General features: G+C 64.1%; 56 protein-coding genes (2 of these 56 running past the window's edge). 35 read left to right on the forward strand and 21 right to left on the reverse strand.

The features are described 5' to 3' along the window. Positions 1 to 747: the 5' portion of a lipid-A-disaccharide synthase gene (gene lpxB / locus V8V93_RS08395; protein WP_338669909.1), read on the reverse strand. 402 nt of this gene lie to the left of the window's left edge; 747 of the gene's 1149 nt are visible here — the first part of the coding sequence; its start codon is at positions 745 to 747; the stop codon falls past the left edge of the window. A 131-nt stretch (positions 748 to 878) separates the two neighbouring features. Between lpxB and V8V93_RS08400 the strand changes: the two genes are divergently transcribed. Beyond that, on the forward strand, positions 879 to 1802 hold the full coding sequence (locus V8V93_RS08400; RefSeq protein WP_338669910.1) for a Gfo/Idh/MocA family oxidoreductase: 924 nt from the start codon (positions 879 to 881) through the stop codon (positions 1800 to 1802). Positions 1803 to 2262: 460 nt separating this feature from the next. On the opposite strand, the gene V8V93_RS08405 is transcribed toward V8V93_RS08400, so the two are convergent. The 5 genes from V8V93_RS08405 to V8V93_RS08425 all read right to left on the reverse strand — a co-directional run bounded on the left by V8V93_RS08405 (position 2263) and on the right by V8V93_RS08425 (position 7342). Beyond that, positions 2263 to 2913 (reverse strand): BON domain-containing protein, encoded by a 651-nt coding sequence (locus V8V93_RS08405; RefSeq protein WP_338669911.1) that lies wholly within the window; start codon positions 2911 to 2913, stop codon positions 2263 to 2265. Between the two features lie 68 nt (positions 2914 to 2981). Further along, entirely contained in the window at positions 2982 to 4601 is a 1620-nt protein-coding gene (locus V8V93_RS08410) for an ArnT family glycosyltransferase (protein WP_338669912.1), read from the reverse strand. A gap of 1 nt (position 4602) precedes the next feature. Next, positions 4603 to 5223, reverse strand: coding sequence for a phosphatase PAP2 family protein (locus V8V93_RS08415; protein ID WP_338669913.1), 621 nt, complete (start codon positions 5221 to 5223; stop codon positions 4603 to 4605). Between the two features lie 53 nt (positions 5224 to 5276). Continuing rightward, positions 5277 to 5474 (reverse strand): hypothetical protein, encoded by a 198-nt coding sequence (locus V8V93_RS08420; protein ID WP_071546473.1) that lies wholly within the window; start codon positions 5472 to 5474, stop codon positions 5277 to 5279. A 98-nt stretch (positions 5475 to 5572) separates the two neighbouring features. Further along, on the reverse strand, positions 5573 to 7342 hold the full coding sequence (locus tag V8V93_RS08425; protein ID WP_338669914.1) for a motility associated factor glycosyltransferase family protein: 1770 nt from the start codon (positions 7340 to 7342) through the stop codon (positions 5573 to 5575). Positions 7343 to 7480: 138 nt separating this feature from the next. On the opposite strand from V8V93_RS08425, the gene V8V93_RS08430 reads away from it, so the two are divergent. The 3 genes from V8V93_RS08430 to V8V93_RS08440 all read left to right on the forward strand — a co-directional run bounded on the left by V8V93_RS08430 (position 7481) and on the right by V8V93_RS08440 (position 11267). Next, positions 7481 to 9760, forward strand: coding sequence for a cysteine synthase (locus tag V8V93_RS08430; protein WP_338669915.1), 2280 nt, complete (start codon positions 7481 to 7483; stop codon positions 9758 to 9760). A gap of 101 nt (positions 9761 to 9861) precedes the next feature. After that, positions 9862 to 10044, forward strand: a complete 183-nt coding sequence (locus tag V8V93_RS08435) for a hypothetical protein (protein WP_338669916.1) — start codon at positions 9862 to 9864, stop codon at positions 10042 to 10044. A 383-nt stretch (positions 10045 to 10427) separates the two neighbouring features. Continuing rightward, entirely contained in the window at positions 10428 to 11267 is an 840-nt protein-coding gene (locus tag V8V93_RS08440) for a hypothetical protein (RefSeq protein ID WP_338669917.1), read from the forward strand. Between the two features lie 33 nt (positions 11268 to 11300). On the opposite strand, the gene V8V93_RS08445 is transcribed toward V8V93_RS08440, so the two are convergent. The 3 genes from V8V93_RS08445 to msrB form a co-directional block, all read right to left on the reverse strand. Further along, positions 11301 to 11762 carry a DUF6790 family protein gene (locus V8V93_RS08445; RefSeq protein ID WP_338669918.1) on the reverse strand — a complete coding sequence of 154 codons (462 nt, stop codon included), beginning with the start codon at positions 11760 to 11762 and terminating at the stop codon, positions 11301 to 11303. A 3-nt stretch (positions 11763 to 11765) separates the two neighbouring features. Continuing rightward, positions 11766 to 12548 carry a substrate-binding periplasmic protein gene (locus tag V8V93_RS08450; RefSeq protein ID WP_338669919.1) on the reverse strand — a complete coding sequence of 261 codons (783 nt, stop codon included), beginning with the start codon at positions 12546 to 12548 and terminating at the stop codon, positions 11766 to 11768. Positions 12549 to 12666: 118 nt separating this feature from the next. After that, complete coding sequence (gene msrB / locus V8V93_RS08455) at positions 12667 to 13800, reverse strand: peptide-methionine (R)-S-oxide reductase MsrB (RefSeq protein WP_338669920.1); 1134 nt, start codon at positions 13798 to 13800, stop codon at positions 12667 to 12669. A gap of 255 nt (positions 13801 to 14055) precedes the next feature. Here msrB and V8V93_RS08460 point away from each other — a divergent pair, with 255 nt between their 5' ends. Further along, entirely contained in the window at positions 14056 to 14604 is a 549-nt protein-coding gene (locus tag V8V93_RS08460) for a hypothetical protein (protein ID WP_338669921.1), read from the forward strand. Between the two features lie 76 nt (positions 14605 to 14680). On the opposite strand, the gene V8V93_RS08465 is transcribed toward V8V93_RS08460, so the two are convergent. Genes V8V93_RS08465 through V8V93_RS08480 form a run of 4 tightly spaced genes read right to left on the reverse strand, consistent with a single transcriptional unit; the run spans position 14681 to position 19436 of the window. Beyond that, complete coding sequence (locus V8V93_RS08465; RefSeq protein WP_338669922.1) at positions 14681 to 16264, reverse strand: sigma-54-dependent Fis family transcriptional regulator; 1584 nt, start codon at positions 16262 to 16264, stop codon at positions 14681 to 14683. Between the two features lie 25 nt (positions 16265 to 16289). Beyond that, a complete protein-coding gene (locus V8V93_RS08470; RefSeq protein ID WP_338669923.1) occupies positions 16290 to 16886 on the reverse strand; it encodes an indolepyruvate oxidoreductase subunit beta in 597 nt (198 codons plus the stop codon). A gap of 2 nt (positions 16887 to 16888) precedes the next feature. Then, the gene (iorA, locus tag V8V93_RS08475) at positions 16889 to 18724 is read right to left on the reverse strand and encodes an indolepyruvate ferredoxin oxidoreductase subunit alpha (protein WP_338669924.1); all 1836 of its coding nucleotides are present in this window, start codon (positions 18722 to 18724) and stop codon (positions 16889 to 16891) included. 58 nt (positions 18725 to 18782) lie between these two features. Continuing rightward, entirely contained in the window at positions 18783 to 19436 is a 654-nt protein-coding gene (locus V8V93_RS08480; protein WP_338669925.1) for a tetratricopeptide repeat protein, read from the reverse strand. Positions 19437 to 19768: 332 nt separating this feature from the next. On the opposite strand from V8V93_RS08480, the gene V8V93_RS08485 reads away from it, so the two are divergent. The 4 genes from V8V93_RS08485 to V8V93_RS08500 all read left to right on the forward strand — a co-directional run bounded on the left by V8V93_RS08485 (position 19769) and on the right by V8V93_RS08500 (position 23337). Next, on the forward strand, positions 19769 to 21028 hold the full coding sequence (locus tag V8V93_RS08485; protein WP_338669926.1) for a glutamate-5-semialdehyde dehydrogenase: 1260 nt from the start codon (positions 19769 to 19771) through the stop codon (positions 21026 to 21028). A 126-nt stretch (positions 21029 to 21154) separates the two neighbouring features. Further along, positions 21155 to 21784 (forward strand): hypothetical protein, encoded by a 630-nt coding sequence (locus V8V93_RS08490; RefSeq protein WP_338669927.1) that lies wholly within the window; start codon positions 21155 to 21157, stop codon positions 21782 to 21784. A gap of 69 nt (positions 21785 to 21853) precedes the next feature. Beyond that, positions 21854 to 22516, forward strand: a complete 663-nt coding sequence (gene nadD / locus V8V93_RS08495) for a nicotinate (nicotinamide) nucleotide adenylyltransferase (protein WP_338669928.1) — start codon at positions 21854 to 21856, stop codon at positions 22514 to 22516. 2 nt (positions 22517 to 22518) lie between these two features. Further along, entirely contained in the window at positions 22519 to 23337 is an 819-nt protein-coding gene (locus V8V93_RS08500; protein WP_338669929.1) for a hypothetical protein, read from the forward strand. Here V8V93_RS08500 and V8V93_RS08505 read toward each other — a convergent pair. Continuing rightward, positions 23321 to 24364, reverse strand: coding sequence for a glycosyltransferase family 9 protein (locus tag V8V93_RS08505; RefSeq protein ID WP_338669930.1), 1044 nt, complete (start codon positions 24362 to 24364; stop codon positions 23321 to 23323). The two genes, V8V93_RS08500 and V8V93_RS08505, sit on opposite strands and share 17 nt — an antisense overlap. A 131-nt stretch (positions 24365 to 24495) precedes the next feature. Between V8V93_RS08505 and V8V93_RS08510 the strand changes: the two genes are divergently transcribed. From V8V93_RS08510 to hisA, 20 genes are all read left to right on the forward strand, one after another. Continuing rightward, the gene (locus V8V93_RS08510; protein ID WP_338669931.1) at positions 24496 to 25557 is read left to right on the forward strand and encodes a hemolysin family protein; all 1062 of its coding nucleotides are present in this window, start codon (positions 24496 to 24498) and stop codon (positions 25555 to 25557) included. A 20-nt stretch (positions 25558 to 25577) separates the two neighbouring features. After that, entirely contained in the window at positions 25578 to 26018 is a 441-nt protein-coding gene (locus tag V8V93_RS08515; protein ID WP_338669932.1) for a cytochrome c maturation protein CcmE, read from the forward strand. A 131-nt stretch (positions 26019 to 26149) separates the two neighbouring features. Further along, entirely contained in the window at positions 26150 to 28048 is a 1899-nt protein-coding gene (locus V8V93_RS08520) for a heme lyase CcmF/NrfE family subunit (RefSeq protein ID WP_338669933.1), read from the forward strand. Then, the gene (gene ccmA / locus V8V93_RS08525; RefSeq protein WP_338669934.1) at positions 28049 to 28717 is read left to right on the forward strand and encodes a heme ABC exporter ATP-binding protein CcmA; all 669 of its coding nucleotides are present in this window, start codon (positions 28049 to 28051) and stop codon (positions 28715 to 28717) included. Beyond that, positions 28711 to 29388: a heme exporter protein CcmB gene (locus tag V8V93_RS08530; RefSeq protein WP_338669935.1), complete on the forward strand. Its 678-nt coding sequence runs from the start codon at positions 28711 to 28713 to the stop codon at positions 29386 to 29388. Before ccmA ends, V8V93_RS08530 begins: the two co-directional genes overlap by 7 nt. A gap of 2 nt (positions 29389 to 29390) precedes the next feature. Continuing rightward, on the forward strand, positions 29391 to 30053 hold the full coding sequence (locus V8V93_RS08535) for a cytochrome c biogenesis protein (protein ID WP_338669936.1): 663 nt from the start codon (positions 29391 to 29393) through the stop codon (positions 30051 to 30053). A 30-nt stretch (positions 30054 to 30083) separates the two neighbouring features. Next, entirely contained in the window at positions 30084 to 30230 is a 147-nt protein-coding gene (locus V8V93_RS08540) for a CcmD family protein (RefSeq protein ID WP_338669937.1), read from the forward strand. Continuing rightward, the gene (locus V8V93_RS08545) at positions 30220 to 30822 is read left to right on the forward strand and encodes a tetratricopeptide repeat protein (protein WP_338669938.1); all 603 of its coding nucleotides are present in this window, start codon (positions 30220 to 30222) and stop codon (positions 30820 to 30822) included. Before V8V93_RS08540 ends, V8V93_RS08545 begins: the two co-directional genes overlap by 11 nt. 184 nt (positions 30823 to 31006) lie before the next feature. After that, entirely contained in the window at positions 31007 to 32185 is a 1179-nt protein-coding gene (locus V8V93_RS08550) for a branched-chain amino acid ABC transporter substrate-binding protein (RefSeq protein WP_338669939.1), read from the forward strand. An 82-nt stretch (positions 32186 to 32267) separates the two neighbouring features. After that, positions 32268 to 33170 carry a branched-chain amino acid ABC transporter permease gene (locus V8V93_RS08555; protein WP_338669940.1) on the forward strand — a complete coding sequence of 301 codons (903 nt, stop codon included), beginning with the start codon at positions 32268 to 32270 and terminating at the stop codon, positions 33168 to 33170. A 97-nt stretch (positions 33171 to 33267) separates the two neighbouring features. After that, positions 33268 to 34506 (forward strand): ABC transporter permease subunit, encoded by a 1239-nt coding sequence (locus V8V93_RS08560; RefSeq protein ID WP_422394414.1) that lies wholly within the window; start codon positions 33268 to 33270, stop codon positions 34504 to 34506. Beyond that, entirely contained in the window at positions 34499 to 35293 is a 795-nt protein-coding gene (locus V8V93_RS08565; RefSeq protein WP_338669941.1) for an ABC transporter ATP-binding protein, read from the forward strand. The genes V8V93_RS08560 and V8V93_RS08565 overlap by 8 nt, the downstream gene beginning before the upstream one ends. 1 nt (position 35294) lies before the next feature. Next, entirely contained in the window at positions 35295 to 36002 is a 708-nt protein-coding gene (locus V8V93_RS08570) for an ABC transporter ATP-binding protein (RefSeq protein WP_338670176.1), read from the forward strand. 73 nt (positions 36003 to 36075) lie between these two features. Then, positions 36076 to 37530 carry an IMP dehydrogenase gene (gene guaB / locus V8V93_RS08575; protein WP_338669942.1) on the forward strand — a complete coding sequence of 485 codons (1455 nt, stop codon included), beginning with the start codon at positions 36076 to 36078 and terminating at the stop codon, positions 37528 to 37530. 70 nt (positions 37531 to 37600) lie between these two features. Then, positions 37601 to 39145 (forward strand): glutamine-hydrolyzing GMP synthase, encoded by a 1545-nt coding sequence (guaA, locus tag V8V93_RS08580; RefSeq protein ID WP_338669943.1) that lies wholly within the window; start codon positions 37601 to 37603, stop codon positions 39143 to 39145. 35 nt (positions 39146 to 39180) lie between these two features. Continuing rightward, the gene (gene tatB, locus V8V93_RS08585; protein ID WP_338669944.1) at positions 39181 to 39522 is read left to right on the forward strand and encodes a Sec-independent protein translocase protein TatB; all 342 of its coding nucleotides are present in this window, start codon (positions 39181 to 39183) and stop codon (positions 39520 to 39522) included. Between the two features lie 6 nt (positions 39523 to 39528). Continuing rightward, positions 39529 to 40881: a twin-arginine translocase subunit TatC gene (tatC, locus tag V8V93_RS08590; protein ID WP_338669945.1), complete on the forward strand. Its 1353-nt coding sequence runs from the start codon at positions 39529 to 39531 to the stop codon at positions 40879 to 40881. Positions 40882 to 40994: 113 nt separating this feature from the next. Continuing rightward, positions 40995 to 41576: an imidazoleglycerol-phosphate dehydratase HisB gene (gene hisB / locus V8V93_RS08595; protein ID WP_338669946.1), complete on the forward strand. Its 582-nt coding sequence runs from the start codon at positions 40995 to 40997 to the stop codon at positions 41574 to 41576. Beyond that, positions 41576 to 42229, forward strand: a complete 654-nt coding sequence (locus V8V93_RS08600) for a hypothetical protein (RefSeq protein WP_338669947.1) — start codon at positions 41576 to 41578, stop codon at positions 42227 to 42229. Before hisB ends, V8V93_RS08600 begins: the two co-directional genes overlap by 1 nt. Continuing rightward, positions 42226 to 42954 (forward strand): 1-(5-phosphoribosyl)-5-[(5-phosphoribosylamino)methylideneamino]imidazole-4-carboxamide isomerase, encoded by a 729-nt coding sequence (hisA, locus tag V8V93_RS08605; protein ID WP_338669948.1) that lies wholly within the window; start codon positions 42226 to 42228, stop codon positions 42952 to 42954. Before V8V93_RS08600 ends, hisA begins: the two co-directional genes overlap by 4 nt. A 374-nt stretch (positions 42955 to 43328) precedes the next feature. Here the strand turns inward: hisA and V8V93_RS08610 are convergent, their stop codons facing one another. The 4 genes from V8V93_RS08610 to upp all read right to left on the reverse strand — a co-directional run bounded on the left by V8V93_RS08610 (position 43329) and on the right by upp (position 47224). Then, positions 43329 to 44162 carry a mechanosensitive ion channel family protein gene (locus V8V93_RS08610; protein ID WP_338669949.1) on the reverse strand — a complete coding sequence of 278 codons (834 nt, stop codon included), beginning with the start codon at positions 44160 to 44162 and terminating at the stop codon, positions 43329 to 43331. Between the two features lie 103 nt (positions 44163 to 44265). Further along, a complete protein-coding gene (locus V8V93_RS08615) occupies positions 44266 to 45024 on the reverse strand; it encodes a glycosyltransferase family 2 protein (RefSeq protein WP_338669950.1) in 759 nt (252 codons plus the stop codon). 106 nt (positions 45025 to 45130) lie between these two features. Then, complete coding sequence (locus V8V93_RS08620) at positions 45131 to 46501, reverse strand: uracil-xanthine permease family protein (protein ID WP_338669951.1); 1371 nt, start codon at positions 46499 to 46501, stop codon at positions 45131 to 45133. Positions 46502 to 46597: 96 nt separating this feature from the next. Beyond that, positions 46598 to 47224 carry a uracil phosphoribosyltransferase gene (gene upp, locus V8V93_RS08625; RefSeq protein WP_338669952.1) on the reverse strand — a complete coding sequence of 209 codons (627 nt, stop codon included), beginning with the start codon at positions 47222 to 47224 and terminating at the stop codon, positions 46598 to 46600. Between the two features lie 171 nt (positions 47225 to 47395). Here upp and V8V93_RS08630 point away from each other — a divergent pair, with 171 nt between their 5' ends. Both V8V93_RS08630 and V8V93_RS08635 read left to right on the forward strand, forming a co-directional pair. Further along, positions 47396 to 49081 carry a dephospho-CoA kinase gene (locus V8V93_RS08630; RefSeq protein WP_338669953.1) on the forward strand — a complete coding sequence of 562 codons (1686 nt, stop codon included), beginning with the start codon at positions 47396 to 47398 and terminating at the stop codon, positions 49079 to 49081. Further along, the gene (locus V8V93_RS08635; RefSeq protein ID WP_338669954.1) at positions 49078 to 49818 is read left to right on the forward strand and encodes a rhomboid family intramembrane serine protease; all 741 of its coding nucleotides are present in this window, start codon (positions 49078 to 49080) and stop codon (positions 49816 to 49818) included. The genes V8V93_RS08630 and V8V93_RS08635 overlap by 4 nt, the downstream gene beginning before the upstream one ends. Positions 49819 to 49957: 139 nt before the next feature. Here the strand turns inward: V8V93_RS08635 and V8V93_RS08640 are convergent, their stop codons facing one another. Continuing rightward, entirely contained in the window at positions 49958 to 50506 is a 549-nt protein-coding gene (locus tag V8V93_RS08640; protein WP_338669955.1) for a nicotinate-nucleotide adenylyltransferase, read from the reverse strand. A 2-nt stretch (positions 50507 to 50508) separates the two neighbouring features. Next, complete coding sequence (locus V8V93_RS08645) at positions 50509 to 51828, reverse strand: alkaline phosphatase family protein (RefSeq protein ID WP_338669956.1); 1320 nt, start codon at positions 51826 to 51828, stop codon at positions 50509 to 50511. Between the two features lie 100 nt (positions 51829 to 51928). Here V8V93_RS08645 and V8V93_RS08650 point away from each other — a divergent pair, with 100 nt between their 5' ends. Next, entirely contained in the window at positions 51929 to 52531 is a 603-nt protein-coding gene (locus V8V93_RS08650) for a PHP domain-containing protein (protein WP_338669957.1), read from the forward strand. 26 nt (positions 52532 to 52557) lie between these two features. On the opposite strand, the gene V8V93_RS08655 is transcribed toward V8V93_RS08650, so the two are convergent. Next, positions 52558 to 53115 carry a BON domain-containing protein gene (locus V8V93_RS08655; protein ID WP_338669958.1) on the reverse strand — a complete coding sequence of 186 codons (558 nt, stop codon included), beginning with the start codon at positions 53113 to 53115 and terminating at the stop codon, positions 52558 to 52560. 145 nt (positions 53116 to 53260) lie between these two features. On the opposite strand from V8V93_RS08655, the gene V8V93_RS08660 reads away from it, so the two are divergent. The 3 genes in view from V8V93_RS08660 to clpB are tightly spaced (at most 31 nt apart) and all read left to right on the forward strand, a layout consistent with a single transcriptional unit that may run on beyond the window. Continuing rightward, entirely contained in the window at positions 53261 to 54250 is a 990-nt protein-coding gene (locus tag V8V93_RS08660) for a DnaJ C-terminal domain-containing protein (RefSeq protein ID WP_338669959.1), read from the forward strand. Between the two features lie 10 nt (positions 54251 to 54260). Further along, positions 54261 to 54596 carry a chaperone modulator CbpM gene (locus V8V93_RS08665; RefSeq protein ID WP_338669960.1) on the forward strand — a complete coding sequence of 112 codons (336 nt, stop codon included), beginning with the start codon at positions 54261 to 54263 and terminating at the stop codon, positions 54594 to 54596. 31 nt (positions 54597 to 54627) lie between these two features. Then, positions 54628 to 55483 carry the beginning of an ATP-dependent chaperone ClpB gene (gene clpB, locus V8V93_RS08670; protein WP_338669961.1) on the forward strand. Its footprint extends 1742 nt past the window's final position, so the window shows 856 of its 2598 coding nt (coding positions 1–856); it begins with the start codon at positions 54628 to 54630; its stop codon lies beyond the right edge, outside the window.

A 55483-nucleotide genomic window follows, 5' to 3' on the forward strand; every position in this document is an offset into this window, starting at 1 on the left:
CGAGACGAAGGAGACCGGGATGTCCTCGGGCCACAGGGAGCGCAGCAGGAATTCGTCCATGCCCGGCGCGCGGACCAGAACGTACTCCAGGTCGGGATGGTCCACGGCAAGCCTCCGCGCCGCAGCCGCGAACACCGGCAGCAGGGAGCTGACCTCCTTGGTCCGGCTGCCCGGCAGCAGCCCGATGCGGTTCTCCCGGACCGGAAGCGCGTCCAGCGCATCCAGCGGCAGCACGTCCATGAGCGGGTGGCCCACATAGGCTACGTCCATGCCGTATTTGGAGTAAAAGTCCTTTTCGAACGGCAGGATGCAGATGACCTTGCGGACGAAGTCGCGCAGGAAGTTGGCCCGCCCGGAGCGCCAGGCCCAGATCTGCGGGCTGATGTAGTAGTATACCGGGATGCCGAGCTTTTTGGCCATGCGGGCGATGCGGAAGTTGAACTCCGGACAGTCCACCAGGACGATGGCCCTGGGCCGGATGGCCACGAGCTCCTTCTTGATCACCCCGAGCAGCTTGAGAATGCGCGGCAGGCCGCCGAGGATCTCGGTGATGCCGACCAGGGATATCTCGCGCATGGAATGGCGCGCCGAGAACCCTTCGGCCTCCATGGCCGGGCCGCCCATGCCGGTGAAGGAGACGTCCGGGCTCAGGGCCCGAAACGCCTTCATCAGCTCCGCGCCGTGCAAATCGCCGGAGGCCTCGCCTACGCTGAACCAGATGGGACCGGATGGATTGCCTGTCTGCATGCACAGTTAGTAGCCCATGTCCGCCCGGCCCGCAAGGCGAACCGGGATATGCGTTTCCACGGGGGTTGCCATGGGAGGCGTTGGCCTGTACTAGACACTCGCAACGCGAACTCTAGAACGAGGGTATATATATGTTGAAAGTCGGAGTGGTCGGTCTGGGGCGGATGGGCGGCGTCCATCTGCGCAACTACACCGAAATGCCCGATGTGGAAGTGGTCGGCGTGGTCGACGTGGACGCCAAGGCGCGCGAGGACGTCGCCGCCCGGTTCGGCGTGCCTGTTTTCGCCACCCTGGACGAACTGCTCGACCGGAAACCGGACGCCGTGTCCGTGTGCGTGCCGACCTTTCTGCACCACGAGGCGGGCATGCGTCTGCTGGAACAGGGCGTCTCGACGCTCATCGAAAAGCCCCTGGCCGCCACCGCCGCCGAGGGCGCGGAGCTGGTCGCCAAGGCCGGGGAAAAGGGCGCCGTCCTCATGGTCGGCCATTCGGAACGCTTCAACCCGGCCATCGAGCGGGTCAAGTCCCTGCTCGAAGACGACCTCATCTCCGTGCACATCGAGCGGGTCAGCCCGTACCCGGTGCGCATCCAGGACGTGGGCGTGATCAAGGACCTCGGGTCCCACGACATCGACCTGATCCGCTATCTGACCGGCTCGGACTTCAAGAACGTGCACGTGGTCGCCTCGGCCACCTTCGGCAAGCACGAGGACTCGGCCGTGATCACCGCCGAGATGAAAAACGGCGTTCTGGCCCAGATATCCACCAACTGGGTGAGCCCGTTCCGGGGTCGCAGGCTCAACGTGGCCTGCAAGTCCCGGTTCGTGGCCGCCGACCTGATCGCCCAGAGCGTGACGGAATACTCGCCTTTTTCCGAGGTCGAAAAGACCTACTCCGTGCGCGAATGGCCCGTGGTGGCCCGCGAACCCATCAAGGCCGAGCTGACCGCCTTCCTCGACGCCCTGCGCAACGAAACCCCGGCGCCCATCACCGGCGAAGACGGCCTCGAAGTCCTCAAAACCTTCGAACGACTCTTCGACAGCCTGAACAGCTAGGCGTCATACCGTACCGATAAAAAGGGCCGCTCCGTTCGGAGCGGCCCTTTTGCCTCCGGCGCCGGGGAAGGGGAAAGGGAACCCTTTGCAAAGGGCTTCCCTTTCCCCTTCCCCGGACCCCATCCCCTTTCCTTCCTAAACTCTTTATCGCCGCCTCCGGCGGGCAGGGCGCATAAAAAAATTCCGACTTAGTAATGAGTCGGAGGTCTCAATTTTTTTATTCTTTTGGAGTGATTCGGGTGCGTCAGCACCCGGCAGCGGCTTTTTTACCGCGCTGGCACAAGGCTTTCGAGAGTGGGTCAGCTGTGCATTTTTAAGTGAATTGTAGGCGAGTCTTCGAGCCGTACAAGATCTTATGCCCTAGGTACAGACCCGGCCGGGGCAATCCTCACGTAGACGGCTACGCTGCGGTTGCCCCGGCCGAAAAAAATGTGCAGATGGCCCGCTATCGGAAGCCGTTTTACTTGCTGGCCAGAGAGTCTTTCTCTGCGGTCGCCGGTGTCTCGTCCGGTTGATTCACGGAGATGTAATCCACCACATCAGCCAAACCATTGACCTCCTCCGCTATAGCCAGGGCCGCGGTCTTCTGGCTGTAGTCCCTGGCGCGTCCGATGAGGATGGCGTGGCTGCGGATGACCTCCACGCGGAGGTCCGAGCCGTCCAACCGTTTGGTCTCGCCGAACCGCTCGGACAGCTCCTTGCCCAGGAGCTCGTCGCGCGCGGCATCGCGGGCGGCCTGCCGGGCCGGAGCAATCGGGTAGAACTTGCAGGTAATGGTCTTGATGCCTTCCACCGTGGCCGCGGTGCGGACGGCGTAGTCCGCCTGGTTGCGGCTCTCCACCTGGCCCACCAGGTAGGCCTTGGCGTCGATGACGTGGGCCGACAGGCGGATGTTGTTGAGTTCGAGCCGCTCGCGCAGCCGCCGCTCCATCTGGGCATCGCGGACGATGCACAGGCTGCCGCCCTCCACATTGTCGCGCGGCAGAAACTTGTCGGCCGTGACCACGGCGTCGTAGCCGGTCATGGCCCCGCCCGCCACCTGTACGGCGGGGTAGAGCGCGCATCCGGAGAGGAGCGCGGAAAGGAGGACGGCGAGTAGCGTCTTGCTCAAGGAATCGGACATCATTAGTCCGGGAGTATAGTCGAAGGTCTAGAAATTGTCTAACACTATCGGGCGAGTCATCCCTTGACGGCCAGGACGTGGACCAGGCCCGCGATGGACTGCCGGTCGACGACGTGGAATTCGGGCAGCCGGTCCTTGATGTCGTTCCAGTGGGTGGCGCGGATGGCCAGGACCACTTTGTCGTGTTTGGCCATCTCTTCGATGAGCCGGTCGTACTTGTCGTACTCGGGATAGTCGTGCCCGGCGTAGTAGGTGTAGATGCCGGAATAGACTCTTGCCGCAAAGGGCGCGTAGCCGCGTTCGATGTAGTTCTTGAGGACGAGCGCCTGGTGCCGGGGGCTCATGGCGTCGTCCAGGGACGGGGCGGCCAGCATGCCCACCGGGTAGATCCACAGGATCATGGCCAGGGCGCAGGTCAACAGGGCGGCGCGGAACCCCTTGTCGCGCATGGCGAAGATGGCCGCGCCGCCGAGGACGAGCACGGCGGCGCACAACCCCATGCCGCGGACGGGTACCGGGACCGGGATGAGGTCGCCCGCCAGGAGCAGGGCCGCGCCGATCAGGGCCCACAGCCCGCCCACCAGGGTCCACAGCCGCCTGGCGCGGGGATCGCTCATGGTCCGCAGGGCGTCGGCGATGAGGATGGCCAGGGGCGGGAACATGGGCAGGACGTAGATGAAGACTTTGCCGGACAGGGAGGAGAGAAAGAGGAAGGTGGCCAGAAACATGATCCAGAGCAGGGCCTTGGGCCCGGCGTGGCGGCGTCCGCCCCACAGGGTCCCCCAGAAGGACAGGGAGAACAGCCGGTGGACCGGGGCGGCGAACAGGGCCAGGGTCCATGGCATCCAGGCCAGGGGGAAGGCAGCGAAATACCACCACCACGCCTCCTTGTGGTGGAAGGTGTGGGTGGCCCGCTCCAGGATTTGCTTGCCGAGCACGGTGTTGATCAGAAAGCCCGGCCCCTCGGCCACGATCACGCCCGCGATCCAGACGGCGAGCATGCCGAGCATGGCCAGCAGGCCCATCCCCGTGCGCCGGGAGAGCAGCCGCTTGGCCTCGCCCTTGAAGGCCAGGAACAGGGTGATGTCGACCAGCGGGAACAGGAAGCCGAGCGGCCCTTTGACCAGGGTGGCGGCCCCGGCCAGGACGAATCCCCAGACCGGCCACCAGCCTTCGGACTTTTCGGTGTACGCCCGGTAAAAGGCGGCGTGGCTCAAGATGATCAGGGCAGCGAACATCAGGTCCATGCGCGAGTAGTGCAGCAGGGCCGCGACCATGAAGGTGGACACCAGGATCAGGGTGGAGGCCAGGGAGGTGGTCCGGTCGAACTTGAGCGTCCGGGCCAGGGCGTAGGCCGCGAACAGGAAGAACAGGCCGGAGAGGGCCGCGCCCAGGAAAAAGACCGCGGGCTGGTGGAACGGGGTCAGCTTGTCCAGGAGCCAGAGGAACCAGAAATAGACCGGCGGCTTGTCCGGGTAGGGCTGGCCGTTCAGGGCCAGGACGACCCATTTCCCGTGGGCGGCCAGGTTCTTGTAGGCGTCGGCGTAGCGGACCTCGTCCGAGAACCACAGGGCGCGGTTGTTCAGGGCGAACCAGGTCTGGGCCAGCACGGCCAGGGTCATGGTCAGCCAGGGGTGGTTTTCGAGCCGGGTCCAGAGAGTGCGAAGGGCGCTCATGTCATGATCTCCTGAAAAGCGAGGAATCGGCGATGATCACGGCGGCGAAACCGCCCACGCTGCCGAGCAGCCAGCCGAAGAATACGTCCGAGGGGTGATGCCAGCCGAGATAGATGCGCGAGAAGCCCACCAGGGCGAGAAACAGGCCGAACAGCGCGGTGACGGCCAAGCGCGACAGGCGCAGGGCCAGGGGCAGGGTCCAGCCGGTGATCTCCGTGGTGTGGCCCGAGGGCAGGGCCTCCTGCGCGGCGCGGCCGGACAGGGGCTCGTACCAGGGACCGTTGCCGGGGCGGGGCCTGCCGATGAGGTACTTGGTGAAATGCACGGCCAGCCCGGCGACCACTCCCTGGACCACGAGCAGGACCAGGACGAAGCGCAGCCGTTCGCGGTTGCCGGTGCGCCAGGCGGTCAGGAGCATGACCGCATAGACAAGATAGAACAGCGGGTTGCACCAGTCGGTGACGGCCTTCATGAACAGCTTGAGCCCGGCGTGGGCCGCGCGGTGGTCCCGGAAGAACGCGGCCACGTCCCCCTCGCTCGCGAACCCGAACCAGAGCGCGGCCAGGACCAGCAGGAGCGGCGCGGAATAGAGCGCCCAGTGTTTCAGGGAAGTACAGCGCATGCGGGGTTATAAGCCATCGGCAGCGGGCAGGCAAGCCGGGCCGCGGCGGGCGTCTAGGACTCGCCGTCTCCGTTTTGGGGGTAGGGTTCGTGGGTGTAGCGGGCCCAGACTTCGGGGCTCGCCTTCAGGTCCTTGAGGATGTCGGTCAGGGACTTGCCTTCCTGTTTCCAGTACTTGTCGGCGTTGTCGGAACATTCGAAGGGGATGACCAGGGTTCCGTCCTCGGTCAGGAAGGGTTTCTTCTCGTCCATGGCGAGGCACTATTTCACGGAACGGGCGCAAAGACAAGCCTTCCGTTCCGGGGATGGATCCCCCGTATTGCCGGGGTGTTGGCGAACCGCGTCCGGAATCAGGCCACGGCCTGCTCGCTGGGCGGCAGGCAGACCTTGCGGTCGATCTCGCGGACCTTGCGGAGCATGGACTTGGCGATGCGCTTGAACTCGCCCAGGTCCTTGGACTCGTAGGAGGCCTTGGCCTTGGTCAGCCCGGCCATGTCCACGATTTCGTTGAACAGGTACGGGGCGTAGAGCGGGTCCTGCTTCATGAACAGCTCCACCCGGTTCATGGCCTCGTGGATCTTCTGCTGGTTGTCCCTGAGGTCCTTGAACAGTTTGGAGAGGTGCTTTTCGGCGTTGCGCAAGGAGTTGGTCCACATGGGCGAACGCGGTTCCATGCGCAGGGGCGGGGTGCCGTGGCGGCAGCCGTTCAGGTCGCGCAGGAAGCTCTCCACCGCGCCGGGGGCCGAGGCCAGGACGCCCTTGGAATAGGCCGTGTCCACGTCGACCACGGTGGTGCCTTCGATGGGCACGCCGCCGCCGTAGAGGTTGAAGATCGGGAAATCGGACTGCTTGAGGTCGTCCTCCAGCTCGCGCTTGGCGGTCATGTACTGCACCGTGGTCAGGATTTCCTCGCCGTCCATGTTGCGGGTGGTCTGGTGCCAGGGATAGCGCGTTTCGGAAGTCGTGTGGTTGTGGTGGCCGCCCGAGTGGGACTGGCCGTTGATCCAGGCGTAGTCCTGCCCGGCCAGGAGCAGGTGGGAGACCCCGCAGTAGCGCAAAAAGCGCGACAGGGTCACCGAGACATTGCCGCCCGCGTCCAGGACCAGGTCCCGCTCCTTGAGCACGTAGGTGCCGACGCCGCCCACGGTCCACAGGGGCAGGGTCGGGCCGGGGTAGCGCTTGAGGACCATGGGGTCGATCTTGGTGGAATAGACCAGGGGCACGTCCTGGACGAAATCCGGGTCCAGCCGCTCGTAGATCTTGAGCATGGACTTGTCGTAGTCGATGGCCGCGCACAGGTGCGGCTTGATGCCGAGGTTCTGCAGGGACGGGATGGTCTGCAGAGCGCAGGTGTAGAGCACGTGGCCCATCTTTTTTTTGAGCAGCGGGGCCATGGTTTCCAGCGACGGACCCGCGCCGAGGATGACCGCGCCCACGCCCGCGCCCCGGCCTTCCATGGATTTGAGGCTGCCGTCGCGCATGGCCTTGGCAAAGTTGTCGATCTCGTTGCCGACCATGATGTCCTGGCGGTGGCGCAGGGTGGACAGCTCCAGGGAGAAGTTTTCGAGCTTGTTCTTCAGCCAGGTGGCCCAGCGGGCGTATTCCGGCCCGAGCTGGCGGCTGGGGATGTCGCTCTTGAGGTGGATCTGGCCGTAAATGAACTGGAGGTCCAGGTTGCGGACCACCTCGGACAGGAAGCGCTCGTCCGGGACCAGCAGGTGGAACTTCTTGTTCTCGAAGAACGGCCGGTAGTCGGTCTGGCCCAGGCAGGCCAGGAGCATCTCCGAGCGCGGCTCCAGGAGCATCACCTTGTGGGTGTCCGGGGTGTTGGTCAACAGGTGGTTGATGCCGTAGCCCAGGTTGCAGCCGACCACGAAGGTGGCCGAGGTCCCGGCCTTTTCCGGGTGCAGCCAGTTGCCGTACAGTCCTTTCGGGGGCAGGGATTCGAACAGCCCCTTGCCGTTGTCCATGCGCCAGTCGTGCAGGCCGAAGTCGTTGCGGTACAGCCGCGTCTTGAGCATCTCCTCATTGAACGGGCGGGTGGACAGCCACTGGAAAATGGGGTTCCCGGTACGTTGCAGGTATTCGATGTTGTCTTTCAGGAACGGATACGGATTCATGGTGCGGCCTCGCATGCGCAAAAAATGACGGTTCGGACGGGAAAATGCAGATTGCATGCCAGTTGCGCCAAGGCTGTTTTTGCCCTACGGTGCGGGCATCCATTCAGAATCCAACCCGCATGATTCCAGGGCGCTACGATGAACAAGAACCTGCTTGAGCTGATCGGCGACACGCCGCTGGTGGAGATACGCCACCTCAATCCCAATCCGAACGTCAGGATTTTGGCCAAGATCGAGAGCCAAAATCCCGGCGGATCGATCAAGGACCGCGTGGCCGCGGCCATGATCGAGGCCGCCGAGGAGTCGGGCGAGCTGACCAGGGACAAGATCATCATCGAGGCCACCTCGGGCAACACCGGCGTGGGGTTGGCCATGGTCGCGGCCATCAAAGGCTACCGCATCAAGCTGCTCATGCCCGAGACGGCCTCTGATGAGCGCAAGATGATCATGGCCGCCTACGGCGCGGAGCTGGAGCTGACCCCGGGCCATCTGGCCACGGACGGAGCCATCGAACAGGCCTACCGCTACGCCCGCGAGGAGCCGGACAAGTACGTGCTCATGGACCAGTACAACAACCCGGCCTCCATCCGGGCGCACTACATGGGCACCGGGCTCGAAATCTGGAACCAGACCGGCGGCAAGGTGACCCACTGCGTCATGACGCTCGGCACCTCGGGCACGGCCATGGGCATCGCCAAGCGGCTGCACGAGATGGGCGACGTCTACGTGGCCGCGGTGGAGCCCTACGCGGGCCACAAAATCCAGGGCCTCAAGAACATGCTCGAATCCTACCCCCCGGGCATCTACGACAAGCACGCCCTGGACGAGGTCCTGCACGTGGAGGACGAGGACGCCTTCGAGAACTGCCGCAGGCTGGCCCGGCACGAGGGCATCTTCGCGGGCATGAGCTCGGGCGCGGCCCTGGGCGGGGCGCTGCAAGTGGCCGAGCGGCTGGACGGGGGCCTTATCGTGGTCATCTTCCCGGACTCGGGCGAGCGCTACCTGTCCACCCATCTCTACCGCCAGCGGTCCGGCAGCGGGGTGACGATTTTCGACATGGCCTCGGGCGCGGACAAGATGCTCAACACCGGCGCGGGGTTGGGCGTGTACACCATGGGCCCGAGCCTGGACAACCCGGACGGATTGGACTCCTGGCGCAGGCTGGCCCTGCTCGACGTGTTCGCACGGCATCTGGCCGGGCGGGGCGTCAAGGTCGAGGGCGTAGCCGGGCTGACCGACATGGACGACCGCACCCTGGCAGCCGCCCGCGAGGCGGACTCGGACCGGGCGTCGTTCGCCGCCGACCGGCGGGAGGCCATCCTGGCGCGCGGCCGGGCCATGGGGCTGTCCGATGCCCTGAAATTTCCCCTGTCCTCGGACAGCAACGAGACCGCGCTTTCCCTGTGCAAAAAGCTCCTGGGCAAGGGGCTGGCCTACGAGAAGCTGCGCAGCGTCTACTTCGACGTGTTCCGCGATAAACGGTACGGCGAGATCGGCACGGTGGACATGGACAAGGTGTCCGGCGGCCGCACCGTGGACCTGGACGCCTACGTCAAGGACAATCCGCTGGACTTCACGCTGTTGAAGAGGGCCTCGCTCATGGACCTCAAGCGCGGCGAGGTCCTGGAGACCCAGTGGGGCAACGTGCGCCCGAGCTGGTTTTTGCAGCACGCGGCCATGGCGCTCGACGAATCAAACCGCACCGACGTGATGATCGGCTCGGACAAGCATCGCTTTCCGCACCTGGAGAACCTGCGGGCCATCTGGTCCACGGCCGGACGCGAGGCCCAGGCGTGGATGGTCTGCCAGCAGACCTCGGACGCCGAGGGCGAGACGCTGGCCACGGTGGCCGAAAAGCTCGGCGGCTTTCGCGCGGCCCGCTTGTGGCTGCTGTCCGTGGCCACCCGCAAGACCCTGTGCGCCTCCGCAGACAACCTGGCCATGTGGGCCCGCAACTGGCGGCGCATCCAGGAGGGCGCGGTGGCCCTGACGCTCGCGCTCGACGCGCGCGGCGACGCGGTGTCCACCGACGTGGAGCAGGCGGTCTTCGACGTCAAGGCGGCCTTCAAGACCGCACTCGACGAAGGCCTCAAGCTCCACCACTTCTGGCCCGCCCTGTTCAAGTTCATCAAGCAGGTCAACCAGTGGACCGCCGACAACCAGCTCACCGGCGCGGCGGCCAAGGCCTGTCTCGATGAGCTCAAGGCCCTCGACACCATCCTCGCCATCCTCGACCCCGCCCAAATGCCCGTCCCCCTCGGCGACCTGCCCAAGGCGGTCCAGGGCATGGTCGCGGACCGGCAGAAGGCGCGCGAGGCCAAGGACTTCGCCCTGTCGGACGAACTGCGCGACAAGATCGCGGCAGCCGGATTCCGCATGGAAGATACCGGCGGTGCGCCGAGGGTGTTCAAGGCGTAGGGATTATTTACGATAAGAGAATAAAGAGGACCGCCGGAAAGGTGGTCCTCTTCTCGTTTCTGGGGTACGGTCGCAATAAAGACTCAGGAGGTCTGCATCCCATGTCAGTCAATACGGACAGCGTTCAAGCGGCATTGACCTATTTGAAGCAAAAAGGCGTCTCCGAAGATTGTATCCTGGCCTACATCGTCGCGCTGGAATCCGCCGGAGCCGGAAACGAAAACCCTTCCAGCGTCTTCAACGCCATGCTCCGGGTGCTGGAGGAGGCCAAGCCGTCTTCGTGAGTTGGTTTGTCGGCTCGTGCATGTCGAGTTGTCAGCCAGTCGAGTGATGGAGTGTCCTTCTTTGCTCCGGTGAACATAGGGCCATCCTCGACCCCGCCCAAGGCGGTCCAGGGCATGGTCGCGGACCGGCAGAAGGCACGCGAGGCCAGGGACTTTGGTTTGTCGGACGAGTTGAGGGATAAGATCGCGGCAGCCGGATTCCGCGTGGAAGACACCGCGGTGCGCCGAGGGTGTTCAAGGCGTAGGGAAAATTTGCGATATGGAAAAGAAGAGGGCCGCCTGGAAGGGCGGCCCTCTTCTTGCCTTTAGGTCTACATGCTTGCCTTTTGGTTGTTTATTTAGGTAGTTCTTATGGGTGTAAAAAAGGAGGGGTTGTGGACGTTATGACTATTCAATTCCAACAAAATTTAAACGATTATAAGTCGGCTCTTCATACTTTAATCAAGGTTTGGGATGTCAATAAAGGGCAAGATACAGGACGTATTAAAATTTGGGGCGATTTTGAGTCCTTGACGAGTAAAATCATTTTACAGGCTGTGTCGGCTTTGAAGTTATATACTGACAATAAATTTGTAGTGTATAAAGATAGATTGATATTATCATGTGATTTTACATCAATAAATGTGATATCTAGATCTGTGCTGGAAGCATATTTGTACACTTGGTGGCTATTTGTCGATGTGAAGAGTGAAAGTGAAAGAGAGTATAAGATTTTGTGCTGGAGAATTGCCGCAATGAATTTTCGTCTTTCTTTTTCGCCAATTACGGAGGAAGGAAGGCGTGTGCTAGAGTCTGAGAGAACACAACTTGATGGTGCGTTAGACAGATTGAAAAATAACACATTCTATAATTCTTTGTGCGATGTGGAAAAGAATAAAATTTTAAATAAAATTAACAATGGGTCGAATGTAAGACCTGGTTGGAAAAAAATAATAGAAGATGCAAAATTATCAAAAGGTTTTGCAGATACATATAGCTATATGTGTGACTCTTCTCACTCAGGACAACTTTCATCACTACAGATATATAGCGCTCATGGAGATGTTGCCCAGCAGAAGAGACTATGTCGGGTTGCTTTAAATACAATTCTGATGTGTATATGTAGGTTGGTCCGTGATTATTCCGAATTATGGGAATTGTCGAAAGAGTACTTGATATTGCATAGTGGTGAATTGGCGATAATAAAAAAGTGGTGCGAAATTGCAGAGTCACCATGGAGTTAGTTTTTTTGGGTGTTTGCGAATCCCAACTAGGCCTTACCGCAACCAATACAAAATCCACAGCAACACGGGCATGCAGATGTCCGCGAAGAACACGGGCCCGGCGTTGCCGGGTTTTTTGTTGCCGCCCACTCGGAGGTCGGCGGCGTGGACGGTGAAGGCGCCGACCAGGAAGAAGGTGGCGAAGAGGATGGTGGCGAGCCAGAAGCCGTCGCGCAGGGGGGAGTGGCGCAGGCCGAAGGCGAGGACGCCGCAGCCGCCCAGCGCCAGGTTGGCGAAGGCGACCTCCTTCTGGAACGGGCTGCCGGGCCGCCAGCCGATGTAGGCGGCGACCTGGTCCGATTTGTAGTAGTGGCCGAGGAAGGCCCACAGCGCGCCCAAGCCGACCTGGACGCCCAGGAGCCAGGCCAGGAGCGTGGCGAAGAAAGGCGCGTCGGTGAACATCCAGTTCAGGAAGGCGCAGATAACGGCGGCAACGGCCAGATAGACGACGTACATGGTTCACTCTCCTGGTTGATCGTTCCGGTGCTGGGTCATGTATTTATTCCATAAGGCCTTGTAGGCCTCGGTCGTCTTGAACTTCTTGAGCGCGTTGGAAAAGCGCTTCACGAACCTTTCACTGACGCGCTTCTTGTTGAACGCGATGTACAGCCCGTCCCGCTTTATCTCGTAGCCGGGGTTGGGGTGGATGCCGCCGTCCACGGCCGCGGCCAGGACCAGGCCGTTGCCGAGATCGGCCACGGTGGCGTCCAGCCTGCCCAGGGCGAGCTTCCGGAAGTTGATGGCGTCGCTGTAGACTTCTTCCACGGTACAGTATGTTTGGATAAAATTCCAGAATTCCGGGGTATAGCTATATCCCAGAACCACGCCGATCCTCTTCCCCTTGAGGTCGTCCAGCGACCGGACCGTCGTGCCCCGGCGCGTCCAGACGAGCCAGGGGGATTCCAGCAGCGGCTCGTCGGGATAGTTGAAGTAGACCGTCCTTTCCGGGGTGTAATTCGCCGAGAACAGGCCGTCCGCCTCGCCGAAGCGGGCCATGTCCAGGGCCCGTTTCCACGGCAGGGGGAGAATCTTCACATCCTCCACGCCCAGCCGGGCATACACGGCCCGGATCACCTCCACGGACAGCCCGGACATCCCTTCGGCGGTCTTGATGGTGTAGGGCGGCCAGACATCGCAGACCAGCAGCTCCGGGCGCTCGGCCAGGACGAATTTGCCAACGAATACGAGTGCGGCGAACAACAGCAGGGCGGGCAGGACGAAGATGATTCTAGATCGGGTCATGAAGGCTCCTCGTCCCTACATCTATCACCTGTCGGGGCTACGAGGAAGGTGCAATATGAAAAAGGAGCCGTCCCTTTCGGAACGGCTCCCCGTGTGGTTGCTGCGCGGTACGCTGCAGTTAGTCAAACAGATACAGGAATTCCCCGTAGCCCTCTGCCTGCATCTTGTCCTTGGGGACGAATCGCAGGGCGGCCGAGTTCATGCAGTAGCGCAGGCCGGTGGGTTGCGGGCCGTCGTCGAAGACGTGGCCCAGGTGGTTGTCGCCAGCCTTGCTGCGTACCTCGGTGCGCACCGAGAAGAGGGAGCGGTCCTCCTTTTCCACGATGTTCCCCGGCACCAAGGGCTTGGTGAAGCTCGGCCAACCCGTGCCGGATTCGTACTTGTCCGTGCTCGAAAAGAGCGGTTCGCCGCTGACGATGTCCACATAGATGCCCTCGTCGTGGTTGTTCCAGTACGTGTTGTCAAAGGGCGGTTCCGTGCCTTCCTCCTGGGTGACCTTGTACTGTAGCGGTGTGAGGTTCTTCTTCAGGGTGGCGTCGTCCGGCTTGACGAAGGCCTTGTTGGCCCCGGTGACCAGGGCGTTGTCGCGCGCGGCCTCGATCACGTCGTCGGCCTGGTCGCCCCAGTGGTCGTCAACGAACCGGTCGCGGCCCGAGAAGTAGCGGTAGGTCTTGTAGCGCACGGGATTGTGCTTGTAGTAATCCTGATGGTAGGCCTCGGCCGGGTAGAAGGTGGTGAACTCGATGAGCGGCGTGACCACGGGACTGTCGAACCGGTCGGACTCGTCCAGGGCCTTCTTCGAGGCCTCGGCGATCTCGCGCTGCTTCGCATTGTGGTAGAAGATGGCCGAGGTATACTGGAACCCCCGGTCGCCGAAGGAGCCGCCCGAGTCGGTGGGGTCGAAGTGCCGCCAGTAGTGGTCCAGGACCTCGGCGTAGCTGATGCGCGCGGGATCGAAGGTCACCTGGACCGACTCGCGGTAGCCCGTGGACCCGCTGGAGACCTGCTCGTAGGTCGGGTTGGGTTCGTTGCCCCCCGCGTAGCCGGAGACCACCTTGATCACGCCGGGCAGTTTTTCCATATCCGATTCCACGCACCAGAAGCAGCCGCCCGCCAGGGTGGCTATCTCATAGTTCGCATTGCCGTTGTCAGCCATGGCCTTTTCCTCCGATGACGAATATATGCTCAATCCGAACCCCAGCGCCAAAAGCAGGGCGCCGGTCAGGGTAAGATATGCAAGCTTGCGAATCATGTGATCACCTCCAGGGGTGACAATGATAGTCGTTATTAAATTAAAATAGACACGATCCCCCGCAAGTCAATGCGGGCGGGCCATGGGGCGACGCCCGAAAAATTCGTGAATCGTTATTTTTTACCGGAAAAGGGTGGATTTTTGACTTGTTTTGGGGCAAGTGGCATTGCTTCGCGGCGGCGGGATGTGCATAGTACCCGTATCAGGCTCAGGGCCGCGACCGAATTTCGCATTCAATCACATCAAGGAGAGACCATGCCCAACCAGAATTACACTCTTTTCAGCGGCGGCGCCCAGGGTGCCGAGAATCAGTTCGGCAAGCTCGCCGAATACCACGGCCTGTCCGAAGTGAACTACACCTTCGAAGGCCACCGCATCGAGCGCACCCGCGGCGTGCGCGTCCTGACCGACGAGGAACTGACCCAGAAGGACGTCAGCCTGACCTACGTGTCCCGGCTGCTGAACCGCAAGTTCACCAACGCGGAGAAGATGCGCAAGGTCCTGCAGACCATCATGTGGCAGGTGGACGCCAGCCAGCAGATCTTCGTGGTCGGCACCATCCTGGAAGACGGCACGGTCAAGGGCGGTACCGGCTGGGGCGCGGAGTTCGCCAAGATCTGCAACAAGGACCTGTTCGTCTTCGACCAGGCCAAGGACGCCTGGTCCAAGTGGGAACACGGCGCCTGGAAGGCCGTGGACGCCCCGGTGATCTCCGCCGGACACTTCACCGGCACCGGCACCCGCTTCCTGGAGGACAACGGCAAGAAGGCGCTCGAAGAGCTGTTCTCGCGCTCCTTCAAATAAGCCCTGTCGGCAAGGTAAATGAAAAGGCGGCCCGGATCATCCGGGCCGCCTTTTTTGTGTCGTTGTCGCGCCGAAGCTAGACCTCGAGCTTCTTCTTGGTCTTTTTCTTGGTCTGCGAGTACTTCTTCACGTCGATGTTGTACTTCTTCACCTTGTAGTTGACGATCCGGTAGGACACGCGCAGGTCGCGGGCGGATTGCAGCATGTTGCCGCCGGTCTTCTTGAGCGAGTCGATGAGCAGCTCCTGCTCGAACTTGGCCACGGCCTCGCCGAAGGAGAGGTTGGTGCCCGTGGCCGAGCTCTCGGCCGACTGGAGGGTCGGCGGCAGGTGGTAGGTGCGGATGACCTGCTCCTCGCAGAGCAGGACCGCGCGCTCCATGCAGTTCTTCAGTTCGCGCACGTTTCCGGGCCAGTGGTACATGACCAGCAGCTCGATGGCCGGGGTGGAGATGCGTTTGACCTCCTTGCCGTACTCGTCGGTGAAATCGGCCAGGAAGTGTTCGGCCAGAGGCAGGATGTCCTCGCGGCGTTCTTTCAAAGGCGGGATGAAGATCGGGAAGACATTGATACGGTAGTACAGGTCCTCGCGGAACAGCCCCTTTTCCAGCAGCTCTTCCAGCGGCTGGTGGGTGGCGCAGATGAGGCGCACATCCACGGTGATGGTCTGTTCGCTGCCGACCCGCTGGATCTCCTTTTCCTGGATGGCGCGCAGGACCTTGGCCTGGGCGTCCAGGGAAAGCTCGCCGATCTCGTCCAGGAACAGGGTGCCCTGGTCCGCCACCTCGAACAGGCCGCGCTTGGTCTGGAAGGCGCCGGTGAACGCGCCCTTCTGGTGGCCGAACAGCTCGGATTCGATGAGTTCGGACGGCAGGGCCGCGCAGTTGAGCTTGATCAGCGGCTTGTCCGCGCGCGGGCTGGCCTGGTGGATGGCCTCGGCCAGGAGTTCCTTGCCGGTGCCGGACTCGCCGCGCAACAGCGCCGTGGCCCGGCTCGGGGCCACCTGGGTGGACTGGCGCAGGACCAGGCGCATGGCCTTGGAGGCCGCCACGAAGTCCTTGGGCGGGGCCGTTTCCGCTCCCCCGGCCATGAGGCCCTGGGAGAGCAGGTGGTTCTGGGTGGCCATTTCCTCCTGGAGCTGGGCCACGTGCCCGGCGATGATGCCCGCCACCACTTCGAGGAAGTCGCGGTGGGCCTTCATGTCGTCGGCCGGGATGAGCGGGACGTCCACGGACAGCGCGCCGATGACCTCGGCCTCGTCCGAACGCAGGTTGATGACCGGCACGCAGATGAAGCCGAGCTTGCGGAGTTCCTCCTCGCTGCGGCCGAAGGCCTTGTTCAGGAACTCGGGGTCGTCGGACATGCGCGGTACGCTGATGGACTGGCCCGAGTCGAAGACCCGGCCGATGATGCCCCGGCCCGGCGAATAGGTCACGTCGTCGGACTGGGCTGGGCTGTAGGTCAGCGAGAGCTTCAGGTTTTCGGTCTTGGGGTCCATGATGACCATGAACGCCCGGACGTATTCCATGTCCAGGGCCAGGGTTTTCAGGAGCGCGTTGAGCGATTCCTCAAGGGTCGTTTCCTTCCTCAAGGTCTCCTGAATGGTCTTCAGCGTGAGCAGGTAGCTGAGATCATCGGAGTGGTCCTGTGTGTTGGTTGCCATTCTACTTTCTCTGGGAGTTCAAGCTCTAGGAGTTCAGGGCCTTGACGCCGAGCTCCAGGGCTTTGAGGTTGACGGCCTGAATCTTGGCCGGGAGGTTCGCCTTGATGGCGGCTTCCAGGGCCTCGGGGCCGAAGGGCAGCTCGCCGGCGGCGCAGAGCGCGCCGAGCATGGCGATGTTGCCGGACTGCACGGCCCCGGCTTCGAGGCCGATGGACTGGTTGGCCATGAAGTAGACCTTGCTGGTGCAGGTGGCCACGGCCTTTTTGATGTCGTCGATGGTCGGGCATTCCTGTTTGCCCATGGCCACGGACAGGGGCGGCATGTACTCGGTGGACGAGACCACCAGGCCGCCCTGGCGCAGGTAAGGCAGGGCGCGCATGGTCTCCATGGGCTCGAACCCGAGGAGGATGTCGGCCTCGCCGATGCCGATCTTGGGCGACTTGCACCCGATTAGCACCGTGGACTCGACCACGCCGCCGCGCTGGGCCATGCCGTGTATCTCGCCCGAGGTCACGGTCAGCCCCTGGCTGAGGGCGGTCTTGGCCAGCAGGGTGGTGGCGGTCAGGGTTCCCTGGCCGCCGACACCGGTCATGAATATGCGGATTTTTTTGGTATCGGGCATGGTTAGCTGCCTCTCTTCTTGGCTTTGATGTGCCCGCAGACCTGCAGGCAGAGCATGCAGCCGTTGCACAGGATCGGGTTGACCGCGGCCTTGCCGCCTTCCTTGAACATGGCCGGGCAGGCCAGCTTGTCCAGGCAGTCGAACCGGCCGGTGCAGGACTCGGCCACGTAGGCCACCTGCGGGGCGACCTTCTTGTAGACCCGGCGGGTGTACAGCGGGCAGGGCTCCTTGGCGATGAGCACGCGCACGCCGCTCATGGTCCCGAGCTCTTCCATGGCGGCCATGGTCTTCTTCTGGTTGAACGGGTTGACCGTGCGCACCTCGGTGACGCCCAGGCCGCGCACGGCGGACTCGATGTCGAGCGGGTGGTCGTTGTCGCCGATGACCGTCTTGTCCACGCCGGGGTTGGGCTGGTGGCCGGTCATGGCCGTGGTCCGATTGTCCAGGATGACGATGAGCACGTCATGGGCGTTGAAGACCGCGTTGGCTACGCCGGTCAGGCCGGAGTGGAAGAAGGTGGAGTCGCCGATGAAGGCGACCACTTTCTGGCCGGAGGCCTTGGCCAGACCGCCGCCCGCCGAGATGGAGGAACCCATGCACAGCAGGAAGTCCGCGGTCTGGAGCGGGGGCAGCAGGCCCAGCGTGTAGCAGCCGATGTCCGAGGAGTAGACCGCGTCGTCGCCGAAGACCTTGCGGGCCGCGTAGTAGGTGCCGCGGTGCGGGCAGCCAGCGCACAGGTTCGGCGGACGGCCGGGCAGCTCGGGCAGGGAACATTCGCAGGTGGGCACCGGGGCCTCGCCCAGCCCTTCGCGGATGGCGTTTTCGACCATGGTCACGTCGAACTCGCCGTTGCGCGGCAGGACGTCCTTGCCCTTGATGTCGAGGGAAAGCCCGTGCTTCTGGGCCAGGACGCGCAGGTCGTTTTCCACGACCGGCTCCAGCTCCTCGACCACCAGGACCGTGTCCACGGACTGGAGGAAGGCCAGGCACTTGTTCTCGGGTAGGGGGTTGGAGAAGCCGAGTTCGAGGACCGTGACCTTGTCGGCCAGGCCCGCGTTATCCAAGGCGTCGGCCACGTAGGCGCGGGAGATGCCGGAGCAGACGATGCCGTATTTGCCGTTGCCGGTGACCGTGTTGTACGGGGAGTTCTCGGCCTCCTCGCGCAGGGCCTCCATGCGTTCCATGAGGCGGACGTGCATGGGCCGGGAAAAGGCCGGAATGGGTACGAAGTGCGGCGGGTTGCGCTTGAACCCCTCGGGCTTGCCGGGGTCGGGCGCCGGGCCGAACTCGACCGGGCCGCGCAGGTGGTTCACGCGGGTGGTGGTCCGCAGGAGCAGGGGCGCGCCGTGCTTCCTGGAGAGAAGCAGCCCGTCGCGGGCCATGTCCTTGGCCTCCTGGGCCGAGGCCGGTTCGAGGACCGGCATGCCGCCCAGGCGGGCGTAGATGCGGTTGTCCTGCTCGTTCTGGCTGGAGTGGCAGCCGGGGTCGTCGGCGGACAGGAGCATCAGCCCGCCGGGAGCGCCCACGTAGCACAGGGTCATCAGCGGGTCCGCTGCCACGTTCACGCCCACGTGCTTCATGGTGCACATGGACATGGCGCCGGCCAGGGTTGCGCCGCCGGCCACTTCCAGGGCGACCTTTTCGTTGACCGAGTATTCGAAGTAGTATTTGCCGTCGGGCGAAATGCGGTAGAACGTGTCCGGCACTTCGCTTGAAGGGGTGCCGGGATAACAGGTCACCACCTGGATGCCCGCTTCCACGGCGCCGCGCACGATGGCCTCGTTGCCGAGGAGCAGATGGGTGTCGCCGGGGGTGTCACCCAAGAGCGGATTTGCCATTTTGCCTCTCCTGCGGCCGATCGCTTCCGCGCCCGGCCTCTGTATCTTGATGATTCGGTTAGTTGTTTTCCAACTGGGAGATCTTGTACTCGATGTAGGGCTTGTCGCCGATGTCCTCGCCGTCCAGCTTCTTGTAGGCGGTCAGGGCTTCGGCCTTGTCGCCCGCGGCCTCGGCGGCCAGGGCGAGCTGGCGATACACCGGGACGGTGTAGGCGGCGGAGGCCAGACCGGCCAGCTCCTTCATCTCCTTGAGCGCGTCGGCGCCCTTGCCGGACATGGCCATGGCCTTGGCGCGGCCCAGGCGGGCAACGAATTGCATCTCGCCCTCGGTCATGCCGACCAGGCTTTCCCAGTAGCCTTCGGCCTTGGTATAGTCGCCCAGGTCCATGGCGGTCTGGGCGGCCTCCAGGGTCACGGCGGGACGGACGGAAGCGGTGACGTCCCCGAGCATGGCGTCGAGCTTGGTCAGGCGGTCGGCGCCGGTGGAGGAGACCATGATCTCGCCGAGTCGGGCCTGGGCGTTCGCCTCGGCCCGGGCGCTGTAGGCCCTGTAGCCCGCGTAGGCCACGGTGACGGCCAGGATGATGCAGACCACCGTGATCAGCTGCTTGCGGTAGGTGAACGCGGCTTCGAGGATCGGGTGCAGGGATTCGGGCGTGTGGGACTCGATGTCGGTCAGCACGTCGGGTTGAACGGGATTGGTTGCAGCCATGGGATTTTCATGCCTCCATGAGGGTGATTTTTGTGGTGAACGGGCCGGGAAGCGAGGCCCGGCAACGCAGAGGGCTTGATAAGCAAAATTGTAAAAAAGGTCAAAGGCTATTTTGGAAGGAAGACGGAAAATAGCCAAAAACAGGGCCTGTAATCAAGCCGTTGCCGGCGGAAATAACAAAAAATGTAAATCGATCGGCGGCCCTCAATCCAAAGTGTATTCGGTTGGCAAAGACGGGAATTGACTTTATCCCCCGGAGGAGGTTAGCAAAATGACTCGCCGGAGCAGAATTTCATTCGGTTCCGTCGGTCATCATTTCAAGGAGAACTTTCATGGATTTACGCGAACAGATGGTGGACATGGGCAGGCGCGCCAAGGCGGCGTCGCGCAGGCTTTCGGCGGCCTCGGGCAAGGCCAAGCAGGACGCCCTGCTGATCCTGGCCGACCTGCTGGAGACCGAGGCCCCGGCCATCCGCGAGGCCAACCGGCTCGACCTGGACGAGGCGGCCGAGAACGGCCTGGACAAGGCCCGCGTGCAGCGGCTGACCATCAGCGACAAGGTCCTCAAGTCCATGATCCAGGGCTGCCGCGAGGTGGCGGCCATGGCCGACCCCGTGGGCGAGATCGAGTCCATGGTCAAGCGCCCCAATGGTATGCTCGTGGGCCGCATGCGCGTGCCGCTCGGCGTGGTGGCCATGATCTACGAGTCCCGGCCCAACGCCACGGTGGACGCGGGCATCCTCTGCCTCAAGGCGGGCAACGCGGTCATCCTGCGCGGCGGCTCCGAGGCCTTCCACTCCAACAGGTGTTTGGCCGACCTGATGCACAAGGCCCTGGAAAAGGCGGGCCTGCCCAGCGACGCGGTCCAGGTGCCGCCGACCACGGACCGCGAGGCCGTGGCCGAGATGCTCAAGCTTGAAGAATACATCGACGTGGTCATCCCGCGCGGCGGCGAGGGGCTCATCCGGGCCGTGACCAGCCAGGCGACCATGCCGGTGCTCAAGCATTACAAGGGCGTGTGCCAGATTTTCGCCGATGCCTCCTGCGACATCGACAAGGCCGTGCCGATCATCGAGAACGCCAAGATGCAGTACCCCAGCGGCTGCAACGCCGCGGAGTGCCTGTTGGTCCATCGGGACGTGGCCGGGAGGCTGCTGCCCAGGGTGGCCGAGGCCATCGGCCCCAAGGGCGTCAAGTTCAAGGCCTGCCCCGAATCCCTGCCCCTGCTCGGCGCGTATGCCGAGCCCGCTGCGGACGAGGACTGGGGCTGCGAGTTCCTGGACCTGATCCTGGCGGTCAAGGTGGTCGCGGACCTGGACGAGGCCATGGACTACATCGCGGAGTACGGCTCCAACCACACCGAAGCCATCCTGTCCGAGGACTACGCCAACTGCATGCGCTTCGTGCGCGAGGTGGATGCCTCCCTGGTCGTGGCCAATTCCACCACGCGTTTCAACGACGGCGCGCAGCTCGGCCTGGGCGCGGAGATCGGCATCTCCACCTCCAAGCTCCACGCCTACGGCCCCATGGGCATCAAGGAGCTGACCAGCGCCAAGTTCGTCCTCCTGGGCGAAGGCCAGATCCGGGAGTAGCCGCTTCCCGGTTCCGATTACTTAATGAAATGAACGGGGCCGTCCGCAAGGGCGGCCCTTTTTGTTGGCCCGGCCCCCCGATTTCCTGTATGTCGATACCAGTGAACCGCCAGGGAGGTGTGCGCCATGGAAATCCTCTTGAAATTGTTGGATTGGCCTTTTTTGCTGTTCGTGGGCCTGGTCCTGTTCGTCCAGACCTTCCGGGAGGAGATGCGGAAGGTGATCGCCCGAGGGGGGCTGACCGTCACCTGGGGGGACGCCACCTTTTCCATCGACAAGCTGCCCGAACAGCTGGACGAGAACTTCGCTCCGCTTGATGACGACATCAGGACGCTGGAGGAACGTGTCGCCCGGCTGGAGTCCGGTTCGGGCGTACCGCTGGTGCGCGCCGTTCGGCTGGCCGCCCCCCTGCGCGTGGCCCCCATGGAAAGCCCCGGCGGCATCATGGGGGGGGGCTCCGGGGCGGCCGGGTTCATGCGGGCCAAGGCCGATGCGGACGGGGAGGTCCGCTTTGAAGGGCCGCATCTTGCGGAAGCCGTCCCCGAGACCCCGGCGGTGGATGACGAAGCCGCGCGCCAAACGATGCTGGCCGCCCTGGGCGAGGGCAAGTACCGCTGGCGCAGCCTGGACCGGCTGGCCACGGTGGCCGGGATATCGACGTCCAGGGCGGATTCGCTGTTGCGCGCCATGCCGGACGAGGTCGTCATGGGCGCGGGCAGGCAGGGGCGGCCGCTGGCCCGGCTCCGCTCCCGGTGATCTCTCCGCCCGCCGCTCCTTGATTTTTCCAGGGCCTGCCCGTATCTGAGGAGTGTAAGGAGATCGGCAATGAAGATAGGTATTTTGGGCGGCAGTTTCAATCCGGTGCACACCGGCCACGTACGCATGGCCGTGGAGGTCCTCGAACAGCTCGGCCTGGACCGGGTGGAGCTGGTCCCGGCGAGCGAGCCCCCGCACAAGCGGGTGGAAGACGTCCTGCCCTTTGACCTGCGCATGGCCCTGGTTCGCCGGGCCATCGCGGACATCCCCGGCCTGGGGGCCAACCCCCTGGAGGCCGAACGGCCCGGCCCTTCGTTCACCTGCGACACCCTGACCTGTTACCGTACGCAAGCGCCGGAAAACGAACTCCATTTCATCCTGGGCGCGTCCACCTTCCTGGAACTGCACAACTGGCATCACGGGCTGGAGATCCCGGCCCTGGCCTCGCTGGTGGTGGTCAACCGCTGGGAGGCGGCCGACAACGTGGCCGGGTTCGTGACCGAACACTGGCCCGAAGCGGCCTCCGAGGGGGCGGGCCTGTGGCGCCTGCCCGGCGGCAACGCCATCCGGCTGCTGGACACTCCCCGCCTGGACATCAAGGGCGGACAGATCCGGACCCGCTGGCTGGATCGCCGCAACCTGAGCCTGCTGGTCCCGGACGGGGTCCGCGACCTGCTTGAGGAGCGCGCGGACGAGATCGAACCCCATTGGGGCGAACGCCGGGGGGCCTGACCGTGCAACGGCTGCTCCTCCCCCTTGTCTGCGCGGCGCTTTTCGTTGCCGCGGCCTACGGCACCTACCGGCTCATGGCCCTGGTCAACGGGTCGTCCGGGCCGGTGGAGGTGACCATGCCCGAGGCGCCGCCCGGCCCCGAGCCGCCCGCCGCCGCACCGCAGGCCACGGCCCCCATGGAGGTCTTGCCCTTCCCGCCGAGGACCGGGGTGGGCGTGGACGTGGAGCTGGACCGCGAGCTGGCCGTGCGCGAGGGCGAGCTGTTGCTATCCGGCGCGGTGGAGGAACTCTATCCGGTCCTGCGGCCGATCCGGGCCATGGACCTGGCCATGCCCGAGGGCGTGCCCGTCGGGCGGCTGGACCCGGACGTGGGCTGGGGCGTATATTTCATGCTGCGGGACGGGACCCTGCTTGCCGAGGTTCCGAGGCCCATGGCCCCCGAGGGCAGGCGGCTCGGTCTGCGCGTGGACGGCCAGGGCCGGGTCGTGGGCGAGCGTCCGTGGTTCGACCTGGACGCCCGCAAGCGCCTGGACGGGGCGGCCTGGACCGGGGGCGAGCGCACGCTGTTCGCCACCGGCGGCGTCCTGCCGGTGCGCACACGGCGGTTCGAGGAGCGCTACCGGGGCGCGAAGTGCGACGAGCAGGGCCTGTGCGGCGGGACCATCGCGTTCAGCGAATACGAGAAGGGCAAGGACAAACCCGTGGGCGGTAGCGTGGTCATCCTCGGCGCCGAGGACACCATCCACGTTTACGGGCTGGTCATCGACCCGATCGAGTTCACTCCGGGCGGGTTGCGCTACGTGGTCAGGAAGGATCGTTGAACGCGGGCCGAACGGATCGGGCCAGGGAGGCCCGGACCGCGTCGAGGACCGTCTCGGGCGTGGTCTCGGTCATGCATTCGAAGCCGCGCGTACATTTCCCGGCCCCGTGCAGGGAGCAGGGGCGGCAGGGCAGGTCCCGTTCCAGGACCACGTCCTTCGGGCCCGCCGGATAGAACCCCCAGGCCTTGGCCGTGGGCCCGAACAGGGCGACCACCGGAGTGCCCACCCCGCAGGCCAGGTGCATGGGCCCGGAGTCGCCGGTGACCAGCAGGTCGGCCCGCGCGAGCAGGCCGCAGGTGGCCCGCAGGTCGGTCTGGTTGGTCAGGTCGCGCTCGTGGCCGCTGGTCAGCGGGGCCACGCTTCTGCCCACCACGAACCAATTGATGTCTTCGGCGTCCAGCAGGGCGGCCAGCCGGATCCAGTTCTCGGCGGGCCACTGCTTGGACGGGTGGGTGGCGTAGGGGTGCAGAGCCACGCGCGGCCCCTCGCAGGAGATGGGCGACAGCCGCCGTTCGGCCGCCCGCGTCTCGTCTTCGGTCAGGTAGACGCGCGGCAGCACGGCCTCGCGTTCGGGCGCGGCCCGGTCCAGGGCCAGGGCGTAGCGCTGGGGCACGTTCAGGGCTTCGAGCTTCGCGCGGAAGCGGTCCGAGCGGGTGCGCTCGAACAGGCGGCGGGCCAGGCCGAACTTGGGATAGCGGCGGACCGGCCCCTTCCAACGCAGGGCCAGGATGCGCGAGCGCAGGGTGCCGTGCAGGTCGATGAGCGTGCCGCCCGCGTATTGCCGGGCCAGCTCGCCGGTCCTGCGCAGCCAGCCCGCGTCGGTCAGGTCCGCCTTGGACAGGCCGATGGTCCCGGCCACGGCGGGGTGGTTGGCGAGCAGGGGCAGATTGGCCTCCCTGGTCGCGAAGACGAAGGGTTGGCCGGTCCGCTCGAACCAGTGGGACAGGACGCCGGTGGCCAGGGCCACGTCGCCCATATGCCCCAGGCGGAAGACCACGGCGGGATGTTCGGCTGCGCTCGGATTCATGCTCGTCCTGTTCGCCTCAATCGCCCTGGAAGTCAAGCCTGTTGCGTGTTGCGCAGGTTCGTGGCATCTGCTACATCCATCGGTAATGCATTGTGTCCGTTCCTCTCGTTTCCAGGAAGTGAAGAGAACCCATGGTTGAACTCATACTCGCCGTCGGCGTGGCCGTCTTTGTGTCCGCATTCTGCTCCGTGGCCGAAGCGGCCCTCTATTCCATGACCTGGGCCGACATCCAGAAGCTCAAGGACAGCGGCCGCAAGTCCGCGGTTTTGCTCCACAGGCTTCGCTCCAAGATCGACGAGCCCATCACCGCCATCCTGACGCTCAACACCTGCGCGCACACCGCCGGGGCGGCGGTGGCCGGCTGGGCCTGGGCCAAGCTTTACGGCGAAGACACGCTTTGGCTCTTTACAGTTTGCTTTACAGTAATTATTCTCATTTTCACGGAGATCATGCCCAAGACGCTGGGCGTGCTCTACTCGGACGTGATCGCGCCGCCCCTGGCCCGGCCGCTCAAGGGCATGGTCTGGGTGTTCAAGCCGATCATCGCCATCATGGGCGTGCTGTCCAAAGCGGTCAGCCACAGGGAGTCCAAGCCGGACCACACCGAGGACGACATCCGGGCCATCGTCAGCCTGACGCGCCGTTCCGGGGTGATCAAACAGTACGAGGAGACCTCCATCCGGAACATCCTCTCCCTGGACTCCAAGACGGCGGAGCAGATCATGACTCCGAGGACCGTGGTCTTTTCGCTGCCCGCGGACATGACCGTGGCCCAGGCCAGGGAGGAGCACCCCAACTGGCCGCACAGCCGCATCCCGGTGTACGAAGAGGATACCGAGGACATCGTGGGCGTGGTCTACCGGCGGTTGGTGCTTGAGGCCCTGGCCGACGACCGGGATGAACTCAAGCTGTCGGATATCATGCGTCCGGTGCGCTTCGTCCTGGAGTCCGTCACCCTGGACAAGCTCCTGGTGCAGTTCCTGGGCAGCCGCATGCACCTGGCCGTGGTCCTGGACGAGTACGGCGGGGTGGCCGGAGTGGTCACCCTGGAGGACGTGCTCGAAGAGATTTTGGGAAGCGAAATAGTTGACGAGACCGACCAGGTGGTGGATATGCGGGAACTCGCCCGCACGCAGCGGGACGAGCTGACCCGCGCCCGCAACGGCTCCACCGGCGGGGACAAGAACGAATAGCGCTCGGCGCAAGGAACCATATGGCCAAGAAGTCCAATAAAATCGTGTACGCCGTCGCCCTGGTGCTCTTTCTGGGCGGCCTTTCCTACCTCATCTTTTCCGGCCTGACCCAGGATTCGGTCTACTTCCTGAACGTGACCGAGGCCCTGGCCCAGGACAGGGCGGAGATCGGCAACGCCCGGCTGTTCGGCAAGGTCTCGCCCAGAGGGCTGGCCATCGCGGACGGCAAGCTCGGGGCCGACTTCAACCTGGTGGACAAGGTGCAGCACGACAAGACCCTGCGGGTGGAGTACAAGGGCGCGCTGCCCGACACATTCAAGCCGGACGTCGAGGTCATCGTGGAGGGCCGGTTCTCCACGGACGGGCAGGTCTTCATGGCCAAGACCCTGGTGACCAAGTGCCCCTCCAAGTACGAGGAGAAGAGCAAGCAGATGGACGCGCAGCAGGGGCAGGCCGGTTAGTGAAATCTTTTTCACATGATTGCACCCCGGTTTTTTCCTTTCTATCGCCGTTGGACCCGCCGGACACGAGCGCGGGCCGTGGGGGCGCCGACCCCTTCGCCCGCTCGCCGAATTTGTTGTAAGGAGCCTCTATGCATCTGACCGGATACGTCGGTTTACTCTTTTCCCTGCTCGCCTTCCTCTTCCTCGCCGGTTTCGCCGGCTTCGCCGCCTGGACCCGGAAGGAAGAGGCCCTGACCGTCCTGGAACGGGGCCAGCTCATCGCCGCCTGCGGCGTCATCCTCTCCACGCTCATCCTGCTGGTGGCCCTGACCACCAGGGACTACTCCTTTCGCTACGTCTACAACAACGTGGACAACGCTCTGTCCTTCGTCTACACCCTGACCGCCCTGTGGGGCGGCCGCGAAGGGTCGCTGTTGTGCTGGGAGCTGATCATCGCGCTGTCCGGCATGATCTTCGTGGCCACGCCCGGCTACAAGTCGCTGGGCTCGGACACCAAACTCGTCTTCTGGATGTTTTTCCTGACCGTGCAGGGCTTCTTTCTGCTCCTGCTCACGGGCTGGTCCAACCCGTTCATCGAGATCGTCCCCGCTCCGGGCGACGGGCGCGGCCTGAACCCGCTGCTGCGCAACCCCGGCATGATCTTTCATCCGCCGCTTCTGTTCGCGGGCTTCGCCCTGTACACCATCCCGGCCTGTGCGGCCCTGGCCTCGAGCATCGCCGGGGAGAAGAAGTCGTGGATCAAGGTGGTCCGCAACTGGAACATCCTGTCCTGGGTTTTTCTGACCGCGGGCATAGTCCTGGGCGCCTGGTGGTCCTACATGGAACTCGGCTGGGGCGGCTACTGGGCCTGGGACCCGGTGGAAAATGCTTCCCTGATCCCCTGGTTCGCGGGCACCGCCGTGCTGCACACGGCGATCATCGAATCCCGGCGCAACGCCCTGCAGCGGACCAACGTCTTCCTGATGTCCCTGACCTTCATCCTGTGCATCTTCTCGACCTATCTGACCCGGTCCGGCGTGATCGACTCCCTGCACACCTTCGGCGCGTCCGGCGTGGCTCAGCCCCTGTTCTGGTCCATGGCCGTGACCCTGGTCGTGACCCTGATGGTCGTCTTCCTGTCCGAGCGGCAGGTGCAGCGCTCCCTGTCCGATTTCCTGAGCCGCCAAGGGCTCCTGGTCATCACGGCCTGGTTCCTCCTGGCTCTGGGCCTGGTCGTCACCCTGGGGACCATGTGGCCGGTCATCAGCCGGTTGTGGACCGTCTCCCCCATGGGACTGGACGCCCACTTCTACAATCGGGTCTGCCTGCCGTTCATGGCCCTGCTGGTGCTCCTTTTCTGCTTCTGCCCCTGGCTGGGGTGGAAGGGCGGCGTCCGCAACATGAAGGGTTTCATCGCGGTCGGCGTGGTGCTGGTCGTCGCGTTCGCCGGGTTCTACCTGTCGGGCATGACCAACGTGCTGGCCGCCCTGACCGCCGCCGCCGCGGTGGCCGCACTGGTCAGCATCGGCCTGCTCTTCGCGCTGTACCCGGCTCTGCGCGCCATGCGCCAGTCCTGGGGGGCCTACGGCGTGCACCTCGGCCTGGTGCTTCTGGCCCTCGGCGTGGCCTTTTCCGGGCCGTACAAGACCGAGCGCGAGGTGGTCCTGGCCCAGGGCGAATCCGTGGCCATCGGCGAGTTCACCGTGACCTACGCGGGCCTGCAGGAGGACCGCAACGTGGGCGACATCGTGGCCCGGGCAACGGCCACCCTGGCGGTCTCCAAGGACGGCCGGGACGTGGGCGTGCTCAAGCCCGACAAGCGCATCTACAAGAACTTCCCCAACCAGCAGTTCGCCGAGGTGGGCACCATCCCGAGCTTCGGCGACGAGCTTTACGCCACGCTGCTCGGCCTGACCGAGGACAACAAGGCGAGCTTCAAGATCAGCGTCAACCCGCTGGTAAACTGGATCTGGATCGGCGGCACGATTATGTGCCTGCTCGCCTTCCTCCTGCTCAGGCGCATGCCCCGGCCCGGCGAGGTCAGGTAGATGGCGGACGGTCCGGGCAAAGCGCTGCTGACCGTGAAGCGGGCGGCCAAATTCTTCGGCAACAAGCTCGTCTTCAAGGAGATATCCTGCGAGGTCCGCCCCGGCGAGATCCTGTTGGTGGCCGGTCCCAACGGCGCGGGCAAGTCCACGCTCATGCGCATCATGGCGGGGTTGAGCAAGCCGTCCGCGGGTGAGGTCCGGCTTGAGCTCGAACCCGAGGAGACCGCCTACCTCGGTCATGCCACCTTCATCTATCCGGGGTTGACGGCCCTGGAGAACCTGCGCTTCTGGGCCTCCATGTACGGTCTGTCGCCGGACGCGGACGAGCTTATGGCCTTGCTCAAACGGGTGGGGCTGGAACGGGCGGCCGAGGAGAAGGCCGGGTCGTTCTCGCGCGGCATGGCCCAGCGGCTGAATCTGGCGCGCATCTACCAGGCGGAGCCCAGGCTCATTTTCCTCGATGAGCCCGGCACCGGCCTGGACCCCGCCTCGTTGAAGCGGCTGCGCGGCGAGATCACCGGGCTGCGCGACCGGGGCACGGCCATCGTCTGGATCAGCCACCACGTGACCGAGGACGCGGCTCTGGCCGACACGGTCCTGGCCTTGGGCGGACGCAGAGTGGAATATTTCGGCCCGGCCTCGGGCTTCACCCCGGAGGGCGCATGCTGAAGCGTACGCTGGTCATTGCGAAAAAGGACCTCAAGCTGTCCCTGTCCGGGGGCCAGGGGCTGGTCCAGGCGGTCCTGCTCGGCCTGCTGCTGATCTTCTTGTTTTCGCTGTCCAAGCCGCTGGGCGGGGCCATCTCGCCCCAGGCCGCGGGAGCCATCTTCTGGCTGGCCTCGGCCTTCGGCCTGGTTCTGGTCTTCAACGATCTGTTTTCCATAGAGGAAATGAACGGCGCGCGCATCGGCATCCTGTCCTCGCCCGCGCCCGTGCACGCGGTCTGGCTGGGCAAGGGGCTGGCCGGGTTCGGCCTGCTGTTCGTCTCGCAATTGGTCTTCCTGCCGGCCACGGCGGCCTTCCTGGGCCAGTCGGTCCACGGCCCGTGGTGGCTGCTCTGGGTCACGCTGTTCGGCGCGGACCTCGGGCTGGTCATCATCGGCGCGCTGCTCGGGGCGCTCTCCCAGGGCCAGGCGGCCCGCGAGTCGCTGCTCTCGGTCATCGTGTTCCCGCTGCTGCTGCCCGTGCTTCTGTCCGGCATCACCTTGTTCGGACTGTGTTTTTCACCCGAGCACACCATGGGGTACAACCAGTGGCTCGGCCTGATTTTCGCTTTTGACTGTCTGTTCGGCGGGGCCGGGTTGTTCCTGTTCCCGTTTGTCTATAGTGGGGAAGAGTAGTTATGAAAGTTTCCATCCTGGCCGTCCTGGCCGGCATCGCCCTGGTGGCGCACCAGGCCATGATCTGGTTTTACGCGCCCATCGCCCAGTCCGGGCCGGTGCAGAAGATCTTCTACATGCACCTGCCGTGCTCCTGGTGGGCACTGGTCTCCTTTTTCGTGGTCTTCGTGGCCTCCATCCTCTACCTGTTCACGCGCAACGACCGATTCGACCGGGTGGCGGCCGGGGCCGGGGAGTTGGGCGTGCTCTTCGCGACCATGACCCTGATCTCCGGGTCCACCTGGGCACGGGCCGAGTGGGGCCACTGGTGGCTGTGGGACCCGAAGCTGACCACCGCGCTGATCATGTGGTACGTCTACGCCGGATACCTGGTCCTGCGGAACACCCCCATGGGCCGCGACCGCAAGGCCCTGGTCTGCGCCGTGCTCGGCATCGTCGCCTTCCTGGACGTGCCGCTGGTCTTCTTTGCGGCCAAGCTCTGGGGCAGCGCCCATCCCGATGGCCTGGCCCGGCAGGGCTCGGGCATGGAGGTGCGCATGTGGCACACGGTCTTTGCCGGGCTCTTCGCCTTCGGGCTCCTTTGGGGGGCCATGCTCCTGACCCGCATCCGTCAGCTCGGCCAGAAGGCCCGGCTCGAGGCCATGCTCGTCTGGGACGAGGAATAACAACGTACGCAAAAACGCAGGGGATACACCATGTCCGCAACCGTCTATATCTTCATCGCCAACGTGGCCGTCTGGCTCGGCGTGGCCGGCTATCTCGCCTTCCTGGCCTCGCGTTCGGCCGGGCTCGAAAAGCGCATCCGCCAACTGGAACTGCTGGGGGACGAGCATGACGGATAACCGCGTCCCGTTTGGTCGCAAGGCCGTCATCCTGGCCGTGTTCCTGGCCCTGGCTGCCATGTTTGCGACCAGCTTCCTGTACCGCATGAACAATCCCAACCTGTTCGTGAAGTCCCAACCCTCTCGCAGTTTCGCCGACGCGGGCGGGGACGAAGGCGCGCCGGCCATGGGCGGGGCCGTGAGCGGGGCCATGTCCAGGGTCAAGGAGTACCTGGAGCGGGTGAAGAAGAACCCCGACGACGTGGAGGCCCTGGTGGGCCTGGGCAACTCGTTTCTGATGATGCGCGCCTGGGACCGCGCCCTGGAACCGCTGGAAAAGGCCCGCAAGCTCAGGCCGGACGACACCTCGGTCCTCAAGGCCGTGGGCATCGCCTACTTCAACAAGGAAGAATACACCAAGGCGAGCGAGGCCTACGAAGCCATCCTCAAGATCGATCCCGAGGATACCCTCGCGCTTTTCAATTTGGGCGTGATTTACAAGCATTATTTCAAAAAACCGGATATTGCCCAAACATACTTCGAAAAGGTCCTGGCTCTGGAAAAACAAGATGCGGAAATGCTCAAGCTGGCCCGCCAGGAATTGGGCAAATAGGATCGTCAATCATTCAAATGCGTTGTATCCTGTAACACAGCCCCGGATATGATTGACAAGAAACTGAAAATAACTACAATGTCACATTCCGTGGCTTTATCCGCTGGAGACGGTATTTCCAGCGGTCTATTGGTTTAGCACATTGAGTGGTAACGAACCCTTATACATTTCGAGGAGAGGTAGCATGAGAGTCAAACTGAGTCTGATAGCTCTGTGTCTCGTCATGGCGGCCATGCTGGCTGCCTGTGGCGGCGAAGCGAAGAAGGATGAGAAACACGACGAAAAGGCCGACGTGGAGACCGGAGAGGTCGCCGCTCCGGCCAAGAAGCTCGTCCTTGGTGTTGCCGGCGCCCATTCCGGCGACCTGGCCTCCTACGGCCTGCCCACCGTCAACGCCGCCAAGCTGGTGGCCGACAAGGTCAACGCCGCCGGCGGCGTGAACGGCGCCATGGTCGAGGTCATGCCGCAGGATGACCAGTGCAAGCCCGAACTGGCCACCAACGTCGCCACCAAGCTGCTCTCCGACGGCGTGAAGATCGTCCTGGGCCACATTTGCTCCGGCGCCACCAAGGCCGCGCTGCCCATCTACCTGTCCGGCAAGATCGTGGTCATGTCTCCGTCCGCCACCAACCCGCCGCTGACCCAGTCCGGCGAGTACCCGAACTTCTTCCGGACCATCGCTCCGGACGACGCCCAGGCCGCCCTGGAAGTCTCCTTTGCCAAGTCGCTCGGCCTGAAAAAGGTCGCCATCATCCACGACAAGGGTGACTACGGCAAGGGCTTCGCCTCTTTCTGCAAGCAGTTCATCGATGCCGACCCGGCCATCGAGCAGGTCCTGTTCGAGGGCGTGACCCCCGGCGCGGTGGACTACTCCGCCGTGGTCCAGAAGATCAAGGGCTCCGGAGCCGAAGGCGTCATCTTCGGCGGCTACCATCCGGAAGCCTCCAAGATCGTCACCGGCATGCGCAAGAAGGGCCTGGACATCCCGTTCATGTCGGATGACGGCGTGAAGGACGACACCTTCATCAAGGTCGCCGGCAAGTACGCCGAGGGCGTCTACGCCACCGGCCCCATGGACTTCTCCAGCAACCCGCTGTACCAGGAAGCCGTCGCCGCCCACAAGGCCAAGTTCGGCACCGATCCCGGCCCGTTCTTCCCCGAGGCCTACTCCGCGGCCCTGGCTTTGCTGAACGCGGTCAAGGTTGCCGGCGGCACCGATTACAACAAGATGATCGATGCCCTGCATACCTCCTACGTCGACACCCCGGTGGGCAAGATCAAGTTCGACGCCAAGGGTGACGCCGAGGGCGTCGGCTTCGCCGTCTACCAGGTGAAAGACGGCAAGTACGTGGAAGTCAAGTAGATATAGGCTTCCAAACGGATTAGACCAGGGGACGGGCCAAAGCCTGTCCCCTGGATTTATTTAATGAACAGGAATCACGACAATGGAATATTTCCTTGAGCTGTTCATGGGTGGACTCACCCGCGGCAGCATCTATGCTCTGATCGCCCTGGGCTACACCATGGTCTACGGCATCATCGAGCTGATCAACTTCGCCCACGGCGAGATCTACATGATCGGCGCCTTCACTGGGCTCATCGTGGCCGGGCTGCTGACCATGCTGGGCTTTCCGGTCTCCGCCATCCTGGTCATCGCCCTCGTGTGCGCGGTCATCTGGGCGGCGGCCTACGGGTTCACCATCGAGAAGATGGCCTACAAGCCGCTGCGCAGCGCCCCCCGGCTGTCCCCGCTCATTTCCGCCATCGGCATGTCGATCTTCCTGCAGAACTACGTGATGCTCGCCCAGACCTCGGACTTCCTGCCCTTTCCCGAGCTCATTCCGCATTTCGACTTCATGGACAAGGCGGGCTCTATCATGAGTTCGGCCGAGCTGGTCATCATCCTGGCCACCATCGCCTCCTGCGTGGGGCTGACGCTGTTCATCAAGTTCACCAAACTGGGCAAGGCCATGCGGGCCACGGCCCAGAACCGCAAGATGGCCATGCTGGTGGGCATCAACGTGGACATGGTCATCTCCGCGACTTTCATCATCGGCTCCAGCCTGGCGGCCGTGGGCGGCGTGCTCATCGCCTCACACATCGGCCAGATCAACTACTACATAGGTTTCATCGCGGGCATCAAGGCGTTCACCGCCGCGGTGCTCGGCGGCATCGGCTCCCTGCCCGGGGCCATGCTCGGCGGCCTGGTCCTCGGCCTGACCGAGGCCTTTGCCACCGGCTACGTCTCCTCGGACTACGAGGACGTTTTCGCCTTCCTGCTGCTCGTCCTCATCCTGATCTTCAGGCCGTCGGGCATCATGGGCAAGGAAAAGACCCAGAAGGTCTAACCGGGATCATCGCGGCCCTGACGGCCGCTCACCGCGCAAGGAATATACAGTGAGCATTGATAGCAAAACCACGAACCAGAGCTTCATCAGGTTCTTCCTGACCGCAGGGTGCGACGGCTACGCCCACGCGGTCCGGAAGTCGTTCCTGGTGGCCCTGTGGTTCGTCTTCCTGACTTTCCCGATCATGGTCATCCGGGTGAACACCATCGAGCACACGGTGGTCTGGCACTGGAGCAGGATCGGGTACGTGGCCCTGGCCATCTTCTTCGGGTCCTTCGTCTGGCGCTGGCTGCTGGCGCGCAAGGAGCTCAAGAAGGACGATTCGCAGGACGAGACCAAGGTCGAGTCCATGCTGACCCGCCTCCAGTCGCTCCCGGTCTTCAGGTACACCGCCCTCGGCCTGTTGGCCTTGCTCGCTGGTGTCTACCCCTGGGTCTTCGACCTCTACCAGACCAACATCATGATCTCCTGCCTGGTCTACATCGTGCTCGGGCTGGGCCTGAACATCGTGGTCGGCCTGGCCGGTCTGCTTGATCTCGGGTACGTGGCTTTCTACGCCGTGGGCGCATACGCCTACGCATTGTGCAACATGCACTGGGGCATCGGCTTCTGGTACATGCTGCCCGTGGGCGCGGTCCTCGGGGCCGTGCTCGGCATCCTCCTCGGCTTTCCGGTCCTCCGGCTTCGCGGCGATTATCTGGCCATCGTCACCCTGGGCTTCGGCGAGATCATCCGGCTGGTCCTCGAGAACTGGGGCGACGTGACCATGGGGCCCTCCGGCATTTCCTCCATCGCCCGGCCCAGCCTGTTCGGGGTCAACCTCGGCGTGGTCGGGTCCACCCAATACATGTTTTACATCATGGTCGGGCTGATGGTCTTCACCATCTTCTGCGTCAACCGGCTGCAGAACTCCCGCATCGGGCGCGCCTGGCTGGCCCTGCGCGAGGACGAGATCGCCTGCCAGGCCATGGGCATCGACAAGATGAAGACCAAGCTCATGGCCTTTGCCCTGGGCGCCACCTGGGCGGGCATGGCCGGCGTGGTCTTCGCGGCCAAGACGACCTTCATCAACCCGGCCTCGTTCACCTTCTGGGAATCGGCCATCATCCTGTCCATCGTGGTCATCGGCGGCATGGGCTCCATCCGGGGCGTCATCGCCGGGGCCGTCATCCTCATCCTGGTGCCCGAGTACCTGCGCGAGTTCGCCCAGTTCCGCATGCTCCTCTTCGGGGCCATCATGGTCCTGGTCATGGTCTTCCGGCCCCAGGGGCTGATCAGCGCCAAGCGCAAGATCTACGAGTACAAGGTCGCAGAGGCGGAGGCCGTCCATGAGTAATCCTGTCCTGAACGTCAACGCCGTGAGCAAGGACTTCGGGGGCATCCGCGCCCTGGACGAGGTCGACCTGGTGGTCAACGACAAGGAGATCGTCGCCCTCATCGGCCCCAACGGGGCGGGCAAGACGACCTTCTTCAACTGTATCACCGGCATCTACACCCCGACCTCGGGCGACGTCCTCATCGATCCCGAGGCCCAAGGCAAGACCCGGCGCATCAACGGCAAGAAGCCCAATATCGTGACCGAGCTGGGCATGGCCCGGACCTTCCAGAACATCCGCCTGTTCCCGTCCATGACCGCGCTCGAAAACGTCATGATCGGCACCCACTGCCGGACCAAGTCCTCCATATGGGGGGCCATCTCCCGCAACCGGGCCACCCGCCGCGAAGAGCGGACGGTCGTCCAGAAGGCCTACGACCTGCTGGACCTGGTCGGCCTGAAGGAGTTCGTCAACGAGCTGGCCACGAACATGCCCTACGGCAAGCAGCGCAGGCTCGAGATAGCCCGCGCCCTGGCCACGGACCCGTTCCTCCTGCTCCTGGACGAGCCCGCCGCGGGCATGAACCCGCAGGAGACCCGGGACCTGGAAGACCTGATCATCAGCATACGCGAAAAATTCAACATCTCGATCATGCTCATCGAGCACGACATGAAGATGGTCATGTCCATGTCCGACCGCATCTACGTCCTGGACTACGGGCGCATGATCGCGGACGGCACGCCCGAGGAGATCGCGGCGAATCCGGAGGTCATCAAGGCCTACCTCGGGGAGGAACACGATGACTAGGATGCTCGAACTGAAGAACGTCGACAGCTTTTACGGCAACATCCAGGCCCTGTACGACGTCAACCTGTATGTCGACCGGGGCGAGATCATCACCCTGATCGGGGCCAACGGGGCGGGCAAATCCACCACGCTGATGACCATCTGCGGCGTGGTCCAGGCCCGCAACGGCCAGGTCCTGTACCAGGACGACGACATCACCAGGCTCGCCCCCAACATCATCGTCAGCCAGGGCATCTGCCAGGTGCCCGAAGGCCGCCTGATCTTCCCCGAACTGACCGTCCAGGAGAACCTGGACATGGGCGCGTTCATGCGCACCAACAAGGCCGAGATCAAGCGGGACATGGACTATTGTTTCGACCTGTTCCCCATTCTGGCGAGGCGGCGCAGGCAGCAGGGCGGCACCCTGTCCGGCGGCGAGCAGCAGATGCTGGCCATCGGCCGGGCGCTGATGGCCCGGCCCGCGCTCCTGCTCCTGGACGAGCCGTCCATGGGGCTGGCCCCGCTGGTGGTCAAGCAGATCTTCGAGATCATCAAGAAGGTCAACAGCGAGAACAACACGACCATCTTCCTGGTGGAGCAGAACGCCAACCTGGCGCTCAAGATAGGCCACCGGGGGTACGTCATGGAGAACGGGAGGGTCGTCCTCTCGGACACCTGCGACAAGCTGCTCGCGGACGAGCAGGTAAAACGGGCCTACCTGGGTCTATAATGGAAACCACCGAGGCCGGGCGCTACGCTCGGCCTTGTCATATATGATCAGCAAAACGCTCTGGAGGAATGACATGAGCAAAATACTCGATAAAGCACTGACCTTTGACGATGTCCTGTTGTTGCCGGGCTATTCCAATGTCCTGCCCGACGCCGTTGACGTGTCCACCTATCTTACACCGGAGCTCAAGCTGAATATTCCGCTGCTCTCAGCGGCCATGGACACGGTTACCGAGTCCCGCATGGCCATTTCCATGGCCCGCCACGGCGGCGCGGGCGTGATCCACAAGAACATGTCCGTGCGCGAACAGGCGCGGGAGATCGACCGGGTCAAGAAGTCCGAATCCGGCATGATCTCCGACCCGATCACGGTCCACCCCGACGACGACCTGGGCAAGGTCAAGTCGATCATGAGCGAGTACCGCATTTCCGGCCTGCCCGTGGTCAAGGGCGACCACCTGGTGGGCATCATCACCAACCGCGACATCCGCTTCGTCCAGGACGACAAGTCCCTGGTCTCCGAACTGATGACCTCCCGCGACCTGATCACCGTGCCCGAGGGCATCGACAACGAGGAGGCCAAGCGCAAGCTGCACCAGCACCGCATCGAGAAGCTGCTCGTGGTCGACGAGGAGAACCGCCTGAAGGGGCTGATCACCATCAAGGACATCAACAAGCACAAGAAGTACCCCGACGCGGTCAAGGACTCGCGGGGACGCCTGCTGGTCGGCGCGGCCATCGGCATCGGCAAGGACTGCCTGTCCCGGTCCGAGGCCCTGCTGCACGCGGGCGCAGACTTCCTGGTCCTCGATTCGGCCCACGGCCACTCCGAGAACATCCTCAAGGCCACGCGCGAACTGCGCGCCGCCTTCCCCTCCCTCCAGCTCGTGGGCGGCAACGTGGCCACCTACGAGGGCGCCAAGGCGCTCATCGAGGCGGGCGTGGACACGGTCAAGGTCGGCATCGGCCCCGGCTCCATCTGCACCACCCGTGTGGTGGCGGGCGTGGGCGTGCCCCAGATCACGGCGGTCATGGAAGCCAGCCGCGCGGCGCGCGAGGCCGACAAGTGCATCATCGCGGACGGCGGCATCAAGTACTCCGGCGACGTGGTCAAGGCGCTGGCCGTGGGCGCGAACTCCTGCATGATGGGCTCGGTCCTGGCCGGCACCGAGGAGTCCCCGGGCGAGACCATCCTGTACCAGGGCCGGACCTACAAGCAGTACCGCGGCATGGGCTCCATCGACGCCATGAAGAAGGGCAGCTCGGACCGCTACTTCCAGGAGAAGTCCAAGAAACTGGTTCCCGAGGGCATCGTCGGCCGGGTGCCGTACCGCGGCAAGGTGGGCGAGTCCCTGTATCAGTTCATCGGCGGCCTGCGCTCGGGCATGGGCTACACCGGTTCGGCCAGCATCACCGAGTTGTTCGAGAAGTCGCACATGGTCCAGATATCCTCGGCCGGCCTGCGCGAATCCCACGTCCACGATGTGACCATCACCAAGGAATCGCCGAACTACCGGGGCGACGGCTAGCCGCCGGTGCCCGGCGCGGGAATGGTAATTCGCCTTTTCATTTCTCCCATTGTGAATTAGAGAGAAACGCATGCACGACAACAGAGTACTCATCCTTGATTTTGGCAGCCAGTTCACTCAGCTGATCGCACGCCGAGTGCGCGAAGCCGGGGTGTATTCCGAGATCCACCCCTGCAACGTCGACCCCGAACGGGTCAAGGCGTTCAAACCCTCGGCCCTGATCCTGTCCGGCGGTCCGTCCAGCGTCCTGGAAGGCGGCTGTCCCGCATTGAACATGGAATATCTCGACATGGGCATTCCCGTGCTGGGCATCTGCTACGGCATGCAACTGCTGGCCCACAATCTCGGCGGCCGGGTGGTGGCTTCCACCGACCGCGAATACGGGCGGGCCCAGTTCTACGCCCAGAACGACTCCATCCTGTTCGACGGGGTGAAGGACAAGGACGACCTGACTGTATGGATGTCCCACGGCGACCGGGTCGAGGCCCTGCCCGAGGGGTTCGTGTCCATGGGCCGGTCCGACTCCATCGAGTTCGCGGCCATGGGCAACGTCGAGAAAAAGATCTACGCCCTGCAGTTCCACCCCGAGGTGGCTCACACCACGGACGGCTCGCTGATCATCCAGAACTTCCTGTTCAAGGTGGCCGGGCTGGAGGCGACCTGGTCCATGTCCTCCTTCGTGGACACGACCATCGAGGCCCTGAAGGAGCAGGTCGGCGATGCCAAGGTCGTGCTCGGCCTGTCCGGCGGCATCGACTCCACCGTGGCCGCGGTCATGCTGCACAAGGCCATCGGCAAGAACCTGCACTGCATCTTCGTGGACAACGGGCTGCTGCGCATGGGCGAGCGCGAGGAGGTCATCGGCTTTTTGGCCGAGCACTTCGACCTCAACGTCAAGATGGTCGACGCGTCCGCCGAGTTCCTGGCCGACCTCAAGGGGGTCGAGGACCCGGAGAAGAAACGCAAGCTCATCGGCTACAAGTTCATCGAGATCTTCGACCGCGAGGCCAAGGCCATCGAGGGCGTGGAGTTTTTGGGGCAGGGCACCCTGTACCCGGACGTCATCGAGTCCGAATCCTTCAAGGGCCCCTCGGCCGTGATCAAATCCCACCACAACGTGGGCGGCCTGCCCGAGAAGATGAACCTCAAGCTGGTGGAACCCTTGCGCGAGCTGTTCAAGGACGAGGTGCGCCGCGCCGCTTATGAACTCGGCCTGCCCGAGCACATCATCTGGCGCCAGCCGTTCCCCGGTCCGGGCCTGTCCATCCGCGTCATCGGCGAAGTCACCGAGGAGCGGCTCCAGATCCTCCGCCTGGCCGACAAGATCGTCCAGAACGAGATGATCGCCGCGGACTGGTACCGCAAGGTCTGGCAGGGTTTCGCGGTGCTCCTGCCGCTCAAGACCGTTGGCGTCATGGGCGACGACCGGACCTACGAGAACGTCATCGCCCTGCGCATCGTCGATTCCCTGGACGCCATGACCGCGGACTGGTCCCGGCTCCCGTCGGAGCTGCTGGCCCGCATGTCCAACCGGATCATCCGGGAGGTCAAGGGCGTCAACCGGGTGGTTCTGGACATCTCCTCCAAGCCGCCGAGCACCATTGAGTGGGAATAGCCCTCGAAGATTAAACCGATTACCCAGGTGAGCATATGTTTGGAATAGGCGGACCCGAATTACTGATTATCTGCGTGGTGGCGCTCATCGTCATCGGCCCCCAGAAGCTGCCCGAGCTGCTCCGCTCTCTGGGCAAGGGCGTGGCCGAGTTCAAGCGCGTCGGCAACGAGGTCAAGTCCACCCTGGACGATGAGGTTACCAAGGCCGAGGCCGCTGCCCGCAAGAAGGAAGTGGACGCCGAGCTGGCCCGCCGCAAGGCCGAGAAGGCCAAGCAGGAGGCTGCCGCCGAGTCCCCGGCCCCCGAGGCGGAGTCCCCGGCCCCCGAAGCCCAGGCCGAAACGGCCGACAGCGTCGAGCCCGAAGAGAAAAAGGCCTAGGTCCCGATGAGTTCCGACAAAGACGACGTCAAAGGGCCCGAAGAGGAACCTGTTTCCAAGAAGACCATCGAGCCGGAAGAGGACCCGACCCTGATCGACGAGAGCCCGTCCCCGGACGACGGGGAAGGCGCTGAACCGGAAGAGTCCGCCGAGGCGGAGGCCGAGAAGGCTCCCGAAGACGCGGACGGTTCCGACGGGAGCGGCGAGGGCGGCGACGAGGTCGCCTCGCCCGAACCGCCCGAGGTGTACGCCGCGACGGCCGTTCCGGCCGAAGGTGGCGATGGCGGAGACGGCGGGGACGGTTCGGACGACGATCCGGCCGCAGAGCCCGATGACGAGCCCGAGGACGACGAGGAAGACGAGCCCGAAGAGCCCGAGGAGGGCGAGGGGGCCCAGATGTCCCTGCTCGACCATCTCGGCGAGCTGCGGTCCCGGCTGACCCGCGCGGCGCTGGCCGTGTGCGTGGGCATGGTCGCCTGTTATTCCTTTGCCGGGCAGATGTTCGACATCCTCATGCAGCCCATGGTGGACGTCTTCCAGAAACAGGCGGCGGCCACCGCTCCGTTGCTGACCCCGGAGTTTTACCAGCAGTTCGGCACGGTCTTCGAGAAGATGCTCTCCGCCAACGGGTTCAACCACCCCGAGCAGATGCAGATCTTCATGGCCGCCCTGCAAAAGGCGCTCATGGCCGTGGCCAGGGAAGGGCACTTTCAGTACACCTACCCGGCCGAGGCCTTTTTCGCGCACATCAAGATCTCCATCGTGGCCGGCATCTTCCTGGTCAGCCCGTACGTGTTCGCCCAGATCTGGGGCTTCATCGCCCCGGGGCTCTACTCGCACGAGCGCAAGTGGATGGTGCCCATGGCCCTGTTCTCCGGGATGTTCTTCACCGGCGGTGCGCTGTTCGGCTATTTCCAGGTCTTCCCCTATGCCTTTGAATTCTTTGCCGGGTTTTCCAACGCGGGCATTCAGTTCGTTCCCAAGCTCAACGAATACCTGAGTTTCTGCCTGAAGCTCCTGTTCGCCTTCGGCCTGGTTTTCGAGCTGCCCCTGTTCATCTTCTTCCTGGCCCGGCTGGGCATGGTCTCGTCCGCGGGATTGCGCAGGAAACGCAAGTACGCCATCCTGTGTGCCTTTGTCCTGGCGGCCATTCTGACCCCGCCCGATCCCTTCACCCAGTGTCTCATGGCCGGGCCTCTGGTCGTCCTTTACGAGGTCGGCATCTGGGTGGCCTACTTCTTCGGCAAGAAGGAGAAACGCCACCTCAAGAAGCAGGCCGAGGCCGAGGCAAAGGCCCAGGCCGAGCTGGACGCCGTTGCCGAAGAGGGTGGAGACGGAGACGGGGAAGAGACCCCCTAGCGACCGCAATCAGGGCGGGCATCGTAAAAGTCGGTGCCTGCCCTGTTTATTTTTCTAGTCTTTTCCTCTATGTATGGGGATGACGCTTACGTTCTACAGGAAAGGAGTGCGCCATGCGCCAGGCCACAGTGGCTCGGACCACCAAGGAAACGGACATATCGCTGACCCTGAACCTCGACGGTGAAGGCAAGGCGGCGGTGGACACCGGCATCGGGTTCGCCGACCACATGCTCACCCTGTGCGCCTTCTGGGCCGGGTTCGACCTGGACCTGACCTGCAAGGGCGACCTGGAGATCGACACCCACCACAGCCTGGAGGATATCGGGCTCTGCCTGGGCCAGGCTCTTGCCGAGGCCCTGGGCGACAAGCGGGGCATCAACCGCGTGGCCTCGGCCAAGGTCCCCATGGACGAGGCCCTGGCCGAAGTGGTCGTGGATCTCTCGGGCCGCCCCTACATCGTCTATGACGACGCCCTGTTGCCCGACCTTGTCGCGGGCGAAGAGAAGGACGTCTGGCGTGAATTTTTGAAGTCCCTGGCGTACAAAGCGGGCATGAACCTGCACGTCAAATTCGAGTACGGCCAAAACGGCCATCATCTGCTGGAAGCGGCCTTCAAGGCCCTGGGACTGGCTCTGTCTCGCGCGGCCACCGTCGGGCGCAAGGGGGTTTCCAGCACCAAAGGGAGTCTCGACTGATGAAACGTTCCGCTGTCTTTTTCGCCCTGGCCCTCACGGGCCTGGCCCTGCTGGCCCTGACAGGTTGCGGCAAGTCCACCCGGACGGCCGCCGTGCCGCGTCCCGAGGGCAGGCTGGCCGTGGCCGGGTTCACCAATCCCACCTACAACTGGGAACTCCTGGCGGGCTACCTCGACCAGGAAGGCAAGCCCGCGCCCGCAGGGACCATCGAGACTCTGGACATGATCCTGGCCGACACCCTGCAGCAGCACCAGGTCTTTGACTACATCACCCCGGACGCCGTCAGGCAGTGCGAGGACGTGGTCGTTTTCGAGGACTCCGGCAAGCCCCGCGTGTCCGCGTGGAAATACTGGCTCGGCGTGGGCAAGTGCATCCAGGCCGACTATCTGCTCGTCCCGCAGTTGACCACCTGGCGCGAGCGAGTCGGCAGCGACGCCGGCGTGGAGACCCCGGCCTCGGTGGCCATCGACTTCTATCTCATCGACGTCAAGAACGAGCGGATGATCCGCTCCCGCTACGAGGAGACCCAGCAGTCCCTGCTGGAGAACCTCTACAACGCCAAAAAGTTCGCCGCCCGCGGCGGCAAGTGGGTGACCGCCACCCGCCTGGCCCGCGACGGCATGGACGAGAAACTCACGGAACTCGGATTATGATTCTTTTTCCCGCTGTCGACATCAAGAACGGTGAATGCGTCCGCCTGGCCCAGGGCAAGGAGGATGAGGTCACCGTATTCGCCTCCGACCCCGTTGCCCAGGCGCGCTACTGGGAAGACCTCGGCGCGCGCTACCTCCACGTGGTGGACCTGGACGGGGCTTTCTCCGGCGTGCCCAAGAACTTCGACCTGATCAAGGCCATCTGCTCCGAGATCGACATCCCGGTCCAGCTGGGCGGCGGCATCCGCGACATCGCCACGGCCAAGAAGTACATCGAGGCCGGCGTGCGCCGCTTGATCATCGGCACCATGGCCCTGGAGAACCCGCAACTCTTCTCCGACCTGTGCACTGCCCTGCCCGGCCGCATCGGCGTCTCCCTGGACGCCGTGGACGGCAGACTCAAGACCAAGGGCTGGGTCGAGGACGCGGGCCTGACCATCGACGACGTCCTGCCGCGCCTGGAAAAGGACGGCATCTGCTTCATCGTCTACACCGACATCGCCCGTGACGGCATGCAGACCGGCGTCAACCTCGACGCCCTGGCCGCCCTGTGCGCCAAGACTTCGGTCCCGGTCATCGCCGCCGGCGGCGTCCATACCCTCGATGACATCAAGAATCTCTATCCCCTGTCCAAAAAAGGCCTCGAAGGCGCCATATCCGGCCGCGCCATCTACGTCGGCACCCTCGACGTCAAAGAGGCCAACATATGGATCGACGCGCAGTAGGGCGGATACCACGCAATCAAAAAAGGGCGACCGCCGAGCGGTCGCCCTTTTTTTTTATGCCTCCGGGCCTCCAGCCGTTGGCGAGTCTTCGAGCCTTACGGCTGAGGACAGCAGCGACAGGCGGAAGGGGAAGGGAAACCCTTTGAAAAGGGTTTCCCTTCCCCTTCCCCGGCCTCCATCCCCATCCTTTCCTAAACTTTTTCCATCCGCTTCGCGGGGCGGTAGACGCAATAAAAAAGACCTCTGACTCAGCAATGAGTCGGAGGTCTCTATTTTTGATTCTTCTGGAGCGATTCGGGTGCACAGCACCCGACAGCGGCTCTTTCTTCAGCCGTCAAATCGTCCTCGGGATAGGCTATCGGAAGCCGCCCCCCTTATTCAGCGTCTCCCCCAGTAGGGTAGATGTGGACGTCTTGCTGGGGGTAGGGGATGGAGATGCCTTCCTGGTCGAAGACCAGCTTCACCTTTTCGGTCAGGGCGAAGTACACGCCCCAGTAGTCGCTGGTCTTGCACCACGGGCGGACCACGAAGTTGACCGAGGAGTCGGCCAACTCCATGACCTGGATGACCGGGGCGGGCTCGGCCAGGACGCGCGGTTCCTCGGACACGATGCGCTCCAGGGTCTTCTTGGCCTTGAGCAGGTCGTCGTCGTAGCCGATGCCGAAGGTCATGTCCACGCGCCGGGTGTCGTTGGCCGTCACGTTGGTGATGGTCCCCCCGAGCACGGCGGAGTTGGGCACGGTGATGACCTTGTTGTCCGGGGTGGTCAGCACGGTGTTGAAGATGTTGATGGCCGTGACCGTGCCGGACTGGCCGCCTGCGGTGACGTAGTCGCCCTTCTTGAAGAACTTGAGCAGGATGAGCATGACGCCCGCCGCAAAGTTGGACAGGGAGTCCTTGAGGGCCAAGCCGACGGCCAAACCGGCGGCGCCGAGTACGGCCAGGAAGCTGGTCACGTTGATGCCCGCCTGGCCGAGCGCCGCGATGACCACCGCGGCGATCAATGCGTAATAGGTGATGTTTTTGAGGAACACGGCCAGCGTCTCGTCCACCTTGGCTTTGATCAGGCTCTTCTTGATCCCGTTGGCCAGGGCCTTGGCGATGATCCGCCCGATAATGAATATGAGCAGGGCCACGATAATCCGCAGCCCGTACTGGGTGACGTAAGCGACAATGGTATCGGTCAGTTGGGAGATATTGATGTCCATGGTTCCTCCGAAAAAGATGGGATGTGATCTCGTCGTCAGGATTCTTAGCACAAGGTAAGGAATATCGGAACAGTTTTATGGGGAAAAGGCGATGCCTTTTCGCCTATCCGTCGCCCCATTTTCCGCGCTCTTCCACCCGGATGTATTTCTGGAAGGTGTAGTAGAACCCGGCCAGCGCATTGCACAGCCCGGCGGTGCCGTCCAGGAAGCCGAGCTTGAGCAGGTAGAGCTTGACGAAGCGCATCACGGCGTGGAGCAGGGCTCGGGCCGGGCCGCCTTTGCGGCCCTTTTCGCGCAGGGCGGCCGCGCCCTCCTCGGCGTAGTAGTTGATCTTGTCCATGTGCTGCCGGAAGGACTCGTAGGGGTAGTGCAGGATGTCGCCGGACAGCTTCCCGGTCTCGCCGATCGGGTTGAAGTGGTAGTGCGCGCCCGAGGCCGTGACCTCCATCTTGCCGGAGCGGAAGACGCGGAACAGGTAGTCCGGGTACCACCCGGAGTGCTTCATGAACCGGTTGAAATAAAAGGAGCTGCGGGGCACGTAATAGCCCGCTATCGGCTCGTTGGCCGTGAGCCTGTCCTCGATGTTCGCGCGCAGTTCGTCGGTCAGGAACTCGTCCTGGTCCAGCGAGACCACCCAGGCGGTGTTGATTTCCTTCAGCGCGAAGTTGAACTGGTCCACCGGGCCGGGCCACGGCCGGACCACGACCCGCGCGCCGCACTTCTCCGCGATCTCGCGGGTGCGGTCCGTGGACTGCGAATCCACCACCAGCAGTTCGTCGCAGAAATCGAGCGACTTGAGGCATTGTTCGAGCAGCCGCTCGCCATTGAAGGTCAGGACCAGGCCGGTCACGGTTTCGCGCATGGTTTTCTCCTTGGGCAGGGGGATCATAGCCGCTATCCGCGGCTCGGTCCATCCGAAACAAAAAGGCCCCCCTTCCTGCGAAGAGGGGCCTTGGGTCAATTGCGGATTAGAGGTCGGTGTGGTGGTCCGGGCCGGACGGGTTGACCTCGTCGGGCAGCGGCTCGTTGCAGTCCTTGCAGGGCAGGATCAGGTTCAGGACGACGCCCACAATACCGGCCAGGCCGATACCGCCGAGCTTGACGATGATCAGGTCGAAACTCATGCCGCCGATGCCGAAGACCAGGATGATGGCCACGATAGCCATGTTGCGCGGCAGCATAAGGTCGTTGCCCGCGCGCACCAGGGTGTTGATGCCGATGACGGTGATGGCACCGAAGAGCAGGATCATGATGCCGCCCATGACCGGCACCGGGATGGTATTCAGGAACGAGCCGAGCTTGCCTACGAAGGCCAGGACGATGGCGGTGATGGCCGCCCAGGTCATGATGGCCGGGTTGAAGGAGCGGGTCAGGGCCACGGCCCCGGAAACCTCCGAGTAGGTGGTGTTCGGCGGGCCGCCTAGGCAGGCCGCCAGGGAAGTGGCCAGTCCGTCTCCAAGCAGGGTGTTCTGGATGCCGGGGTCCTTGACGTAGTCCTTGCCGGAGATGCCGCCGATGGCCAGGATGTCGCCGAAGTGCTCAATGGCCGGGGCGATGGCCACGGGCACGATGAACAGGATGGCTTCGAGGTTCCAGGTAGGGAACGTGAATTTGGGCATTTCCAGGAGCGGGGCCTCGGCGATCTTACCGAAGCTGATCAGGGCAGGGGCAGTCCAGTTTTGGAGCTGGCCGGGATCGAACGCGGCCTGCTGGGCCGCGGTGAAGCCGGTGGCGTCCAGGATCAGGGAGGTCGCGTAACCAGCGGCGATGCCGAGCATGATCGGGATCAGCTTGATCCAGCCCTTGCCCAGCAGAGAGGCAAAAATGGTGGTCAACAGTGCCACGCCCGCGATGATCATGGCCGTGTTGTTGGGCACAAGCCAGGCCGAGCCGTCGCCGGTGCGGCCCATGGCCATGTGCACCGCGGTGGGAGCCAGGATCAGGCCGATGACCATGATCACCGGGCCGGTGACCACGGGCGGGAGCACGCGGCGGAGCATGCCCGAGCCGTAGATGCGGATGAGCACGCTCAGGATGGCGTAGAGCACGCCTGCGCCCGCCAGGCCGCACATGGTGGACGGGATGCCCCAGGTTTGCACGCCGTAGATGATCGGCGCGATGAAGGCGAAGCTGGACGCCAGGAACACCGGGACCTTGCCTCGGGTTATAACCTGAAACAGCAGGGTGCCCGCGCCCGCAGTGAACAGGGCCACGTTCGGGTCCAGTCCGGTCAGCAGCGGGACCAGGACCAGCGCGCCGAATGCCACGAAGAGCATCTGCGCGCCCAGCAGCGCGTCCTTCAGTTTGAAATTGTACTCGGTGGAATGCACGTCACTCATCGTTCCCCACTCCTCTCTCTTGGTTGCGGAGCCCCCCGACTCCTGTGTTGCCCCTCTGGCCTCAAAAAAAGGCACGCTGTGCAGCGTGCCCTTTGCCTACTTGGTTCCGAATATCTTGTCCCCCGCGTCACCGAGACCGGGGATGATATAGCCTACGTCGTTCAATTTTTCGTCCACCGCCGCGGTGTAGATGTCCACGTCGGGGTGTTCGGTCAGGATGCGCTCGATGCCCTCGGGCGCGGCGCACAGGAACAGGCCGCGAATGGACTTGCAGCCCGCTTCCTTGAGCAGCTTGATGGTCGCGTTCAGAGTACCGCCCGTGGCCAGCATGGGGTCCAGAATCAGGGCTATGCGCTCTTCGATGTTCTTGGCCAGCTTGACGTAGTACTGGACGGGCTCCAGCGTCTCCTCGTTGCGGTAAAAGCCGACAACCGACGCCTTGGCGCCGGGGATCATGTCGTACACGCCGTCAAGCATGCCCAGGCCTGCGCGCAGGATGGGCACCACGGTAACCTTCTTGCCCTTGATGCAGTCCACCTCGACCTTGCCCGCCCATCCCTTGATGGTCTTCTTTTCGGTCTCGAAATCCTTGGTCGCCTCATAGGTCAGCAGACGGGTGATCTCGTTGGCCAGCGTCCGGAAGTGGCTGGTGGAAATGTCGTGCTGACGGAGTAGACCAACCTTGTGCCGGATAAGCGGGTGGTCGACCAGGTGTAAGGCCATGTTCGCCTCTCTTTGGGTTTTGATTATATGTAAAGAAAGTTTCAATTGCGCAAAATTTCTTTTTTCTAAGCCGATGCCGGGAGAGGGTCAAGAGCCAATTTTGTCAACGGTGAATGCATAAAATCAATTTGAATTTTACTTTCCAATGATTCCCGGTATATCACCTTGACCATGACGAACGAGAAATCCGAACAGCGGTGGGAGCGGACCGTTCCAGAGGCAGACGCTGGGTTGCGCCTGGACAAGTTCTGGGGCCGCGAGTTGGCCGGGGAGGGCGTCTCCCGAGGCCGTATCAAGGCCTGGGTCGAGTCCGGCCTGGCCCTTGTCGACGGCGAGGTCGCGGCCAAGGGCAACCGGAAGCTCATGCCGGGCCAGACCGTGTCCATCCGGGCCGCCGGGCCCGAGCCGGGCGAGCTCGCGGCCGAACCGGTCCGGGGCGACATCCAGGCCGTGTTCGAGGACGCCGACATGCTCGTGGTCGTCAAGCCCGCGGGGCTGACCACCCACCCCGCGCCCGGCGAACCCGGCCCCACTTTGGTCAACCTGCTTGTTCATCGGTGGCCGGACATCGCGGCCGAGAACAGCTCCATGGACCCGCAGCGGCCCGGCATCGTCCACCGCCTGGACAAGGACACCTCCGGGCTCATGGCCGTGGCCCGGACCGAACCGGCGCGCCTGGCCCTGTCCGCGAGTTTCGCCGAGCGCAGGACCTTCAAGGTCTATCTGGCCCTGGTCCACGGGTGCCCCGAGCCCGACCGGGGAACCATCGACGCGCCCATGGGCCGCCACCCGCACCACAAGACGCGCATGGCCGTGCTGCCCAAGGGCGGGCGCGAGGCCCGCAGCGACTACCGGGTGCTCTGGACCGGACCGCGCGGCCTGGCCTCCCTGGTGGCCGTGCGCATCCACACCGGCCGGACCCACCAGATCCGCGTGCACATGGCCCACATCGGCCACCCGCTCCTCGGCGATGCGGTCTACGGCGCGCGCGAGAACGCCGAGTGGTCGCGGCGGCCCGACCGGCTGGCCGGCCTGGCCCCGCGCCAGATGCTCCACGCCTTTTATCTCTCCGTGCCCCATCCGGCCACGGGCGAGCCGGTGACCCGCTGGCTGGCCCCGCCCGAGGACTTCCGCACGCTCTTCGCCGGGCTGACCCGCGAGTGTCTGCGCGTGGGCATCGTGGGCATGCCGGGCGGCGGCAAGTCCGCGCTGCTCAAGGCCTTGCGCGACCTGGGACGGCCCTGTTTCTCGGCGGACGAGTCCGTGGCCGGACTATACGCTCCGGGCGGCGACGGCGCGGCCATGATCAAGCAGCGGTTCGGCGGGCGCTACACCCTGGACGACGGCGGCGTGGACAAGCCGGGCCTGTTCGCGGCCATGCGCGGGTCCGAGGCCGTGCGCCGCGAGGTCATGGACATGGTCCACCCCATGGTCCGCCACCAGTGCGAGGCATTTTTCCAGGTCCATCGCGACGAGCCCGTGGCCTATGCCGAGATTCCCCTGCTCCTGGAAGGGGGCTGGCACAAGTCCGGCATGGTCGACCTGGTGGCCGGTGTACACTGCCCGGAGGCTAAGCGCACCGGGGAGCTGCGCAAGCTCCGCCGCCTCTCGCCGGAGATCCTGGCCGTGTTCGACTCCTGGCAGTGGCCCGAGGCGGACAAGCTCGCGGCCTGCGACGTGGTCGTGAACAACGACAAGGGGCTGGCCGAGCTGGCCGCCGGGGCGCGCAATCTGGACGAGACCGCGAACGCCGCCTGGGAGCAACGCAACCGGGAGTTTGCGGACTGGATGGACAGGCTGTGGCCCGAGTTGGCCGGTGAACTGGCCGGAGAGCAGGCCGGGAGGGGCGAGGCGTGATCCCCATCCGCGACAACGTGCCGCGCGAGACCCGGCCCTATGCCGTGTTGTCCATCATCGCCGTCAATTTCATCGTCTTCCTGATCGTCTACAGCATGACGCCCGAGGCCAGGACGCGGATCTACTACCTGTTCGGGGTGGTTCCGGCCCGGTTCTTCGAGCCGGACTGGGCGGCCTGGGCGGGCTTCCCGGATACTCTGGGCTGGCCGTTCCTGACCTACATGTTCCTGCACGGCGGCTGGCTGCACGTCATCCTGAACATGTGGATGCTCTGGATCTTCGGGGACAACATCGAGGACGTCACCGGCCACGGCTGGTTCGTGCTCTTCTACGTGCTCTGTGGCCTGGCCGCCGTGGCCACGCACATGGCCTTCGAGCGGTCCTCGCCCATGCCGGTCATCGGCGCGTCCGGGGCCATCGCCGGGATCATGGGCGCGTACATCGTGCTCTATCCCCAGGGCAAGGTCCTGACCCTGATCCCGGTCTTCTTTTTCCCCTTCATCTTCCGCATCCCCGCATCCCTGTTTCTGGGATTCTGGTTCGTCATGCAGATCATCTCCGGGGTGTACTCCACCGTCCACAGCGCGCAGAACGTGGCCTGGTGGGCGCACGTGGGCGGCTTCCTGACCGGGATCGTCCTGATCCGCTGGTTCCGCCGCCCCGGCCGGTGCCGCTACTGCTACAACCCGGACACCAAGGACTACGACCCCGAGGAATCGGGGCCGACTTCTGGTTAAGAGAAATCAGGTGCGGATGCCGCTTCGCGGCGAAGGTCGGATGCTTTTGCCTCCGGCGGGCAGGGGCTCGCCCCCCTGCACCCCAGTGTGCGCCTGCGGCGCGGGTTGGTATGGGGTCGCCGGGGGGATCGGATGTTGATTAGAGCGTCCTGAACCGTTCGGCCAGTTGCCAGCGGTCCACCAGGGTGGCCACCGCCGGGGGAACCAGGTGGCGCCACTCGCCGCCGTCGCGGATGGCCGCGCGCACGTCCGTGCCGCAGATGCCCTTTTCGCTTTGGGGACGCTCCCACATGACGTGGGTGGTCAGGCCCAGCGCCTGGAACCGCTTGAGCTTCTCCCGCCCCCAGTCGTCGTAGATGGTCAGGTAGTAGACCGCGTCGCGCGGGGCGCATCCTTCGAGCAGCTCCGGGCAGTTGATCGGGAAGGGAATCACGGAAAATGCGTGTCGGTCCACCCCGGCCTCCATCAGGGCGGCCTCGATCATGGCCTTGCGTTCCTCGAAGGTCAGGGGGTTGCTCTCCCGGCTGGACCGCTCCGGGTTGGTGGCCTCCTCGCGGGTGGTGGCCGCGTCCGGGTTGGTCACGCCGATGATCAGCCGCTCGCACAACTCTTTGCCCGCCAGCAGGTAGACCAGATGGTCGTTGTGCAGGACCTGGAACCGTCCGTGGATGAAGCCGAGGGGGTGCATGGTTACTCCTGGGGATCGAGGATGAACGGGGAGTGATCGCCCGGCCAGTATTCCACCGGCTCGGGTGTGTCGCGGATGCCCTCCAGCCGGGCGCGGTCGAGATAGTTGAGGACCGTGAACAGGAACTCGCGGCCGCGCATGCAGCCCAGCGCACCTCCGGCCACGGAGACCTCGTCGAAGGCGGCGACCCGGTCGCGGCGAACGCCTCGGCCAGAGAACAGCAGCGGCACGGGCTCGCCCGAATGGATCAGCGCGCCGCAGCTCGGGGTGGAATGGTCTGCGGTCACGGCCAGGAGCAGGCGTTGGTCTGCCAGGACGGCGTCGGCCACCTCGCCGAGCCCCCGGTCCAGGGACTCGATGACCCGGACCTTGGCCTCGGGGTCCTTGGTGTGGGCCGCCTGGTCCGGTCTCTTGGTGTGCACGTGTATGAAATCATAGTCGTCCACGCGGTCGAGCGCCAGCCGGATGCGCTCGGCCAGGTCCGCGCCCGGATCGTCCGTGTCGCGCGCCTTCAGGAAATCCATGCCCGTGAACCGGGCCAGCCCGGCGTACATGGCCCCGGTGGCGATGGACAGCGCGCGCAATCCGTACCGCCGGCGCATGGTCGGGCAGCGGGTCAGCCGCCCGGCCCGTTGGGTGACCAGCCCGTTGGCCGGGACCTGCCCGGCCCGCTCCCGCTCGCGGTTGAAGGGCAGGGCCGAGAGGGTGCGGTGCGCCCGCAGGAGATATTGCTCCAGGACGTGCGCCGTGCGCAGCGCGGCCCGGTCCTCGTGATCCTTGAGCGGCAGGGGGCGGGGCAGGATCCGTCCGTCCACCATGGGGTTGGTGTCCGTGACAAAGGGCGAGACCTCGCCGCGCAGGACCAGCACGCCGAACAGACCGCCCACCGGGTGCAGGGAGGCGGCCACTCCCTCGGACTCGAAGGGCGGCAGGGCGGCGAACAGGGCGTCGGCCTCGCCGGGGGTGGCCGGGACCTTGTCGTGGAGCAGGGTCAACCGGTTGTCCGCGTCCGGGCCGATGTGGGCGAAGTGGGTGAGCAGGGCCACGTCGTCGGGGCCGAGGTCCAACCCCGCGCCCAGGGCCTCCAGTGCGCCGCGTCCCGGGAACTCCTCGGGCAGCCCGCCGAACAGGGCGAAGTGGGCGTTCTCCGAGGGCAGGGGCTGGCCGAAGAAGGTGGCGTGGTATAGTCCGGTGGCGGAGAGGGCGGCCAGTCGGTCCAGGCACGGCGTGGCCGCCGCCTGGAGCGGAGTGCGGTCGCCGAGGCAGGGATGGGACCGGTCGCCCAGGCCGTCCAGCAGGACCAGGATGCATGTGTCAGGCATGGGCGGCTCCGGCTCGTTTATAGAAATCATCTATACCAATAATGATTATCATAAATACAATCTCATTGCCTTGCGTGGGGACGGGTGTAGGATAACCACCATGCTGATAGACCTTCACGTCCATTCCACCTGCTCCCCGTGCAGCATCCTGAAGCCTTCGGAGATTCTGAGCAACGCTCGTTCCCTGGGGTTGGATGCCGTTTGTATCACCGATCACGACACCATGTCCATTCTGACACAATGCCGGGAGGGATTTCAGCCCGACGGGCTGCTCCTCATCGTGGGCATGGAGTACACCACGGACCAGGGCGACTACCTGATCTTCGGGAACGTACGCTCCCTCCCCCAGGGGCTGTCCGCCGAGGCGCTGCTGCCGGCGGTGCGCGACCTGGGCGGCGCGGCCATATCGGCGCACCCGTGCCGAACCTGGCGTCCGGCGGACCCGGTCATCTTCGACCGGGGGCTGTGCACCATCGCCGAGGCCGAGAACGGGCGCAACACCAATGTCGAGAACGACCTGGCCATGAGCCTGATCGCGGGACACGACATGACCGCCGTGGCCGGGTCCGACGCCCACTCCCTGAGCGAACTCGGCCGCTGCCCGACACGGTTCACCGTGCCGGTCAACTCCACCAGGGACCTGGTCGAGGCCCTCAACCGGGGTCAGTGCCGTCCCTCCATGGTGCACCGCTCGGCGGCCTGATCCTTCCTGGGCCACGGAACTCCTTCCTACTTCGGCGGAATCAGAAAGGACGTGACCTTGCGCACGCCCTTGACGCCCCTGGCCACCTTCACGGCGAGGGCGGCGTCCTTCTTGCTGCGCACCATGCCGAGCAGCACCACCTCGCCGTTCATGACCTCCTGCTCGATTTGGGTTGAGCTCAGATCGCCGTTGCCGATGAGCTCGGCGCGCACTTTGGCCGCCAGCTCCAGGTCGTCGGCCGTGGTATCGGTCTCGGGCTTGAAGTAGCTGGTCACCTTGGTCACCCCTTCGGTCCCCTTGGCCGTCTTCACCGCAAAGGCGCGGAAGGCGGCGTCGTTGATCGCGCCCACCAGATAGACGTGCTTGAGGAAGGAATAGACGTGGACCTTCAGGGCCAACTTGGAATCCTTGTCCGCCAGGTCGGCCTTGATGGACAGGGATATTTTCTTGTCCGCGGCCTGGTCGCCCACGCTGCGTTCGTCGCGCGCGCTGTCGTAGATGGCCCCCCACGGGGTCCAGGCCAGGCAGGGCAGGGCAAGGCAAAGGATCAGCATGGCGGGAATGAGTGGATGAGAATGACGCATGTTTCCTCCTTTGTAGGCGTGTGGATAACTCTGTGGAAAATTGTCCGCTTTTCGTTTTTTCTGGCTTGACACAATGCAAAGGCATATTACTTTAGGTAAGCGTCGGAGAAATTATAATCAGTCAGCAGCAAGGAAAACGATTCTAATGGAATATAGAGACTATTACAAACTTCTCGGAGTGTCCCGCTCCGCTTCCAAGGAAGAGATCGGCAAGGCTTTCAAGAAGCTGGCCCGGAAGTATCACCCCGATCTCAACCCGAACGACAAGGAAGCCGAGGACAAGTTCAAGGAGATCAACGAGGCCTACGAGGTCCTCAAGGACGAGAAGAAGCGCAAGCTCTATGACCAGTTCGGCTCCAACTGGGAACATGGCCAGAACTTCCAGCCGCCGCCGGGCTACGAGAACATGCACTTCAGCAGCGGTGGCGGTGGCGGTGGCGGCTTCGGCGGCGGAGCGGGCTTCTCGGACTTCTTCGAGACCATCTTCGGCGGCGGGGGCGGCGGTTTCCGCGGCGGCTTCCAGTCCGGCGGCTTTTCGCAGGGCGATTTCGGCGGCGGCTATCAGCGGCGTCCGCGCCGGGGCGCTGACTCGGAGGCGTCCTACGAACTGACCCTGGAAGAAGCGTACCGGGGCGGCAAGAAGTCCATCACCCTGCAGGAGCAGACCGCGGGGCCCGACGGCATTCCGCGCATGACCACCAAGACCCTTGAGGTCACGGTGCCCGCGGGCATCAAGGACGGCCAGAAGATCCGCCTGGCGGGCCAGGGCAACCCCGGCCTGGGCGGCGGACCCAAGGGCGACCTGTACCTGAAGATCCGGCTCATGCCGCACCACATGTTCAAGGTCTCCGAATCGGACGTGGTTCTCGACCTGCCGCTGTCCCCGTGGGAGGCGGCGCTCGGTACCACCGCGCGCATCCCCACCCTGGACGGGGCCGTGGAGATGAAGATCCCGCCGGGCATCGGCTCGGGCAAGAAGCTGCGCATCAAGGGCCGCGGCCTCGGGGCCGGGGCCAAGAAGGGCGACCAGTACGTGCGCATCATGATCCAGGTCCCGGAGCGGCTCTCGGCCGAGGAGCGCGACCTGTTCGAACAATTGCAGAAGGTATCGGCCTTCAAGCCGAGAAGTTTCTAGAGGTACGACAATGACCACGAAGAAATTGCAGGAAATGATCATGCAGATGCCGGGCCTGAACCTGCCCGAGCGCAGCGAATACGTGGCCTGGGCCCAGGTGGTCCAGCTGACCTCCATCGAGCCCGCCGAGATGAGCGAGCTGGTCGACCTCGGCTGGATCAGCCCCAAGCGGACCGGAGCGGCGGAATACCTGTTCCGGTTCAAGGACGTCTACCGCATCCACAAGCTCATGCGCCTGGTCCACGACCTGGAGGTCTCGGTCTACGGCGGGTCCATCATCGTGGACCTGCTCGAACGGGTCGAGGAGCTCGAGACCGAGGTCGAGGAACTCAGGAGGCTCGTCTGACAGACATATTTCACGAGGAGGTAGTCATATAATGGATATCAACACATTCACCCGCAAAACTCAGGAAGCCGTTTCCGAGGCCCAGAACCTGGCCATCCGGAGCGGCCATCAGCAGATAGACTGCGAACATCTCATGCACGCCCTGGTGGCCCAGGAGAACGGCCTGGCCGGCCAGATCCTGCGCAAGCTCGGCGTGGCCCCGGACGCCTATCTCGGGGCCGTCGACGCCGAGATTGCCAAGATGCCCAGCGTGTCGGGCTCGGGCGTGCGCCCGGACCAGATCGTGGTCACCCAGCGCATGCAGAAGGCGCTGGTCGCCGCCGACGACATGCGCAAGCGCATGAAGGACGAGTACGTCTCGGTGGAGCACGTCTTCGTGGCCCTCATGGACGAGTCCGGCAGTTCGGGCGTGGGCCGGGTCAACAAGCAGTTCGGCCTGGACAAGAACAAGGTCCTGACCGCCCTGGAAGAGGTCCGCGGCAAGCAGCGCGTGACCTCGGACAATCCGGAGGCGACCTACGAGTCGCTTAAGAAGTACGGTCGCGACCTGGTGGAGGAGGCCCGTTCGGGCAAGCTCGACCCGGTCATCGGCCGCGACAGCGAGATCCGCCGCGTCATCCGCATCCTCAGCCGCCGGACCAAGAACAATCCGGTGCTCATCGGCGAGGCGGGCGTCGGCAAGACGGCCATCGCCGAGGGGCTGGCCCAGCGCATCGTCAAGGGCGACGTGCCCGAGGGCCTCAAGGACAAGACCGTGTTCTCGCTGGACATGTCCGCGCTCATCGCCGGGGCCAAGTACCGCGGCGAGTTCGAGGAGCGGCTCAAGGCCGTGCTCAAGGAGGTGGCCGAGTCCGCCGGGCAGATCCTCATGTTCATCGACGAGCTGC

Origin of the sequence: Pseudodesulfovibrio sp. 5S69 (genome assembly GCF_037094465.1) — a bacterium.
Classification (GTDB): Bacteria; Desulfobacterota; Desulfovibrionia; order Desulfovibrionales; family Desulfovibrionaceae; genus Pseudodesulfovibrio; species Pseudodesulfovibrio methanolicus.

Bases quoted from the DNA above. Each gene is read 5' to 3' on its own strand.
- V8V93_RS08400 (WP_338669910.1), top strand. From the start codon at position 879: ATGTTGAAAGTCGGAGTGGTCGGTCTGGGGCGGATGGGCGGCGTCCAT.
- V8V93_RS08410 (WP_338669912.1), bottom strand. From the start codon at position 4,601: ATGAGCGCCCTTCGCACTCTCTGGACCCGGCTCGAAAACCACCCCTGG.
- V8V93_RS08415 (WP_338669913.1), bottom strand. From the start codon at position 5,223: ATGCGCTGTACTTCCCTGAAACACTGGGCGCTCTATTCCGCGCCGCTC.
- V8V93_RS08420 (WP_071546473.1), bottom strand. From the start codon at position 5,474: ATGGACGAGAAGAAACCCTTCCTGACCGAGGACGGAACCCTGGTCATC.
- V8V93_RS08425 (WP_338669914.1), bottom strand. From the start codon at position 7,342: ATGAATCCGTATCCGTTCCTGAAAGACAACATCGAATACCTGCAACGT.
- V8V93_RS08430 (WP_338669915.1), top strand. From the start codon at position 7,481: ATGAACAAGAACCTGCTTGAGCTGATCGGCGACACGCCGCTGGTGGAG.
- V8V93_RS08435 (WP_338669916.1), top strand. From the start codon at position 9,862: ATGTCAGTCAATACGGACAGCGTTCAAGCGGCATTGACCTATTTGAAG.
- V8V93_RS08440 (WP_338669917.1), top strand. From the start codon at position 10,428: ATGACTATTCAATTCCAACAAAATTTAAACGATTATAAGTCGGCTCTT.
- V8V93_RS08445 (WP_338669918.1), bottom strand. From the start codon at position 11,762: ATGTACGTCGTCTATCTGGCCGTTGCCGCCGTTATCTGCGCCTTCCTG.
- V8V93_RS08450 (WP_338669919.1), bottom strand. From the start codon at position 12,548: ATGACCCGATCTAGAATCATCTTCGTCCTGCCCGCCCTGCTGTTGTTC.
- msrB (WP_338669920.1), bottom strand. From the start codon at position 13,800: ATGATTCGCAAGCTTGCATATCTTACCCTGACCGGCGCCCTGCTTTTG.
- V8V93_RS08460 (WP_338669921.1), top strand. From the start codon at position 14,056: ATGCCCAACCAGAATTACACTCTTTTCAGCGGCGGCGCCCAGGGTGCC.
- V8V93_RS08465 (WP_338669922.1), bottom strand. From the start codon at position 16,264: ATGGCAACCAACACACAGGACCACTCCGATGATCTCAGCTACCTGCTC.
- V8V93_RS08470 (WP_338669923.1), bottom strand. From the start codon at position 16,886: ATGCCCGATACCAAAAAAATCCGCATATTCATGACCGGTGTCGGCGGC.
- iorA (WP_338669924.1), bottom strand. From the start codon at position 18,724: ATGGCAAATCCGCTCTTGGGTGACACCCCCGGCGACACCCATCTGCTC.
- V8V93_RS08480 (WP_338669925.1), bottom strand. From the start codon at position 19,436: ATGGCTGCAACCAATCCCGTTCAACCCGACGTGCTGACCGACATCGAG.
- V8V93_RS08485 (WP_338669926.1), top strand. From the start codon at position 19,769: ATGGATTTACGCGAACAGATGGTGGACATGGGCAGGCGCGCCAAGGCG.
- V8V93_RS08490 (WP_338669927.1), top strand. From the start codon at position 21,155: ATGGAAATCCTCTTGAAATTGTTGGATTGGCCTTTTTTGCTGTTCGTG.
- nadD (WP_338669928.1), top strand. From the start codon at position 21,854: ATGAAGATAGGTATTTTGGGCGGCAGTTTCAATCCGGTGCACACCGGC.
- V8V93_RS08505 (WP_338669930.1), bottom strand. From the start codon at position 24,364: ATGAATCCGAGCGCAGCCGAACATCCCGCCGTGGTCTTCCGCCTGGGG.
- V8V93_RS08510 (WP_338669931.1), top strand. From the start codon at position 24,496: ATGGTTGAACTCATACTCGCCGTCGGCGTGGCCGTCTTTGTGTCCGCA.
- V8V93_RS08515 (WP_338669932.1), top strand. From the start codon at position 25,578: ATGGCCAAGAAGTCCAATAAAATCGTGTACGCCGTCGCCCTGGTGCTC.
- V8V93_RS08520 (WP_338669933.1), top strand. From the start codon at position 26,150: ATGCATCTGACCGGATACGTCGGTTTACTCTTTTCCCTGCTCGCCTTC.
- ccmA (WP_338669934.1), top strand. From the start codon at position 28,049: ATGGCGGACGGTCCGGGCAAAGCGCTGCTGACCGTGAAGCGGGCGGCC.
- V8V93_RS08530 (WP_338669935.1), top strand. From the start codon at position 28,711: ATGCTGAAGCGTACGCTGGTCATTGCGAAAAAGGACCTCAAGCTGTCC.
- V8V93_RS08535 (WP_338669936.1), top strand. From the start codon at position 29,391: ATGAAAGTTTCCATCCTGGCCGTCCTGGCCGGCATCGCCCTGGTGGCG.
- V8V93_RS08540 (WP_338669937.1), top strand. From the start codon at position 30,084: ATGTCCGCAACCGTCTATATCTTCATCGCCAACGTGGCCGTCTGGCTC.
- V8V93_RS08545 (WP_338669938.1), top strand. From the start codon at position 30,220: ATGACGGATAACCGCGTCCCGTTTGGTCGCAAGGCCGTCATCCTGGCC.
- V8V93_RS08550 (WP_338669939.1), top strand. From the start codon at position 31,007: ATGAGAGTCAAACTGAGTCTGATAGCTCTGTGTCTCGTCATGGCGGCC.
- V8V93_RS08555 (WP_338669940.1), top strand. From the start codon at position 32,268: ATGGAATATTTCCTTGAGCTGTTCATGGGTGGACTCACCCGCGGCAGC.
- V8V93_RS08565 (WP_338669941.1), top strand. From the start codon at position 34,499: ATGAGTAATCCTGTCCTGAACGTCAACGCCGTGAGCAAGGACTTCGGG.
- V8V93_RS08570 (WP_338670176.1), top strand. From the start codon at position 35,295: ATGCTCGAACTGAAGAACGTCGACAGCTTTTACGGCAACATCCAGGCC.
- guaB (WP_338669942.1), top strand. From the start codon at position 36,076: ATGAGCAAAATACTCGATAAAGCACTGACCTTTGACGATGTCCTGTTG.
- guaA (WP_338669943.1), top strand. From the start codon at position 37,601: ATGCACGACAACAGAGTACTCATCCTTGATTTTGGCAGCCAGTTCACT.
- tatB (WP_338669944.1), top strand. From the start codon at position 39,181: ATGTTTGGAATAGGCGGACCCGAATTACTGATTATCTGCGTGGTGGCG.
- tatC (WP_338669945.1), top strand. From the start codon at position 39,529: ATGAGTTCCGACAAAGACGACGTCAAAGGGCCCGAAGAGGAACCTGTT.
- hisB (WP_338669946.1), top strand. From the start codon at position 40,995: ATGCGCCAGGCCACAGTGGCTCGGACCACCAAGGAAACGGACATATCG.
- V8V93_RS08600 (WP_338669947.1), top strand. From the start codon at position 41,576: ATGAAACGTTCCGCTGTCTTTTTCGCCCTGGCCCTCACGGGCCTGGCC.
- hisA (WP_338669948.1), top strand. From the start codon at position 42,226: ATGATTCTTTTTCCCGCTGTCGACATCAAGAACGGTGAATGCGTCCGC.
- V8V93_RS08610 (WP_338669949.1), bottom strand. From the start codon at position 44,162: ATGGACATCAATATCTCCCAACTGACCGATACCATTGTCGCTTACGTC.
- V8V93_RS08615 (WP_338669950.1), bottom strand. From the start codon at position 45,024: ATGCGCGAAACCGTGACCGGCCTGGTCCTGACCTTCAATGGCGAGCGG.
- V8V93_RS08620 (WP_338669951.1), bottom strand. From the start codon at position 46,501: ATGAGTGACGTGCATTCCACCGAGTACAATTTCAAACTGAAGGACGCG.
- upp (WP_338669952.1), bottom strand. From the start codon at position 47,224: ATGGCCTTACACCTGGTCGACCACCCGCTTATCCGGCACAAGGTTGGT.
- V8V93_RS08630 (WP_338669953.1), top strand. From the start codon at position 47,396: ATGACGAACGAGAAATCCGAACAGCGGTGGGAGCGGACCGTTCCAGAG.
- V8V93_RS08640 (WP_338669955.1), bottom strand. From the start codon at position 50,506: ATGCACCCCCTCGGCTTCATCCACGGACGGTTCCAGGTCCTGCACAAC.
- V8V93_RS08645 (WP_338669956.1), bottom strand. From the start codon at position 51,828: ATGCCTGACACATGCATCCTGGTCCTGCTGGACGGCCTGGGCGACCGG.
- V8V93_RS08650 (WP_338669957.1), top strand. From the start codon at position 51,929: ATGCTGATAGACCTTCACGTCCATTCCACCTGCTCCCCGTGCAGCATC.
- V8V93_RS08655 (WP_338669958.1), bottom strand. From the start codon at position 53,115: ATGCGTCATTCTCATCCACTCATTCCCGCCATGCTGATCCTTTGCCTT.
- V8V93_RS08660 (WP_338669959.1), top strand. From the start codon at position 53,261: ATGGAATATAGAGACTATTACAAACTTCTCGGAGTGTCCCGCTCCGCT.
- V8V93_RS08665 (WP_338669960.1), top strand. From the start codon at position 54,261: ATGACCACGAAGAAATTGCAGGAAATGATCATGCAGATGCCGGGCCTG.